This is a genomic window from Streptomyces sp. NPDC050535 (genome assembly GCF_044457665.1).
In the GTDB taxonomy this organism is placed as follows: Bacteria; Actinomycetota; Actinomycetes; order Streptomycetales; family Streptomycetaceae; genus Streptomyces.
The window spans coordinates 55879-113549 of sequence record NZ_JBITHE010000024.1 but is presented as its reverse complement, the minus strand read 5'-3'; the positions used below and the strand labels follow the sequence as shown (position 1 = coordinate 113549).

Sequence of the window (57671 nt, the reverse complement as noted above, 5' to 3'; positions counted from 1 at the left end):
GTGACACCGCGCGCGAACTGGCCGAGCGGCTGCCCGTCCGGGCGGCCGTCCTGCTCGAAGGGCCGAGCGACGCCGCAGCGGTCAGCGCGCTGGCCGAGAGCCGCGGCCGGAACCTGGCAGCCGAAGGAGTCTGCGTGCTGCCGATGGGCGGAGCGATGAGCGTGGGGCGCTTCGCCCAACTTCTCGGTCCACCAGGCCTGGGCCTGCGCCTCACGGGGCTGTGCGACGAGAGGGAACGCCCCTACTACGAGCGCGCGTTGGAGAAGGCCGGGGCGGCAGAGCGGGAGTTCTTCGTCTGCGCGGCGGATCTGGAGGACGAACTCATCCGCGCGCTGGGCACGACACGCGTCGAGGAACTCGTCCGGGCGGAGGGCGACCAACGCGCCCTCAAGACCTTTCTGCACCAGCCCGCGCAAAAGGGCCGCACCGCCCAGCAGCAGTTGCGCCGCTTCCTCGGCACGAAGAAGGGGCGCAAGATCCACTACGGCCGCGTCCTCGTCGAGGCCCTCGACCCCGCCCGCGTACCCGCCCCGCTCGACGACCTGCTCGCCGGCCTCTGAACGCCGGCCGACGGCGGCTTCGTTACCTCATGCCGCCTCCTCGCGCGGCCGGGACGGCTCGGTTTCCCGCTGCGCCTCGTTCCCCTTCCCGGCGGAGAGCGGAGCCGGCTACTCAGACGGTAGACAGATCGATCGCCCGGTCCACGTCCTGCGGCCGCAGCACGCGCAGGATGCCTTCCAGCAGGTAGTAGTCGGCGTAGGGAAGCGAGATCTCGATCCCGTCCTCGGCCGGCCGGTTACGGGTGCAGCGGGCCACCACGGCATCGGCGCGTGACGACTTCTCCGTCAGGCAGGTCTGCGAGAGCGCGGTGAGGATCCGCAGCGCCACCGCGCGGTAGTCCTGCCTGCCCGTGGCGGCGGCCAGGTCGAGCAGACCGCAGGCCATGATCGCGCCGGCCGACGCGTCCTTGATGTCGTGGGGCTGCTGTGGCGCGCGGTAGTCCCACACCGGGACGTGGTCCTCGGTCAGCGCTCCCACCGCGAAGTCGGCGAGTTTGCGGGCGGTGGCGAGGAACTGCTGGTTCCCGGTGCGACGGTAGATGGTGGTGAACCCGTAGAGTCCCCAGGCCTGTCCGCGCGACCAGCACGAGGTGGGGCTGTAGCCCTGCACGGTGCCCGGGCCGATCGGCGCGCCGGTGGCCGGGTCGAAGTCGAATACGTGCGGGGTCGATCCGTCCGGTCGCGGGAACACCCGCTGGGCGGTCTTCGCGTGCTCCACGGCGATGTCGAGATACTTGGCGTCGCCGGTCTGCCGGCCGGCGAACGCGAGCAGGTCCAGATTCATCATCGTGTCGATGATGACCCGGCCCGCGTTGTTCGGATCGTTCAGCGAGCCCCACGCCCGGAGGAAGCGTCCGCGCGGGTTGTACCGCTGGATCAGCGAGTCGGCCGCTCGTAAGGCCCCGGCCCGCCAGGTGTCGTCTCCCGTCAGTCGCCACGCGGTCACCCATGACGGATAGAAGAGGAAACCGAGGTCGTGGGTGCCGGTGTCGTACTGACGGGGAGCGAGCTTTCTCGCCGACTCGATTGCCAGCGTGCGGAATTGGTCGTCTCCGCTGTGGAGCCACGCCATCCACAGCGTACCCGGCCAGAATCCGCCGACCCAGTCACCGTTCTGGGAATAGGTCCACTTCTCGAACTTCGTCCCGACGGGAAAGGCGCTCACTCCTGGTGCGACCGCGCGGAGCTTGCCCACCGCGTAGTCGGCCGCCTCACGCAACGTACGCGCGGTCGCCACTGGCACTTGACCTGCCGCCGCGTGTGCCGCCTGCGGTGCGGACGCGTACGCCGCCGCGGTACCGGCCGCCGTAGCCAGTACCGTTCGCCGGGAAATACTCACAGTCGCCTGCCTCTCCAACTGGTCACCGCCGTAGGGAAGTTGAAGGAGTTTTACACGGTGACCTCATCGAGGTACACCCATGTGACAGGAGTTCATACACGTGACCTCGCATGGCGTCGACGGCCGACCCCTGGGCAGCTCCCTCGACGAACCTGTCGGCTACGGGCGACCATCGGCCCGCCAACGGCCAACTCCCCTCACAGACCGTCGAAATGCTGTGCCAAACTACGGTGATCGCAAGCACCGATAACCCCCGCTCACGCCGGAGCCCGCCATGACGACCGACGCACCCCGCCCTCCGCAGATCGACACCAGCAGCGCTCACCCCGCGAGGGTCTACGACTGGCTCCTGGGCGGTAAGGACAACTACCCCGTCGACGAGGCCCTGGGCGAGAAGCTGCCGCCCGAGGCGCGTGACGCGGCCCGGCAGAACCGCCAGTTCATGCACCGGGCGGCCGCCTGGCTCGCCGGACAGGGCATTGACCAGTTCCTCGACATCGGCACCGGCATCCCCACCCGGCCGAACCTGCACCAGGTCGTCCAGGAGATCGCGCCGGCCTCGAAGATCGTCTACACCGACAACGACCCGATCGTGCTGCGGCATGCGGAGGCGCTGCTGATCAGCCACCCGGACGGGGCGACCGACTACATCGAGGCCGATGTACGGCAGCCGGAAGCGATCCTCGAACGAGCCCACGGCGTCCTCGACTTCGACCGCCCGATCGCCCTGTCGCTGATCGCTCTGATGCACTTCATTCCCGACGAGCAGGACGCCCACGGCATCGTCCGGAACCTGATCGCGACCCTGCCCTCGGGCAGCTATCTCGTGCTGTCGCACGCCGCGTCCGACCTCTTCCCGGAGCTGTCGGATCAGGTCACCGCCCAGTACGCCAAGAGCGGCATCAAGCTCGGCTTCCGCACCCGCTCGGAGGTCGCCCGCTTCTTCGACGGCCTGGAACTTGTCGAGCCCGGCCTGACGACGGCCACCGAATGGTTCAAGACGACACCGGCGCCCGCCCCCGAAGCCAGCGGTATCTACTCCGCGGTCGCACGCATCCCCTGACCGTCGGCCATCACCCGTCGTCCGGTCTCGGGCAGTCGTCCGGTCTCGGACAAGAGGCTGTAGGAGCCCCTGAGTTCAGTCGTGCTGAACTCAGGGGCTCAGCCGCGTGAACCGCGGGCTCGCTCGCGCCTCTCTCTACTCGGCGTCCGGATCCTCCGTAGAGCCGCCCGGCAGACCGGCCGCCCGCCGGTCGCGTTCCGTACGCGCCTGGAGTTCGTCCCCGTCGGCCCCTGCTGGATCGCCCTTGCGAAGGGTGCACTCGACCTCGCCGTCCCGGGCGTCGGCGACGATCGTGTCGCCGGGTTCGGCTTCGCCGCCGAGCAGGAGCTCCGCGATTCTGTTGTCCAGCTCCGACTGGATGGTGCGCCGCAACGGTCGGGCACCGAACTCCGGTTGGTGGCCGTGGGTGACGAGCAGCTTCTTCGCCGCGTCCGTCACCTCGAGCTTCATGCCCTGGGCGTGCACCCGGCGTTCGCTCCGCCCCAGCAGATGGTCGACGATCTCCGCCAGGTCGTCCTCGTCGAGTCCGTGGAAGATGATGATGTCGTCGATGCGGTTGAGGAACTCGGGCAGGAACCGGGTCCGCAACTCACCCATGAGCACGTCCTTCAGCTCGGACGCGTTCCCCTCGTGGCCGAGGATGAGGCGCGCGCCGATGTTCGACGTCATGATCACGACGCAGTGCCGGAAGTCGACGGTGCGGCCCTGGCCGTCCGTGAGCCGTCCGTCGTCGAGGATCTGGAGCAGCGTGTTGAAGACGTCGGGGTGCGCCTTCTCCACCTCGTCGAACAGGACCACGCTGTACGGCTGCCTGCGGACCTTCTCGGTGAGCTGGCCGGCCTCGTCGTACCCCACGTATCCGGGAGGCGCGCCGACGAGCCGGGCCACCGTGTGCTTCTCCTGGAACTCGCTCATGTCGAAGCGGGTCATGCGGTTCTCGTCGCCGAACAGCAACTCCGCCAGGGTCTTGGCCAGTTCCGTCTTGCCCACGCCGGTGGGGCCGAGGAAGAGGAAGGAACCGACGGGACGGTTCGGGTCGCCCATGCCGGCGCGGTTGCGGCGTACCGCCTGCGACACGGCGGTGACCGCCTCGTCCTGCCCGACGATGCGGGAGTGCATCTCCTCTTCCAGCTTGAGGAGCTTCTCCTTCTCGCTGGCGGTGAGTTGGGAGACCGGGATGCCCGTGCGCCGGGAGACGATGTCCGCGATGTCACGGGCCGTCACGGACACGACTCCGGCACGCCGCTCCTCGATGCCCGCGAGCTCGCCCTCCGCCTCGGAGATCCGCCCCTTCAGCTGTCCCGCGCGTTCGAAGTCCTCGGCGGCGACGGACTGGTCGCGTTCACGGCGCAGTTTGGCGATACCGTCCTCGCGCTCGGCGACCTCGGTGGAGCGGCCGGAACTGCGCAGCCGCACCCGCGCGCCCGCCTGGTCCATCACGTCGATCGCCTTGTCGGGCAGGAACCGGTCGCTGATGTAGCGGTCGGAAAGTTCCGCCGCCGCGGCCAGCGCGCCGTCCGCGAAACGGACCTGGTGGTGAGCCTCGTAGGCGTCGCGCAGGCCCTCCAGGATCTGCACCGTCTCCTCGACCGTCGGCTCGGGGACGATCACCGGCTGGAAGCGGCGTTCCAGCGCGGCGTCCTTCTCGACGTACTTGCGGTACTCGTCGATGGTCGTCGCGCCCACGACGTGCAGTTCTCCGCGTGCGAGAGCGGGTTTGAGCATGTTGCCCGCGTCCATCGCGCCCTCGCCCGTCGCGCCCGCGCCGACCACCGTGTGGAGTTCGTCGATGAAGAGGACGATCTCCCCGTCGGAGTCCTGGACGTCTTCGATGACCTTCTTCAGTCGCTCCTCGAACTGCCCGCGGTACTGGGCACCCGCCACCATGCCGGACATGTCGAGCGAGACCACCCTCTTGCCCTTGAGGGTGTCGGGGACGTCTCCGGAGACGATGCGCTGCGCGAGGCCCTCGACGATCGCCGTCTTGCCGACACCCGGCTCACCGATGAGCACGGGGTTGTTCTTGGACCGGCGCGAGAGGATCTCGATGGTCTGCTCGATCTCTTCGGCCCGTCCGACGACCGGGTCGAGCTTTCCGGCCCTGGCCTCTTCCGTCAGGTCCCGCCCGAACTCGTCCAGCGTCGTCGCGGGCTTGTCGGGATCTGCGGAACGGCTCTCGGCGCGCGCGGACCGTTCCGTGAGGTCCGCGAGCTTCTGCGCGTCCTGCCCCTCGGCCCGGAGCAGGTGGGCGGCACCGCTGTCGGCGTCGCCCAGCAGGGCGCCGAGGATGTGCTCGGGGCCGATGTACGAGGTTCCGGCCGCTTGAGAGTGGGCGTACGCGCTGGTGAGGGTGCGTTTGGCCGCCGGGGTGAGGCCCGGTTCGGAGGACGGCTCGCTGGTCTCGCGGGGCAGGACCTCGGCGAGTTGTGTCGCGAGGGTGTCGGGGTCGACCCCGGCCTGCGCGAGCAGCGAGCGCGATGGCTCCACCTTTGTGGCGGCCCACAAAAGGTGTTCCGTGTCGAGGTCAGACGTCCCGTCCCGCATGGCCCGCTGGGCGGCCAGGTTCAGAAGTTCCTGCGAGGACTCGGTCAGCAGGCGTCCGATGGGCACGCGCTGGACCGCGGGCGGAGACGACGCGGGCGACATCCCGAAGAAGCGGTTCAACAGGTCACCGAAAGGGTCGGACGAGCCGAAACCGTACGACGACATCGACATGAGCAGCTCCCGGTGACATTGGCCCTTTTCCACCCTTTCGCGGCCTCTGTTGCTCCGCAACCGGAACAGGAACCGGCGATACGGGCGTGCTCCGTCCCGGACGGGAGAAAACCGTGTCCGTGTCTCGTCCCGTGATGAGGTCAGATCTTTGGCGTGCTCGCGTCGGTCCATGGGTCGAGTGCCACGACGGCCTCGTCCGTGTAGACCAGGAATGTCAGGGTCTGGCGGAAGTACAGCTCGATGCCGTCGGCGTCGTGGGAGGTGTAGCCGATGGCGAGATCGTCGCCGAGCCGCAGTTCGTAGTCACCGCCCCGGGTGGTGAGCAGGAAGGCTCCCTCGATGGCGGGTGCCCAGATCAGCTGCCCGTCGAGCATCCGGCCGAGGTGGGCGGCGATGGGATAGCCATGGTCGGAGGTCTCGTTGACCGCCGTGTACGCCTCGGCTCCCAGCAGCAGCGCGTACGGGCCCTGGACGCCTGCCAGACGCAGAGCGGTCAGGGCGTGGCTGACCGCGTCGGGGAAGTCGCGGGGCTCGGCGGGGAGCGCGAGCACCGGGTTGGTGGTGCGATTGCGCAAACCCTCGACGCCGGCCGCGGCGTACCCGTTGAAGACCATTCTGTCCTCGGCGAACGCCATGGTGCGCGCGGCGTCCTTCACCGGTTGCCAGTCGGAGTCCTTGGCGCCCCGGTCGACGTCGTCGACGGCGGCACGGCTCACCCGGAAGGGCACCGTCAGCTCGACCAGGGGCTGTACCTCGCGCAGTCGTGCGGTGACTCCTGGAGACGGCCCGTCGATACCGGACAGGTGGCCCGTTCCGACGGCCGCGAGTCCGGGGCCGTCGGGGCCGGTGACGTCCACGACGCGCCGTCCGGCGAGGTTGCGCCGGAAGGTGCGGCGTGCCTCGTCCTCGATCTCGGCCCAGGCCGCGGGCGTGATGGGCGCGAGTTCGCGGTGCAGGTTGCCGCTGCCGTCGAACGTGGTCATGTTCAGACTCCTTTGAGGCTGCCGATCCTCAGCGAACCGTTCGTCGCCGCCCGCTCGACGAGGGCGGGAACTTGGTCCGCCCCGTCCTCGCCGGGGGCGGCGGGGACGTCCGCCTCCTCGCCGGGGGCGGCGGGAAGGTCGTCGAGAAAGTCGACGGTCGGCACGTGGAAGAGGCATCCGGTGAGCGCGGTCGAGAAGTCGAGGATGCGGTCGTGGGGGGCCGTTCCGTCCCCGAGGAACATGTTCCGCAACATCTGCTCGGTCACGTCGGGCGTGCGGGCGTAACCGATGAAGAAGGTGCCGAACTCGGACGTTCCCACGGTGCCGAACGGCATGTTCTCCCGCACGATCTTGAGTTCGTTGCCGTCGTCGTCGGTGATGACGTTGAGCGCGACGTGGGAGTCGGCCGGCTTGACGTCGTCGGGGAGTTCGACGTTGGCCGACTTCGTCCGCCCGATGACCTTCTCCTGGTCGTTGGACGGCAGGGCATTCCACGCGGTCATGTCGTGCAGGTACTTCTGGATGATGACGTAGCTGCCGCCTTCGAATTCGGCGTCCTCCTCGCCGACGAACACGGAGTCGACGGCGAGTTGCCCATCGGGGTTCTCACTGCCGTCGACGAAGCCGAGCAGGTCGCGCTCGTCGAAGTACTTGAACCCATGGATCTCGTCGACGAGCGCGACCGCGCCATCGAGTCGCTCCATGATCAGCCTGGCCAGTTCGAAACAGAGGTCCATCCGGTCGGCCCGGAAGTGGAACAGCAGGTCTCCCGGTGTGGACGGCGCCCGGTGACGCCTGCCGTTCAACTCGACGAACGGGTGCAGCTCTTGAGGGCGGGGCCCGCTGAACAGCCGGTCCCAGGCATCCGAACCGACACCGGCGATGCAGGCGAGCCGGCCGTCGGGCGCGCGGAAGCCGACGGAGCGGCGCAGTCCCGAGAGGTCCTCCAGGAGGTCACGGACCGTCTCCTCGTGGCCCGGCGTCACGGTGAGCACAAGGAAAACGGTGGCCCTGGCCGGTCGGGAGATCACAGCCTGTCGCTCAGCCAAGAGTCGGCCTCCTCATAAGACGCCAGAACGACCGACGCGTGCGGGACGGCCGGTTCCACTCTCCATCCTGCTGTGTCCCGGGAGAATCCGCGCGGGAACGGCACGGTCCGCCGCTGCCCGTCAGCCGCTCACGATGCCCACCACGACGTTGATGGCCGTGGCGAGAATGCTGGTGCCGAACGCGTACGAAAGCAGAGAGTGTCTGAGCACGATCGAGCGGATCGCGGAACTCGAGACGTCGGTGTCGGAGACCTGATAGGTCATTCCGAGGTTGTAGCTGAAATAGAAGAAGTCGCGGTACGAAGGTGGCTCGTCGGAATTGAAGTCGATTCCGCCGTTGCTCTCGTAGTACACATAGGCATAGCGGGTGGCGTACATCAGGTGCAGCGCGGACCAGGCCAGGAACACCCCGCACAGGGCCGTGACCGCCGCTGTGTGGCCGTCGTCGGTCCTGCCGCCGCGCAGAAGCAGGAGCGCGATCGCGGACAGCCCGCACAGGGCCACCGCGATCACGACGATCTCGTCGGTCACGGGCCTGAAGTCCTCGCGCCGCGCGTTGCGGCGGGTGGCCGTGGCGTCCATGGGCCACAGCACCAGCCAGCCCGCCAGGACGAAGAACAGTTCCGTCGCGGCGATCCCCGCCAGCAGACCCAGCAGGACGTCCGTCGGCAGTCCCACCGCGACGCCGACGGCGGCGCCGAGGACCACCGCGCCCGTCAGTCGCGGCACCGCGTCCAAGGGCAGCTTCACACTCATACGCGGTCACGTTATCTCCGTTGCCGCGGGTCAGCCCGGTGGCCCCCGCGACGACGGAGATCGACGTCCCGGCACGGCGCGGTGATCGTGAAGCGACCCAGCACGGTGTGGCAGGCGTACGACTACGACTTCGACGTCAACGGCATGTACTACGGCTCCCGCGCGGCGTGCGAACCCCTCCACGTCCAGGCCGACCCCAAGACCTGTCAGGTCATCGCCGTCAACCACACTCCGCGGAAGCTGAACGGCGTGACGGTCACGGCTCGCGCAGGAGCCCTGGTTCCAAAGGCGCAGCCTCAGGACCTCTCGCTACAAGGCGCAGCACCGGGCCCTGGTCACGCAAGCACAGCACTAGGGCCCCGGTCGAGAAGGCGCATCCCCGGGAGCCCCGGTCGAGAAGGCGCGGCTCAGGGCCGCACCCGTACCGCCGACCCTCGCTCACTCATCCGCGGCGCACAGAGAATCCGCTTCCTGCGCACCCGCTTCCCCTCGATCGCCGCGACGATCAGCCGGGCGGCCTCGTCGGCGATCCCGGCCAGCCCCCAGTCCACCGTGGTCAGCGGCGGGGTGAGCACCCGGGACACCGGGTGATCGTCGAAGCCGACCACGGAGACGTCCCGGCCGACTTCCAGTGAGACCTCGGCAGCGGCCGCGTACACGCCGTACGCCAGGGAGTCGGAGAAGCAGAAGACGGCCGTCGCGGGCCGCGGGCCCTCAAGGAGGCGGCGAGCGACCGCCGTCGCCTCACCCAACTCCTGCGGGCAGGGCACCAGTTCGGCCCGCAGCCCGAGCCGCTCGGCGGCCTCGCGCGCATACACGTCGGCGGGCCGGTCCGGCGTACTCGGCCGAGTCGGGGTCAGCACGGTCACCCGGCGATGTCCGAGACCGTGCAGATACGTCAGTACGGCGTCGATGCCGGCCCGGTTGTCGAAGATGACCTGCCCTGCCGTCCGGGCCGCGCTGAGCGAGTCCCCGACCGCCACCACCGGCAGCGCGTCGGCGATCGCGGCCCATTCCTCGGCCGCGGGATTCACGGGCGACACCAGCAGCGCGTCGACGCGCTGGTCACGCAGTTTCTTCGCGAGCACCAGTTCGCGGTCGGGGTCACCGCCGGCGTCCAGGATCAGCGCGTAGCGGTCACCGACGAGCAGTTCCCGGCCGATCGCCGCCATCAACTGCTGCTGCCAGAGGTCCTGGAGGTCGCCCGCGAGGACGCCGACCATGCTGGTGCGGCCGCTGGCCAGTGCGCGGGCGATGGGGTCGGCCTCGTAACCGAGTTCGGCGGCGGCCTTGCGTACCCGCTCCTCCGTCTCCTTCGAGACGTGCTTGCCGCGCAGGGCATAGGAGACGGCCGCGGTGGAGAGGCCCGTGGCCTCGGCCACCTCGCGGAGGGTGGTGCGCTTAGTCGGCCTGGCCATACCGGGAAGCCTACCGGGGCCCGTCCCTCATCCAGCGCACCCTTGACACGTTACGTTGTTAAGCGCTTAAGTTAAGCGCATAAGTGAAGCGGTTAACCACCCTCCCGAACCAACCCCTTACGAGGACTTCCCCAAGGACTGCCGCGTGTTCACCGATGTCCACCAGCACATCTGGCCGCCCGATTTCATCGAGCTGCTGCGCGCCCGCACCGCGCCGCCGCGCCTCGACGGCTGGACCCTGCACCTGGCGGGTGAACCGCCCTACGAGGTCGACCCGGCCGACCACGACATCAGGGCGCGCACCGCACTTGCCCGCACCGACGGCCTCGACCTGGCGCTGGTGTCACTGTCCAGCCCGCTCGGCATCGAATACCTTCCACCGGCAGAGGCAGCACAGCTGCTCGCCGCGTTCCACGACGGCGCACTGGCTCTTCCGGCACCCTTCGGCGTCTGGGCCTCGCCCTGTCTGTCATCGCCGGTGACGGAGGCGGCCGGAGCGGTCGACCGGCAACTGCGGCGCGGCTGCCGAGGTCTCCAACTCCCCGCCACCGCCCTGCTGGACGCGGCCGGCTGGGACCGTTGCGCCCCTCTTCTGGACGTCCTCACCAGTCACGACAAGCCGCTCTTCATCCACCCGGGCGCCGCCCAGCCGACCCCCGGCGCGCCGTCCTGGTGGCCGGCCCTGGTCCCCTACCTCGCGCAGTTGCACGCGTCCTGGTTCGCGTTCCGCGCCTTCGGCCGCACCCGGCACCCACACCTGCGCGTCTGTTTCGCCGCTCTCGCGGGCCTGGCGCCGCTGCACGGCGAGCGGCTCGTGACCCGAGGCGGCGGGCGTGGCGAGATCGACTTCGGGGTCTTCTACGAGACCTCGTCCTACGGAACACGCGCGGTGGACGCGCTCGCCCGCGCCGTCGGAATCGACGTGATCGTCAGCGGCAGCGACCGCCCGTACGCGCCCCTCACCATCCCCGACCTCGGCGCGGACGCCGGCGTCCACGCGCTGCGCACCGTCAACCCCGCCCGGTTGCTGAAGGGAGCCACCCCATGACGTATCAGTCCCTGCCACAGCGCGCCCTCGACAAGCGCGAACTCCAGGCACTCGTCGACGACCTCGCCGGCCGTCCCGACCTCTGGCGCGAACAGGTCGCCTTCTCGGACCAGGACCGCCACTACGCGTCGCTCTACCGCGACGAGTACGTCGACGTCTGGCTGCTGTGCTGGACCCGGCGGAACGACACCGGCTGGCACGATCACGACATCTCCTCCGGCGCGGTCGCCGTCGTACAGGGGACGCTCAACGAGTCCAACCCACGCATAGGCGGCAGCCACCTGTCCGTCACCGTCAGCGCGGGCGACTCCTTCTGCTTCGGCCCCGAACACATCCACCGCCTCACCGGCGCGACCGACGACACGGTCTCCGTCCACGCGTACTCACCACCGCTGTGGCGCCTCGGCCAGTACGACATCACCGCCGACGGCCTGATGCGCCGCATCTCCGTCTCGTACGCGGACGAGCTTCGCCCTTTGGACGCCCCGGCGGCGTGACGTGGCCGACGGGCCTCGGGGTGAACACGGCGGGGCATTTGTGGTCGCCGACGTAGCGCCTCTGCTCCAGGGATCGACCCGTTCAGCCGGACCATGGGCCAGAAACCGGGTACCTACCGAATAGGCGCCAGCGGGTGGAGCCCACCGGCAGGCGCCCCAACTGCCTGCTCTGCCAGTCGAGTTCGGGCCTTCACTTGGAGTCGAGTCGGCCCAGCGGGTTCGCGCCGTCGGACAGCGCCTTCTGTGCGGCGGTCCAGCCGTCGTCCTCGATGCCGAGTGCGTGGCGGAGGTAGGCCCACGTGACCCGCTGGACCAGGGCGACGCGTTCGGGGTTCTCGTCCGTCGTCTCCTGGACCTCGTAGCCGGCGATCCCGCCGAGCGAGTGTTCCGCTCCGAACAGGGTGAGCAGGCTCTTGTCACCCGGGCTGAGGACGTAGGGGTCGTACATCCACTCAGGTCCCCTGACCGTCAGCGGGGAGTCGTCCTTGTCTCCGGCGACGACGAGCGCCGGGGTGGCCATGTTCGCGAAGTCCGGGTTCATGAACGGGAAGTGCTCGGCCGCGAACGGCGTCAGATCGGCTCCGCCAGTGCCGGCCGTGGCGAGGAGCACGCCCGCCTTGATCCGCGGATCGGACAGGTCGTCCTCCGCCCCGCCGACCGGGTCGTGGACACGCAGGCCCAGCAGGTTTCCCACGGTCTGGCCGCCGAAGGAGTGCCCGGCCGCGGCGATGCGAGTGCGGTCGAGGCGTCCGCCGAGACCGGGCACGGCGGCTTCCAGCAGATCGAGCTGGTCGAGGACGCGCTTCATGTCCTCGACGCGGAACCGCCAGATTCGCGGAACGCGGGGGTCGTCCTGGGGCAGGCCCACGGTCCTGGAGTCGAGGTGGGTGGGCTGAATGACCACGAACCCGTGCGAAGCCCAGAAGTCGGCCAGCGGACCGTAGCCGTCCAGCGACGAGCCGAAGCCGTGCGAGAGGAGGATGATCGGCAGCTCGCGCCCGGTCGTCGGCGCGGAGATCCTCACCCGAAGGTCCTCGCCACGGCCCGGAGCTTCCAGAACCACCGCCTTCACCGAGACGACGGGGGTGGGCTCACTGAGGGGTATCTCCGTGATCACTGCGCCTGATTCGGTCATGGGAAAGGCCTTCCTTCCAGCTGTTCTACGGGGGTCACGGCTCGCGCACGCCAAGGGCGAACAGGGCGTACACGGTTTGTCGTCGTACCCCTGGTCTGCCATGATGGCTAAGTGGGACACCGTCCCGATTGACGATACGGGACAGCGTCCCGCTTAGCAAACAGCAGGAAGGGAAGAGCGCCGTGAACGACAGCGAGCGGGGCCGGGGCACACAAGGCGCGGCCCGGACGAAGCGGGCGGACGCGCGGCGCAACGAGGAGAACCTGCTCGACGCGGCGGCCGCGGTCTTCGTCGCGTCAGGCGTGGAGGCGCCGATCCGGCAGATCGCGGCCAAGGCCGGCGTCGGGACGGCCACGATCTACCGGCACTTCCCGACCCGGGCGGACCTGATCATCGCCGTCTACCGGCACCAGGTCGAGAGCCTCGCCGAAGCCGGTCCCGCGCTGCTCGACACCGGCGCGACCGCGCACGCGGCCCTGGCGGAATGGATCGATCTCTTCGTCGACTTCGTGGTCACCAAGCAGGGACTCGCTGTCGTGCTCCAGTCCGCCGACCCGTGCTTCGACCCGCTGCACTCCTACTTCCTCGAGCGCCTCGAGCCCGTGTGCACGCAACTGCTCGACGCCGCGGTCGCTTCGGGCGAGATCCGCTCGGGTCAGGATGCCTACGAGCTCATGCGGGGCGTAGGCAGCCTCTGCGCCGGCGCCGGCAACAACCCTCGTTACGACGCACGGCGACTGGTCAAGCTCCTCGTCGCAGGACTGCCCCGACCCGACTGACCGTCGGACCGGCCGCACACCGACTACGCGCCCCGACGAACCCGAGCGGCCGCTCGCGCCTCTGCCGCCTGGCGCGCCTCGGTGACCTTGCGGGACTCACCACTGGCGCGACCGGCCCGGCCCGGCCGGGTGCCCATGCCACGGAAGGGGGCTCCGCCGCGCTTGGGCCGCTCCGTGACCGGCACTCCGCCGCCGATGGGAACACCGGAGGGGGCCTGTGCGCCGGTGATGCGGCTCAACTCGGTCTCGCCGGAGCGGACCTGGGTGATCCGCGGCCTGATACCCGCGTCGGACATCACGCGACTCATTTCACGGCGCTGGTTGGGCGTCACCAGCGTGACGACACTGCCGGACTCGCCTGCGCGTGCCGTACGGCCTCCGCGGTGCAGGTAGTCCTTGTGATCGCTGGGCGGGTCGACGTTGACGACGAGGTCGAGGTCATCGATGTGGATGCCGCGAGCGGCGACGTTGGTGGCCACCAGCACGGTGACGTGACCGGTCTTGAACTGCGCCAGGGTGCGGGTCCGCTGGGGCTGCGACTTGCCGCTGTGCAGCGCCGCGGCCTTTACTCCGCTGCCCATCAGATGCTTGGTGAACTGGTCGACGGCGTGCTTGGTGTCCAGGAACATGAGCACGCGCCCGTCGCGGGCGGCGATCTCGGTGGCGATGGCGTACTTGTCGGCGCCGTGCACCTGCAGCACGTGGTGTTCCATCGTGGTGACCGCGCCTTCCGACCGGTCGACCGAGTGGACCACCGGGTCATGGAGGTAGCGACGGACCAGGAGGTCGATGTTGCGGTCCAAGGTGGCCGAGAAGAGCATGCGCTGACCGTCGGGACGCACTTGATCGAGGAGTTCGGTGACCTGCGGCATGAAGCCCATGTCGGCCATCTGGTCGGCCTCGTCCAGGACGGTGATGCTCACCCGGTCCAGACGGCAGTCCTTGCGCTCGATGAGGTCCATCAGACGCCCCGGGGTCGCGACCACGACCTCCGCCCCGGTGCGCAGCGCGCCGGCCTGCCTGCCGATCGACATCCCCCCCACCACGGTGGCCATCCGCAGCTTCAGCAGCTCGGCGTACGGGGTGAGCGCATCGGTGACCTGCTGGGCGAGCTCGCGGGTGGGGACCAGGACCAGGGCCAGCGGCTTCTTGGACTCGGCACGCTGTCCAGCCGTACGAACCAGGAGCGCCAGGCCGAAGGCGAGCGTCTTGCCCGATCCGGTGCGCCCGCGGCCCAGGACGTCGCGGCCCGCGAGGGAGTTCGGCAGGGTGGCGGCCTGGATCGGGAACGGTTCGTTCACTCCCAGGTCGGTGAGCGCCGTCAACAACTCGGCGGGAAGGCCGAGTTCACTGAAGGCGGCGATCGCGGGAAGCCCCGGGGTGATGGTGTCCGGCAGGGCGAACTCCCCCTGCGGCGCCGACGGACGGCGTCCGTTGCCGCCTGAGCGGGCACCGGGGCGCTCCTGGCTCTGCGGTCGGAAGCGGGCCCCTCGGTCGGCACCGGCGGCGCCGTCCTTGCGGGTCCTGGAGAAACGGTCGTTCGTGCGAGCTGAGCGGTTCATGGAGAACCTTCCTCGATATGGCACGCATCGAGGAATTCTCGGCATGAGTGAGCCGAATGAATTGCAAGCACGAGCCGAATGTGAGACCAAGAATCTGCCGGTCGCACCGGCAAGGTTAGGGACGGTCGCCGGAATCGGAATTCACCGATTCCACCGGAACGCGCGCCCTACCGGATCGTAGGAGTACGAGCAGGCCGTAAAGGCAGTCATCCGCACGTCGAGCGGAACCTGTAAAAAGCAGCAAGCTGGGACCCCCACCGCAAGGTGAGGGGTCCCAGCTGCCTCAGACGCTTCCGCGTCAGGCGGGAGTGATGTTCTCCGCCTGCGGGCCCTTCTGGCCCTGCGTGATGTCGAAGTTCACCTTCTGGCCTTCCTGGAGCTCGCGGAAGCCCTGGGCGGCGATGTTCGAGTAGTGGGCGAAGACGTCGGGGCCGCCGCCGTCCTGCTCAATGAAGCCGAAACCCTTTTCCGCGTTGAACCACTTAACCGTACCGGTAGCCATGTTAAATCTCCTTCGAGGCCAAGCCAGGGATCCGCACTGTGTGAACCCCCGCGTCGCTGAGGTGAACCCCGTCCGATAAAAAAGCATCGGAAATACAAAAATGCCCGACGAAATTACTTCGTCAAAGGCACTTGAAGTCAACGGGAACCACAACTGCAACTGTGATCAACCTTAGCACGGTACGCGGATCCGGTCACGGCACGTACGACGTTCCTCCCCGTGCCGCGGTGCCGGCCCACTCCGCAGGTTTCCGTACCCCCGGCCGCGGACAGCCGCTCCCGCCGAGGTCATTGCGCTCGTTCGCGGTAGAGGTCGCGGATCAGGCCGATCTCGGCTCCGTGGTGCAGCACTTCCTGGTTGACCCACCAGACGATGTCGATGAACGGTTCCTCGGCGTCGCTGCCGTGCGGGTACGTGCAGTGCCCGACGGTGTCGAGCGCGGCGTCGTCGGCGCTCGACAGGGCCGTCCGCCAGGCGGCGGCGCCGGCGTCGAATGCCGCGACCGCGGCCATGACGTCTCCGTCGACCGGATAGTCGTCCCGCGTCAGCGCGTGGCCGCCGTTGGTGTGTTCGGCGCGCAGGGTGAGCATTTCGCTGAGGTGGCTCAGGCGCCAGGCGATGGTGGTGAAGGGCGGCGGCCAGGGGTGCGGGTAGGACGCGGCGTCACGGCCCCAGGCACCGCTGCCGGCCAGAAGGGTCGCACGCGGCCCGGGTCCGTCCGCGCGCTGCCGCACGGACCAGCAGCCCGGCACCGGCTCCCAGCGGAACTCCTCGCCGGTCATGGGGCCGACCTTCGTGTCCGTCCCGTCACCGCTGTCCATGACCGGCCCTGCCATACGGCCGACAAGGCGCTCCCGCGCGAAGTCGAACTGCTCGAGCAACGGGGTCAGGCGGGGCGGGATCACGGTCACTGAACACTCCTGAGAAGGGTTGCCGGTCCAGGGGGTCGGGCTCCAGGTACGTCAGGCTGCCAGAGCCGGCTCGCCACCGCGTCTCATTTGCGGGAGAGCGGACCGGCGTCCCCGCCGACGGTGTAGGTGTCCTTGACCTTCACCTCGGAGACACCGCGGCCCTCTGGGAAGACACCGCGCCAGTCACCGCTCACATGCAGCTCGTCGGTACCCATCGCACGGACCACCACGAGCCCCTCGTCGTACGCCTTGTAGGCCTTCATCCAGAGGTTGGCGAAGGCCTGGGAGCGGATCAGGTGCATCCAGTCCGGGCGGTACAGCTCCCGGTTGTAGTTCGACTCCCCCATCGTGGAGACGAACTTCGAGTACATCGCCTTCACGTACTCCAGCGTCACCTCGTCCCCTGCCGCGATCGCCCCGTCCCGCGCGTCCTTCAGCGCGACGCGGAACTTCTCCAGCAGTCCCTCGGTGGCCCCCGAGGTGAACGACTCATGGATCTCGGGCGGATCGCACAGACCGTACTTCGGGCCCGAGAGACGCAGCAGGAGGCGCATCGTCGGTTCGGTGACCCACAGGGGTCCGGGTTCGTCGCGGTTGCCCAGCGGGTTGGGGAGGACTGCCTCGTGCTCCCAGGCGGACGGGGTGATCAGGTGGATCCCGGCGCGGCGGCGATCGTGGGACGAGCCGGTGGAGTGTTCGAGCCGGCCGATCGGGAGGTGGGTTTTCAGGGCGGAGAGGTAGGCGCCGTTGATGTCGAGGGCGGTCACCTCGTGCCGTCCTGCCGGGAGTTCGGAGCGGAACCACTTCGGGCGTGCTTCCCAGATCTGATCCGCGCCTCGGGCTGTCTGTTTGCGCAGGACGTCCGGGATCCAGGGATGGGCCACGACGTCGTAGCGGCCGCCCTTGCGGGTTTCGTCCAGCAGCGCCATCGCGTCCGGGATGGCCCGCTTGACCAACGCGGCGGTCGCCGCCTCGACGTCACCCGCGTGATCGGCGAGCGCGGCCGTCACCGCGTCGCCGATCAGGTCGGGGAGCTCGGCGGTCGACTGGACACGTCGCCCCACCGGGACGACCTTGACGAATCTCCCCGAGGGCACGGGCGTTGCGGTCCTGGAGGGCGTCCCGGCCGGCTTCGCCCCTCCCCCTCCCCCGGTCCCCGTCGCCCGCTCGGCTGCGCCGCCGCACTCGGCCGGGTCCAAGTGCTGCGGAAAACCGGCGACTTGGTGGAGCGCGGGATGCCCGCACAGGACACACGCCTCGGACACCGACAAGGTCTCCACCTCGTCCGCGCCGGTCCCCTCGGGCTCGGTGTCCGCGGGGCTTCCGTCCGCCGGCGCCGGCTCCTGAGACGCCACCGGCTCCCTCGCGGACTCGTCCAGCTCCTCCAGCTTCGTCCGGGCTCCCTGAAGGAAGTACGCGTACCTCTCGCGTACTTCCCCTGCCGGTTCGCGGCCGCTCTCCCAGCCGCCCACCGTGGACGGGCCCACTCCGAGCGCCCGGGCCACCTGCGTACGGGAAAGGTTCAGCGACTCGCGCAGCATTCGCCGCTCTTCGGCCGGGGGCAGTTCGACCTCCTGCCGGACCTCGGCCAGCAGCTCGTCGATCGCCTCGAAACCGGTCACCTCGAAGCCCCTTCCACACCCGCCGGGACCACGACTGCCGGGCCGGATGTCGTACGTGCCGGGCGCCGGCGCCCGGCCGACACGGCTTCGCACGCCCGGGTCGGGTCGGCCGGCAGGTCCGGGACTTCCGTCCCGTGGTGCGTGGCGAGGGCTGCGCGGTCGTCGTGGCTCCACGTGGCGGTGCCGGACGGGCCGGGGCCGATCCGCGTCCGACGCACACCTGGAGCGGTGGCGAGACGGGCCTGCGAATCCCCCGTGATCCGCGTCGACGCGCCCAGCGCCGCCCGCACCCGCTCGCCCGATGTCAGTGTCACAGGCCCACCCTAGGCGATGCCGTGCACAGCTCTACGTGGGTGAAGGCACGGCGCTCCTCAGGCCGCGAACCCCACGTTGGTCACGTACTCGTACTGGCCCCACTGGCTGCCCAGGTCCACGATCTGCTCCACCCAGGCCTCATCGAGCGCCTGGTCGTCTCCGGCCGCCCAGGCCTCGACGACGCGGTCCCAGTGCCGCACGTTCAGCGTGCGGAAGTCCATGACCCGCTGGCGGGGGCGGTCCACCTGGGACTGGTTCAACGGATGGATCTCGACCCGGGTACCGCGACCGGCGGCGTTGAGGCGGCCGAGGAGGTGGCGGGCGACATTGTGCCGGCGCACCGTACGGTAGGCGGCTTCGATCTTCTCGAGGTTCTTCCTCGAGGGGCTGCGCCTGCCCTCGAGCCAGGCTCTGAGCGTGCGGTCGGTGACCGTCAGACCGGCCTCGCGCGCCGCGGTGCGGGCGTGATCGGTGCGGGTGAGGTAATGCAGCCGCGCCAGCAGACCACGCCGCGCGGTGACGGGGGTCGCGACATAACCCGCGAGGGCGTCGAGCCGACGAGCCACAGCCTCGAATCCCTTGAGTCCGCGAGCACCGTACTTACCGAACTCGATATTCCTGTCCGGCACCCCGCCTCCTCATGCTGCCGACATTTGACGGAACCTCAAAGGCATTGACGTCACATTGACCCGAGTCTACAGGCCTGGAGGGTGCCGGATATGGGCGCGGTGACCGCCGGCACCGGCGAATTGGGCCGGTGCCGGCGACGGGCGGGTCGTCGCTAGTGGACGGTGATGGTGCCCGCGTATTCGACGTCGGTGGCCGAGCGGCCCACGTAAACAGGGACCTTTCCTGTGGGGGTCACCCACCTGCTCTTGGATTCGTCCCAGTAGGACAGCGTGCGCCGGGTGACGGTGACGGTCACTTTGCGGCGCTGCCCGGGTTCGAGTGTCACCTTGGCGAAGCCGGCGAGTGTCCTGGCCGGGGTGTCGACCTTGGTGGGCAGGTGTCCGACGTAGACCTGCACGACGTCGGAGCCGGTGCGCCGGCCGGTGTTGCGGACCTCGACGCCGACTTCGGCGGCTTCGTCTCCGCGGCCGTGGCCGGTGACGCGGAGTCGGTCGTGGCTGAAGGAGGTGTAGGACAGACCGTGGCCGAAGGGGAAGAGCGGCTTGGCGTGGTGCTTGTCGTACCACTTGTAGCCGACGTAGATGCCCTCGTCGTAGGTGATGCCGCCGTTGGCGTTGTCGCCCTTGCCTCCGGTGTAGACGGAGGGCCCCTGGTGTTCGTCGGCGGGGAAGGTGACGGGGAGGCGTCCGCCGGGTTCGGTGTCGCCGTAGAGGATGTTGGCGATGCCGGTGCCGGTGGCGGCGCCTTGATACCAGGCCTGGAGGACGCTCTTCACCTTGCCCAGCCACGGCATGAGCATGGGGCCGGAGGTGTTGAGGACGACGACGGTGTCGGGGTTGGCCGCGGCGACGGCTTCGATGAGCTGGTTCTGGTCGCCGGGCAGGGAGAGGTCGTCGCGGTCGAAGGCCTCGCCGGTGTAGTTGTTGACGAACACGACTGCGACGTCGGCCTTCTTCGCTGTGGCGACGGCGGCGGGAATGAGGGAGTCGGGCTGCCAGCACAGTTTCATGCTGGGGCCGTAGAAGCCGGCGTCCCTGGTGCTGTACGCGACGGTGATATCGACTGCCTTGCCACCCGTGAGTTCGATGACACCGCCGATCGCGGACTCCTTGGGGCCGAAGAAGGAGTCCCATAGGAACCGGGATTCGTCGAGAATGGTGACACCGTCGACGACGATCTTGGCGGCGCCGGCCAGCAGGGTGTTGACCCGCACCAGACCGGTGGTCGGCGGGGTGATCCTGCCGGTCCAGCGGGCCGACCACTTCGCCGGCAGTCCGCTGACGGGGTTGCCCCCGCGGAAGTCGATGTTCGGGGTGGTGATGGTCGACAGCGGCGTTCCGGAGAGGTCCTCGCCCGCGAAGAACTCGGCGTGCAGGCCGGGCTTGCCGTCGGGAGTGGTGAACACGTCGCCGGGGATGGTGGGCAGGGCCACGTCTCCGAGGGTGCCTTGGGAGAACCGCACCCGGGAGGCTCCCGCCTTGGCTGTGAGGGCGTCCACGGCGGTGGTGAAGTCGCCGGGATCGACGTAGGAGGAGCCCTCCACGCCGGTCATGGCGTCCCTCCCGGCGGGGCCGATGACCGCGATGGTCCGCTTCTTCGACAGCGGCAGCAGACCGCCCTCGTTCTTCAGCAGGACGGTGGCCTGTTCGCCGGTGATCCGGGCCAGCGTCTGGTGGGCGTCGGTGGTCACCACGGCGTCGGGGCTCGCGGGCAGCGGGTTGTCGTAGGCGCCGGAGGCGAAGAGGGCGTACAGGATGCGGCGGGCCGCGTCGCGGGTGCGGGCCTTGGGGATACGTCCGTCGGTGAAGGCATCCTTGGGGGTGTCCGGGGTGAGGGCGGCCGAGTCGACGCCGGCGTTGATCTCGGCGACGCGGTCGCCGGACGGGTAGTAGTCGGTGCCGAGGTAGCCCTTGAGGCCCAGGTCGTCCTTGAGCGCGGAGATGGTGTGCGGGTTCTCGCACGCGTACACGCCGTTGATCCTCGGGTAGGAGCCCATGACCGACAGGGCGCCGCCGTCGCGGATGGCGTGCTCGAACGCCGGGTAGTACACCTCGCGCAGTGCCCGCTCGGAGACGGTGACGTCGAGGGAGTTGCGTCCCTCTTCCTGGTTGTAGACGGTGAAGTGCTTGACCTGGGCGATGACGTCGTTCTTCTGGAAGCCCCGGGTGACGGCGGCGCCCATGGCTCCGCCGACCAGGGGGTCTTCGCCGTAGGACTCGGCCTGGCGTCCGTAGCGGGGGTTGCGTTCGATGTCGACGGTGGGGCCGAGCAGGACGTTCCAGCCCTTGGCGCGGGCCTCGGCACCGATGGCGTCGCCGTACCTCTCGGCGAGGCCGGTGTCGAAGGTGGCGGCAAGCGCGTTGGGGGCGGGGAAGGCGGTCACACCGGTGTCGCCGCGCAGGCCGTCGGAGGCGTCCACGCGGGTCATGGCCGGGATGCCGAGGTGGGCCAGCGGCTCGTACTCCTCGGGGTCCACGGCGGTGACGAGGAGAACCTGCTCCTCGAAGGTCATGGCGGCGATCAGCGCGTCGGCTCGGCGAGCGGCGGACCTGTTTCCTTCCCGCCAGGGCTGACCGGTCGGAGAGGTGGTTCGGGGAGCGGCGGCGGCGACGGTGGGAAGTCCGGCGGTCGTGACGGCCGCTCCTCCCAGAGCGGCTACGGAGACAGCCACGGCTTCACGCCGGGTCATTCCTCTGGGACGCGTCATGTCGGATTCTCCTCGGTGCGCAGGCGGATTCGGATCACGAGGTGGTGCGCGACGGCCGCCCGTCGTCCAGGTGCGGCCTGTTCGGAACGTGGTGGGGAGGGGTGGCGCGGGGACGGCGGAGAAGAGCTGTCGGAGCGCGGAATTCCGTGTGGTGCCGCCGGGCTTCGGAGGAGTCAGGCAGCGGTGCGGTCGAGGTCGCCCGTGCGGAGGCGGTGTTCGCCGGGACCGACGGAGAGCGGGGCGTGGCCCGGCAGTTCGACGAGTCCCCGGCAGCCGCTGGGTACGGTGACATGGACGGCCAGGCCTGCCGCTGTCTGTTCCCAGGAGATGGCGGCAGGGCCGTACGGGGTTTCGTGGCGGGCCTTGGCCCAGGTGATGCCTCCGCCGGGGCGCGGGCGGAAGTTGATGGTGCGGTAGCCGGGCGAGGCCGGTTCCAGGCCGGCGACGACGCGGTGCATCCAGTCCGCGACGGCGCCCAGTGCGTAGTGGTTGAAGGACGTCATGCCGCCCGGGTTGAGGGTGCCGTCGGGGCGGAGGCTGTCCCAGCGCTCCCAGATGGTGGTCGCGCCCTGGGTGACGGGGTAGAGCCAGGAGGGACACTCCGTCTGGGTCAGGAGGCGGTAGGCGATGTCGACGTGACCCGTGCTGGTGAGGGCGTCGCAGATGAGCGGGGTGCCGACGAACCCGGTGGCGATCCGCGCGTCGTCCTCCAGCACCAGCTCGGCGAGCCGGTCACCGGCGATCTGGCGCTGTCGTTCGTCGGCGAGCAGGCCGAAGGCCAGGACGACCGAGTACGCGGTCGGTGTGTCGCTGGTCGTGCGGCCGTCGGGCAGCACGTACCGGGCGCGGAAGGCCTCGGCGACCTCGTCGGCGAGGCGGCCGTACCGCATGGCGGCTTCCGTGTGTCCCAGTTCTCGGGCGGACCGTTCCACGTGGCGGGCGGACCAGGCGAAGTAGGCGGTGGCGACGAGATAGCGATCGGTACGGGCACCTGCCGGGTCGTCCGGCGGGGTGATCGGGTCGAGCCAGTCGCCCAGTTGGTGGCCGGTGTCCCAGAGACGGCTCTCACCGGCGAGGCGTTCCATCAGGTCCACCCAGGCGCGGCCCATGGGGAAGTGACGGCGGAGCAGTTCGAGGTCGCCGAAGCGCTGGTAGAGCACCCAGGGCGTGAGGGTGGAGACGTCGCCCCAGGCGGCGCCGGGCTTGATCGGTGTCCACTGGGGGCCGCCGGGTATGACGGGGACGTACCAGGGGATGGTGCCGTCGGGGAGCTGTTCGGCGGCGACGTCGGTGAGCCAGGAGTCGAGCATGCCGGCGCAGTCGTAGAGGAAGCTCGCGGTGGGGGTGAAGACCTGGATGTCGCCGGTCCAGCCGAGGCGTTCGTCGCGCTGGGGGCAGTCGGTGGGGATGTCGACGAAGTTGCCGCGCATGCTCCACACCACGTTGTCGTGGAGCCGGTTGATCATCGGGTCGCTGCATTCGAACCAGCCGGTGCGGCGCATGTCGGTGTGGTGGACGCGGGCCACGACCGCGCCTTCGGTGAGGTCGCCCGGCCAGCCGCTGATCTCGGCGTGGCGGAACCCGTGCAGGGTGAAGCGGGGTTCCCAGGTCTGCTGTCCGGTGCCGTTGAGGATGTAGGTGTCGGTGGAGACGGCCTCGCGCAGGGGGCGGGTGGCGAGTTCGCCGTCCTGGAGGATCTCGGCGTGGCGCAGGGTGATGGTCGTGTCGGCGGGGCCGTCGACGGTGATGCGCAGGCGGCCGACGAGGTTCTGGCCGAAGTCGAGCAGGTGACGGCCGTCGGCTGTGGTGGAGACCGAAACGGGGTGTATCTCCTGGGTGCAGCGGACGGGTGCGCCTCTGGGGGCGGTCAGGGTACGCGGGTCTCTGGTGGCGGTGGCCACGGGCGTCCAGGTCTGTGCCGGGTCGGTGCGGTGCGGCGTGGACCAGGAGGGGTCCTGGAGGCGGGCGTCGAACGTCTCGCCCTCGTACAGGCCGGCGAACAGGATGGGACTCTCGGCGGCGTGCCAGGTGGGGTCGGTGACGATGACGGTTGTCGTGCCGTCGGTGTGCTGGACCTCGAGTTGGGCGATGAGGGACTGGTCGCTGCCGTAGAGGTCGCGGTAGCCGCCGTCGAAGCCGATGCGGCCGCGGTACCAGCCGTCGCCGAGCCATGCGCCGATGGTGTTGGGGCCCTGTGCGAGGTGGGCGGTGACGTCGTACGTGTAGTAGCGCAGGCGTTCGCCGTAGACGGTCCAGCCCGGGGAGAGGGTGTCGTCGCCCACGCGGCGGCCGTTGATCTCGGCTTCGTACAGGCCGTGCGCGGTGACGTAGAGGCGGGCGTGGGCGACAGGCGACGCAAGGGTGAAGTCCTTGCGGACCCGGGCGGGGCGGCGGTCGGTGTCCGGGTCCTGCTCCCAGGCCGCGCCGACCGGTACGGCCGTCCAGTCGTCCGCGTCCAGCAGTCCGGCTTCCACGGTGCCCGCGTCGCTCCACGCGGACGGCTCCGTGCCGCCGCCGGCCCATACCCGCACCCGCACCGACACCCGTTCGCGGGAGGTCAGGGGCTGTCCGGGCCAGGCGACGAGAACCTGGTCGGTGCCGGGTATCCGGCCGGTGCGGTGGAGGACACCGGCTCGGTCCAGCTCCAGTTCGTAGGCGTCCTGTGAGGCGTGGCCGTCCAGGACGGACCAGGACAGGCGGGGCTCGGCGACGCCGATACCGAGGCCGTCACGCAGGTGCTCGAACGTGACCGGGGCAGGCTGAAGCGACACGGCTGGGGGAACCTTCCTTGAAAAGCGGGGTGGGCTGCGATCGGCCGTGGAGGCCGGTGGGGTGTCAGCCCTTGACGGCGCCCGAGGTGAGGCCCTTCATCACCTTCTGGTTGAGGAAGAGGTAGATCACGAGGGTGCCGAAGACGTTGATGCAGATCGCGGCGAACAGGGGGCCGTACTGAGTGGCGCCGAAGTCGCCGGTGAAGTTCAGCAGGCCGACCTGGATGGTGCGCAGATCCTGGTTGTTGGTGAAGGTCAGGGCGATCAGCAGGTCGTTCCAGATGAAGAAGAACTGCACCAGGCCGACGGTGAGGAGCGCGTTGCGGACCAGGGGGAGGCTGATGGTCCAGAAGGCGCGCAGGATGCCGGCGCCGTCGATGGTGGCAGCCTCGAACAGCTCCCGGGGCACGGTCTTGTAGTACGTCGCCATCATGAACACCGTCAGGGGCAGGCCCGTGCCGGTGTAGGTGAGGATCAGCGGCCACAGGGTGCCGGACAGTCCCGCCTGGAAGTACACGGTGAACAGGGGCAGCAGGATCATCTGGGGCGGGACCATCATGCCTGCCAGGAAGACCAGCAGGGTGAGGTTGCGGCCCTTCCACACCATGATCTGGAGGGCGAAGCCCGCGGCGGTTCCCAGCAGGAGGACCAGGGCGAGGGCGGGCAGCACGGCGAGGAGGCTGTTCTGGATGTAGAGGCCGATGTTGCCGGTGGTCCAGGCCTCGGTGTAGTTGCCCCATTCCCAGGTGGTGGGAAGGCTCCAGGTGGAGTTGTTGAGATAGTCGCTGTTGGACTTCAGCGAGGTCAGGAACATCCACACCAGCGGATAGACCTCGACGACCAGCAGCAGGGTGACGACGGTCTTCACCCACAGGCGGCTCGGGCGGCGACGCCGGGGCGGCTTGCCGGCGGAAAAGGGCGCGTGGCCACCACCGTTGCGAGAACCGGCGGTCTTCATAGGCGTCTCTATGGCCATGGGGTTCAGCTCTCCGTGAGGTCGCGCCGCGAGACGCGGAAGACGACCAGGGTCACCATCAGGCACACCACGGTCAGCAGCAGCGCGATGGTGCTGCCGTAGCCGTAGTCGCCGTACGTGAACGACGTCTGGAACATGTACAGCGTCAGCGGGGTGGTCGCGCTGCCCGGACCGCCGTTGGTGAGGGCGACGATCGAGTCGAAGACCTTGAGCGTGCCGTTGATGCTGAAGATCAGCGATGACATCAGCACCGCGAACGACATCGGCAGGACGATGTGCCTGACGAGCCGCAGGCCGGAGGCCCCGTCGAGGCGGGCGGACTCCAGTACTTCGTCGGGGATGTCGACCAAGCCTGCGAAGAGCAGCACGGCGTAGAAGCCCATCGAGCGCCAGATGTCCATGATGATCAGGACCCAGAAGGCGTGCCCGGCACTGCCGAACCAGTCGATCGAGTCAAGACCGACGGCGTTCAGCGCGGAGTTGACCGGACCGGTCTGCGGGGCGACCTGGAAGAGCTTCTGGAACAGCAGGCCCACCGCCACGGTCGGCAGGACCACGGGGAAGAAGACCAGGGTGCGGATCAGCGCCGAGGCACGCTTGAGGAAGAACACGTACAGCAGTGCCAGCAGGTAGCCGGCGACGACTTGGCCGACGGTCACGACGACCGCGTACTTGGCGGTGAACCACAGGGCGTCCCGCACGGCCGGGTCGGTGAAGAGGTGCTGGAAGTTCTCCAGGCCGTTGCCGGTGAACCCCTCGATGGTGTTGCCCTTGGTGAACGAGTACCCCAGTGACCACACCATCGGCACCAGCATGATCAGGGAGTAGACGAGCAGGGCCGGACCCAGCAGGATCAGGACCGCCTTGCGGTCGCCAAGCACGCGATGCATGTATGAAGTCCAGTTCTTGAAGATGCTGCTGACGTGCGGAGCCGCTCAGGGACGCCCCCTGAACAGCCGGCCGCGTCACTTGCCGGACAGGGCGTCCTGGACGGTCCGCATGAACTTCTCCGGGCTGACGCTGCCGTTGACCAGGCCGGCCGCGTTGGTCTGGCTCAGGGTCGTGGCCTTCGTGCTGAAGAGGGCCTCGAACCACAGCACGTTCTGCTGGGATGAGCCGATCGTGTCGCGCACCTGGCCGCTCACCTCGTTGGCGGCCTCCACCTCGGTGTTGACCTTGAAGCCGGAGATGGAGCCCTGGTCCTTCAGCGCGGTGCTGCCGTAGTTCTTGGTGATGCAGGAGACCCACGCGCCGGTCTTCTTGTCGAAGGACTTGGCGCCGAGGGTGATGCCGAGACCGACGTTGGACGGGTACTGGTCGATCGAGCCCTTGCCGCCGGAGACAGCGGGGAACGGCATGAAGCCCACGTTGTCGGCGCCCACCGTGTTCTGCTTCTCGTCGGCGATGTTGGCCAGCGCCCAACTGCCCATGTACAGCATGGCGGCCTTGCCGGACAGGAACTGGTTCATGGAGGTGTCGTAGTCGATCGAACCGACGCCCTTGCCGAAGTACCCCTTCTTGCCGAGGTCCGCGACCTCCTGGGCGGCCTTCACGTACTCGGGGTCGGTCAACTTCGCCTTGCCGTCGGCGACTTCCTGGAGCGCGTCGGGTCCGAGGCTGCGGTACAGGTACCCGCTGATCAGCCGGGTCAGCGGCCAGCCCTGTTCACCGGAGGCGGAGAACGGCTGGATCCCCTTGGCCTCAAGCTTCGCCGCCGCCGAGACGAGTTCGTCCCAGGTGCCGGGCACGCTCAGACCGTTCTGGGTGAAGATCTTCTTGTTGTAGAAGATGCCCTCGATGTTGTACTCGTACGGCAGCACCTCCAGCTTCCCGCCGTACAGCGCCTTGATCGTGGACACGGCGGCGGGCTCCAACTGGTCGTAGACGCCCAGTGCCTTGAGCTCCTTCTCGAGGTCGGCGACCTTGCCCGACCTGTAGAGCTGCTGGGTGAGCGCTGGCGCGTTGCCTGCGGCGAACTGCACCGGCAACGCGTCCTGGCCGGCCAGCAGTTGGAGCTTCTGGTCAAGGCTTGCCTGCGGCACGGTCTCCGTCTTCAGCGGCAGGGCTTCGTCGGCCGTCTTGCACTGCCCCTTGGACAGCGTGGTCAGGGCCGACTTGACGGTGGTGTTCTCCGTGACGCTCAGGTAGCTGAACTCCTCGGGCGAGGAGGTCGAGCCGCCGCCTGTCCCGCCGCATGCGGAGACGAGCACGACCATCGTGGCGGCGCTCGCGGTCAGGCCTGCGAGGCGGGTCTTTCTGGCGGCGGACGAGTCGGTGATCACGGCATGGCTCCCTGTCATCATTGAACAAAGGCGCACGGCGAAGGCCTGCGGAGGGAAGGGGCGGCGGAGAGAGTTTCGTATAACGTTCTCTACGCCGAAGTGCGCACCACAGTGCACGTAGCCGAGGCAGGCGTCAAGACATTGGGCCGTAACACCGAGGAAAAGCGCACCGCATCTAGCGCACCGTGCGAGCCATCGTGTAGACCGTTGTATCCGGTAGAGAAGCTCAGGGGGCACGACGCATGCAGCAGGGCTCACAACGCAGGAAACGTGTGACGATCACAGACGTGGCGCAGCACGCGGGAGTGTCGACCGCCGCGGTCTCCAAGGTCATGCGCAACGCGTACGGGGTCAGCGCCGCCATGCAAGAGAAGGTCCGCGCCGCCATGACCGAGCTCGACTACCGGCCGCACGCGGCGGCTCGCGGGATGCGTGGACGGACGTACACGATCGGCGTCCTGCTCGACAACATCCGCAACACCTTCTTCGCGGACATCCTCGACGGCATCCGCGACGAGCTGCACAACAGCGAGTACACCGTGCTGATCGGAGCGGCGGGGTTCGGGGCGGACGCGCAGGGCAAGACGATCCGGTCGATGGTCGACCGGCAGATGGACGGCCTGGTGCTCATCGCGCCCGGCACGCCACGCGCCGAGGTCCTCGCCATGGCCGAATCGACGCCCACCGTCGTCATCGGCCACCACGACCCCTCGGACCTGCACGACTCCGTCGTGGACGCCGACGGGGTGGGCGCCGGACTGGTGGTCGACCACCTGGTCTCGCTGGGCCACCGCAACATCACGCTCGTCTCCTCCCCCGGCACCCGCTCCAGCAAGTGGGCGCGCACCCCGGAGATCGTCCTGAGCAACGGCTACACGGAGGCCATGGGCCGGCACAGCCTCACGGCACAGACCCGAATCTGCCGTACCACCTACTCCGACGAAGGCGGTTTCAAGGCCGGCATGAGCCTGCTCACCGGCGACGAGCGGCCCACGGCGATCATGGCCGGGGCGGACGTGGCGGCGCTCGGCGTCTGGCGCGCCGCGCACGAACTGGGCCTGCGGGTACCGGAGGACGTCTCCATCGTCGGCTACAACAACACCGCGGTCGCCGACCTCGCCACCGTCCAGCTCACCAGCGTCGACCAGGCCGGCCACAACATGGGCGCCACCGCCGCACGGCTGCTCATCGAACGGGTGGAAGGCCGCCGGGAGTCCGCCGTACAGACCAGCATGACCCCGCGTCTCGTCGTACGCGGCAGCACGGCGGCGCCGCGCACCTGAGGGGCGGAGCCTCTGACAATTGCCTCCGCGTATTCCGAGTCGGCCGGTTCGATCAGACGGAGTGGCTGCCAAGAAGTCGAACAGCGCGCCTCTCCCGGCGAACGATCCGGAGGCCGCCGGGGCCGCGAGCCGTCTGGAGATCCAGTACCTCGCCATCGTCGCCGACCTGGTCGGTGAATCCGATACTCCGCGCTACGGCGCCCTGCTGATGGCGGGCGCGCACGGGATCGCGGGACTGAAGCTCAGTGGTCACCTGGCGAAGGAGAAAGGGAAGGTGGACGGGGAACAGCTCGTGCGCACGCTGGTCGACGCGATCCGGGCCGGCGCCGAGAACGCTGACTCACTCGCCTGAATCCGCCCGCACAGCCCCAAGGTCAGCGAGGTGCTGCCGCTGATGTGCCTGCACGGGCCGCCCTGGGGGACTTCGTGTCCGCGCTGCAGCAGCTCTTCGGCTCGGCGGCCGGCCACCGGGAACCGGCTACTGATCGCGCCGGCGGAAGGGCTGCGGGAGTCGACCGAGCGTGGGCCGACCTGCTGCGCGACCCCTGCGGGAGCACCTCCGGCGCACGCCACGGTATCTACTACGTCCTCGGCGCGCACCGAAGCTGCGCTGGATCGCAGACCAGCAACTTCAATGGGGAAAAAGGCACAACGCTCACCCGGTCAGCAGTGCTGGAGGGTTCCGTTGGTAGCGGCGCTGTTGTCCACGTAGGGCGCGTACGTCCACCCGGTCACGGTCAGTTCGAGTCCGTTGAGGCGGTTGTAGCGCTCGAGGACGGTGAGGTACCACCTGTTTCCACCGCCGAGGTTCTCGCCGGTGTTCCAGCAGGTGGCGAGGAGTGTGTCCCCGGACCAGAGGTCCGGGACTCCGACCGTCCCGGAAGCCAAGTTGCGGCCGTTGAAGACAGCCGCCCCCACTTGCACCGTGAGCAGCGCGGACGCGGACGCGCTCCCGGTCGACAGAACCATCCCACCAGCACTCAGCGCCGCGACCGCCGTGACCATGGCGCTTCGCCGTCGTAACTTACCTCTCATACCGGCCTCCTGATCAATGCCGAATATGCACTGCTCCGCTGAGCGTGCACATGAACCCGTCGCCCTTGCGGGAAGGTCCTGCCAAGCCCGACGAACCGAGCCCGCAGTCGTACCCTCCATGAACCCGCCGCGCGACCGGCCGCCCCCTGCGCCCCTTCTCGTGGTCCGGGCCCGGTGAGGTACGGATCGCGCCGACTCCCAGAGCGTGCCGTGTGCCGCTGTGGCATGGCATGAGCAACCACTACTCAACCGGCCCGATACCTTCGTCATGGGCTCGAACGGGAGTGCTCGTCGCCCCGTTCACACTGGTCGCCGCAGGTCGGGGGCGGCGTTTCCGGATGCGTGGGGACGCGTGTCACATCGCCGACGCGGGGACACGCGGACTCCGGTTCCGCCTGCGTGCGCATGCTCCGCCGACCCCTCAAGCCCGTCCCTCCGTTTCCCCCGATCCCGACGTGATCGTGTGCGAGGTCTTGACCGTGGCCGAATCGCAGGCTTAGCGTTCCCGCGTCGATACGAATTGAAACGATTCAATCACTCGTACCTCTCCCGGACTTGGGGCGCACCATGGATGAACGCATGCCGCGACGAAGCGGAATGGCCCGGCGCACGGCACTGGCGGCCGGGCTCGGGGCGACGGTTCTGAGTGCCCTTCCCGGGGTGGCGACCGCCGCACAGGCCGCCACGGGCGCCGGGGCCAAGGGGGCGTCGGTCCCCGGGACGGCAGGGTCGGGAGTCGGGATGACGGCCGACTGGTTCGCGAGCCCGCCGCGCTCCGTGCGCCCCAAGTTCCGCTGGTGGTGGCCGGACGGTCTGGTGGACCCGGACGAGATCGCCCGCGAGATCGACCAGATCGCCGACGCGGGCTTCGGCGGTATGGAGATCGCCGCCGTCCACCACAGCATCAAGGACAAGTCCGTGCTGGACACCGCGCACCACGGCTGGGGCAGCAGGTCCTGGCGGGACGGTGTGGAGGCCGCACTGAGCAGAGCCGCCCGGCGCGGGGTGACCATCGACCTCACGCTCGGCCCGAGTTGGCCCGTCGCGGTCCCCGGTGTGACGCCCGACGACGACGTGGCAGCGCAGGAACTCGCCTACGGCCGGGTCGCGCTGGCCGCCGGTACCGCCTACGAAGGGCCCGTTCCCGCCGCCGTTCGCGAACCCGAGTCCGGTGTCACCCGCCAGACACTCGTCGCCGTGCAGGCCGCCCGCGTCGATCCGGCGAACTCCACCCGCAAGGAGACGGGCCTGGACGCGGACAGTGTCCAGGACCTCACCGCTCTCGTCGCCGACGGTGCCCTGTCCTGGACGGCACCGGAGGACGGCGACTGGGTGCTGGTCTCCTACTGGCAGCGCGGCTCCGCCCAACAGCCCGAATCGGGCCCGCACTCGTCACCCGCTGCGTACGTCGTCGACCACTTCAGCGCGGCGGGCACCAGCGCCGTGACCGATTTCTGGGACGGCACGATCCTGACGTCCTCACTCCGGCGGCTGCTGCGGGCCGCGGGCGGCGCCTTCTTCGAGGACTCGGTGGAACTGGAGACCGACGGACTGACCTGGACGTCACAACTCCCCGAGGCCTTCGAGAAGCACACCGGACGCCCCCTGTTGCCGTACCTGCCGGCGCTGGTGCTGGACAACAGCAACCAGGTCTTCGCCTTCGAGGCCCAGCTCACCCGGCAGATCCGCCACGACTTCTGGGAGACGGTCTCCGGCCTGTTCAACCAGCACCACCTCGGCGCGCTGCGGACCTGGGCGCACTCCCTCGGCATGCGTCTGCGCTCGCAGCCGTACGGTCTCCAGACCGACGCGATCGCCTCGGCGGCCCTGCTCGACATCCCCGAGGGTGAGTCTCTCGGCTTCAAGAACCTCGACGACTACCGCTGCCTCGCCGGCGGTCGTGACATGGCCGGGCACACGATCCTGTCCTGTGAGGCGGGCGCCTACAACGGCACGGCCTACAGCACCACTTGGGACCGCTTTCTGCGAACCATGGGCGGCGCGTACGCCGCCGGCGTCAACCAGACCGTCCTGCACGGCTTCTCCTACGCCACCGCGCCCCAGGTGGCCTGGCCCGGCTTCGCCGCCTTCAGCCCGTACAACGGGGTCGCCGGGTACGGCGAGTCGTGGGGGCCGCGCCAGCCGACCTGGAAGCACGTCGCGGACATCGCGGGCTACCTCGGCCGGGTGCACCGGGTGCTGCAGAGCGGCACGGCCCGCGCGGACGTGGCGATCTTCCGGCAGACCGGCTACACCGCCACCGGCATCGGCGCCTCCTGGTTCACCGCGACGGGCATCACCCTCGGCTGGAGCCACCAGTTCCTCAGCGGCCCCCTGCTCGAACTGCCCTCCGCGACCGTCAGGCGAGGACGCCTCGCGCCCGACGGACCGGCCTACAAGGCCCTGTTCGTCGAGGGTGACTTCTTCTACGGCTCCACGCCCACCCTCTCCGTCGACGACGCCGGCAAGATCCTCGCGCTGGCCCGGGCCGGACTGCCCGTCGTGCTGCTCGGCGCTTTCGACCAGGGCCTGACCCCCGGTGTACCCGCCGGCGGCGAGACCGCCGAACTCCGGACCGTCCTGGGCCGGTTGCTCGCTCTGCCGAACGTCGCGCTCGTCAGCGACAAGGCGGCCGTCGGTGACGCTCTCGCTCGGCTCGGCGTCACCGCGGACGCCCGCTACGCCACGTCCTCCACCCTCCTCAACGCCCACCGCGCGACAGCGGAGGCGGACTTCTACTACTTCTGCAACGGCAAGCACGCGGAAACCGTCAAGCCGCCCGTCGCCGCCATCGATCACGAGGTCACGCTGCGCCGCACCGGCTCGGGCAACTCGGTTCCCTACCTGCTCGACCCGTGGTCGGGCGAGGCCGTCCGGCTCGCCCAGTACACACGGGACGGCGACGACTTCACCGTCCGGATCGCGCTGCAGCCGGGTGAGTCGACGATCATCGCGCTGGGCCGCACCGGACTCTTCGGCGACCGGCACGGCTCCCTGCCGAGCGTGGTCGAAACGGACGCCGATGAGGCCGGTTATACCGCCGGGGGCCTGACCGTACGGGCGAGCGCGCCCGGGACGTACACCACCCGGCTGGACCGCGGCAGGCCCGTCACCACGACGGTCCGGTCCGTCCCCGAGGCTGTCACGCCGGCGCGCTGGCGACTGGACGTCGACGACTGGCGCCCTGGCACCAGCGCCACCCGCACGGAACACGTCACCGTCTCGGTCACCCTCGATACGCTGCTGCCGTGGTCGGCGATCCCGGAACTCACCGACAGCGCGGGCATCGGCCACTACCGCACCACCGTCGACCTCCCCTCCGGCTGGACCTCCGCCCACGGCGCCCGGCTGGAACTCGGCCAGGTCAGCGACACGTGCCGGGTGACCGTCAACGGCCGCCGCCTGCCTCCCGTCAGCCGGCTGAACCCGGTCGTCGACCTCGCCCCCGGTCTGCTGCGCCGCGGCGCGAACGTGATCGAGGTGGAGGTCGCGACCCCGCTGATCAACCGCCTCCGGGTCGCCCAGCCGACAGTGTTCGGCGGTACCGCCCGTCAGAACCACGGCCTGGTCGGCCCCGTCCGCCTGACGCCGTACGCGCAGACACGCGTGTCCTGAAAGAGAACCTGTCCAGGGGCGCCGGCTCCGCTGGAGGCGGCGTTCCTGGACATGGAGGCGCGTCAAGCTGCGTGTGCGAAAGCGGCTTTGAACGGCGGCTACGCAATCTCACGCCTGACGTGCTGCGGCGCCCCGGTAGTGGGTTTTGGCCGAGCCCGTACGTACGAGGACTCGAGCGGCACCGACGCCTCGCTCCTGCGGGTGGCTCTGCGAACGACGGAGGGCGTGCGGCACCCGGATCACCGCTCCGGAGGCGGGCGGTGCGGCTCGCCCAGGGAGGTCGTGGCGTACGTCGAGCGGCTGGCGGACGCCCCGCGTGGGACGCGCGAGTTCCGGCCGACTGCGCCGGCGGTGCTGGCCACAGGCGGGGTGGGAGCGGGATCGGTTCCGGCCGCGCCCTGGTCCCTGCGTCCGCTCACCGAAGGGATCCGGACCCGCGAGGACAGGTACACGGTCCTGACGGGCGACACGCTGACCGGGGCATTGGGCCTCGCCCGCGGTGCACGGCAGGACAGCCGTTGGTCGAGCGGCGGCAGACTCTACGCGGTGTCCTTCCCGCCCTTGCTGCCCGACGAACACACCTGCCGGGACCTCGACGTCCGCTGACGCCGTGCGCGTCCTTCGGTCTCCGGTCGCGTCCGTACGGTGGTTTCCCTGCCCCTCGTATCGCTGCTGATGTGGGGAGCCGCGCGTCGGCAGCACTCACAACAGCCTTCCGCAGCAGGGGTGGTGGCGCCCGGCGGTGTGGGAGCCCCCGCGGTGAAGGCGCGGGCCTAGTGTGTGAGTGGCGGCGTCCTCCAGCGGCCATCGGCCATCAAGGAGCACCAGACTGTGAAGGTCGAAATCCAGCCGGACGTACGCGACACCGCCGCCCGACTCGGGGCAGACGCTCCCTACGCGCTGAAGGCGCTGGCCGGCCAGCTGGCCGATGACCCTGACATGGGCCGGCCCTCGGGGCTGCCCGGCATCCTGACCGTGACGGTCGACGGCGACATGTTCGAGGACTGCCCCGACCTGTCCGTCGGCTACATCCGCGAGCCGGACCGGATCGAGATCCGGTTCCTCAGAACTGCCCCGCCCACCGAGCCCTCCCCCGAACCCTCCAGGGACGCCGATGCCCAAGAGCAGGTCCGAGAGCAGGAGCCGCCCGCGGACCCTGCTGCCGCCGCGGTCACCGTACGTCAGGTCGCCGATGCCTGGCGGCGCATCACCGGCTGGCTGAAGCAGAACGCGCCCGCCTCCTACGCCGCGCTCCGCGCCGGTGCGAGTCCCGCCGCGATAGCCGCTCTGGAAGGCGACATCGGTATCCGGATCCCCGTCGAGTTGCACGTCCTGTGGCTGCTGACGGCGGGTGACGACGGGGGCGATGGCTGGGGGTGTCTTCCGGGCAACAAGGCCCTGATGCCCCTGGACGCTGTGGCCGCCGTCCACCGTCTGAAGACGGGCTCCCAGGCCCACCAGGACCCCCTCAACGCCGATCGCCCCGAAGCGGAGCGGATCACCGTGTGGAAGGCAACCTGGATTCCGGTTGTGGCCTTGGGCCCGGCTGACAGCACGTCGGGCCTGTACCTGGACTCCGAGAGTGGCTACCTGGGTTCCTGGTCCCGCTACGACGAAGCCCCCGGCGAAGAACTCGACACTCTGGTCACCTACTTGGAAGAGGCCGCCGACATGCTCGAAGCCCCGGCCCTGGCCACGCGGGACAGGCCCGGCCTGATCGGTGAGGCGCTGGTGTGGCTCAGCGGTATAGCCCCGGCGCGGGAAAACGGGTGGGAGCCTCTGACCGGCTGACCACGTACGAGAGGCGGCGCTCGCTGCTGGCGTGGCCCCCTGCGAGTTGGGTCGCCGCTCTAGGGAACGCCGCCGCCGAGAGGCAAGTTGATCTCGGCACCGTGCGGGGTGTGAGTCGCCGACAGACGCCTGGGACTCATCCTGGCGAGCGTGGACGCCGAGCGGGGGCGTCGCTCTCTGAGTGCCGGAAGCCGCCACCGTCAACGGAACTACGTCCGGGAACCTCAGTCTTCGGCGATCCACTGGGCGAGGGAGAGCAGGGTGGTTTCGACGCTGTTCGTCATGTAGTCGCGGAGTGCGTCGAGGTCACCGCGGGTGGTGCCCAGGACCGGGTCGAGGCGGAGCAGTTGCCAGGACTGTTCTACGACGGTTCCGCGTCCCTGGGCGTGGAAGGTCCAGCTCCACCGCACGATGCCGTCTTCGGCGCCGCCGACCACGAAGGTGAAGGCGTCACCGCGGTCCGCTCGTACGACCTGCGAGCGGGTGGTCCATTCCCTGCCGTCCTTCCGGTTGTGGCCGCTGAACCAGGCGCCGACCCGGGGCCCGGCGCCCCGGTCGAACGTGACGTCGTCCGCGTTGGGGCTCCAGCGGCCGATCGCGGACACGTCACTGACCAGGTCGTAGACCCGCAGGGGTGCGGCATCGACCCATGCGCGTCTGGTGAAGGCGAAGCTCGATGGGTCCAGGGCTTCGAAGAGGTCGTGTTCGCTGGTGGTGGCGCTCAAGGCGTTCTCCAGGGGTGAGTGCGGGATGGTGCCGGGTCGGCGAGGCCCACGTCATCACCGGTCATGGTGGGGAGCCAGACCCACTGCTGCCTATCCACAGCTGGGGCAGGCTGTGCGTTTCGAGTCGGCCCATACTCAGATCCATGACCGGAAAATCACAGCTCGGGGACTTCCTCCAGACGCGGCGCTCCCAGCTGCGTCCCGAGGACGTCGGGGTGCCCACCTACGGAGAGCGTCGGCGTGTGCCGGGGCTTCGCCGCGAGGAGTTGGCCCTGCTGGCGGGTGTGAGCGCCTCCTACTACACCCGGCTGGAGCAGGGGCAGTCACTGAGCGCGTCCTCCGCGGTACTGGACGCGATCGCCGGGGCTCTGCGGCTGGACGACTCCGAGCGGCGGTATCTGCACGACCTGGCACGGGCGGACAGGCATCGCACTCGTGGCCGGCGGCCATCGCCGGAGCGTGTGACGGAGGCGACGGCCCAGTTGATGGACGTACTGACGGACGTTCCCGCGCTCGTACTCGGTCTGCGCAGTGACGTACTGGCGTGGAATCGCCTCGGACACGCGCTGTTCGCCGGGCACCTGGCCCCTGACGCCCCGGGCCTGTCCGCGCAGCGTCCCAACATGGCCAGGCTGGTGTTTCTCGACTGTCATACCCGCGACCTGTACGCGGACTGGCCGAGCAAGGCCAGAGCCGTGGTGGGAAACCTGCGTCTGGTGGCGGCTCAGCATCCGCAGGACACCGCGTTGCACGCGCTGCTGGGTGAACTGAGTGCGAAGAGCGCTGAGTTCGCCTCGATGTGGGCCGACCATCGGGTCAAGGCGTGCACCGTCGCCACGTACGAGATGCGGCACCCACTGGTCGGCCCGCTGACCGTCGTACAACAAACCCTGAGCGACGGGCAGGGCCCCAACGTCGTGGTCGCCACCACCGAGGCGGGTTCCACGTCGCGGGCCGCGCTGTCCCTGCTCGCCCAGGCCACTGACCAGCCCCATACCCAACCCACCACCCAGGACACCACCTCGATCGGCCAGGCGGCGATGCGGCCCCCGGCCGACACTGTCTGACCTCACCCGAAAGTCACCGGGCGCTCCGCCGTCACCTGCGAGCGCCCGTCCCTCCCGGGCACGGCCCACGCGCGGCCGCCGCCGGGAGCAGCCCCGGGGCCGCATGGCCCCCGGGCAGAGCCCGCTAACCAACCCATGCGTCGGTGTGTCGCTGCCGCATGCCCGAAAACCATTGAAGGAACCATGTTCAGGAAGCTCTCCATGTCCGCCGTACCGGCCGTCGTCCTGGTCGCCGCCGCTGCCGCGACGCTCACTCCGGCCTCGGCATCCGGATCCGCATCCGCGTCGGCATCGGCCCCGGCATCCACGTCGGCATCGGCATCGGCATCGGCATCGGCCGGGTCCGCCCCGCTGAGCCACCCGCGAATCGCCGCGCACTTCGACCTGGCCAAGGGGCAGACGCCGGAGAACGTCGCACTGGCCCCGGGCGGCACCGCGTACGTCACTTTCGCCCAGGGTCGCCAGATCGCCGAGGTCTCCCCCAGCGGCAGGACCCGGATCCTGGCCACCCTGCCGCTGCCCGCCGACGGCGGCATCCACACCCCAGCCCTCAGCTTCCCGCTGACCTCAGGGATCGTCCGTGCCGACGACGGCACGCTGTACTTCCTCTACGCGACCGGAACCGCCGACCTCACTGGCGTATGGCGACTGCGCCCGGGCGGCGAGCCGCGGCGGATCGCCGCGCTGCCCGCCAACGGACTGCCCAACGGGCTGGCGCTGGATCCGCGTACCCGCACCCTGTACGTCACCGACTCCGTGCTCGGCACCGTCTGGAGCGTCCCCACCACCGGCGGCACCCCCCGAGCCTGGTCCACCGCCCCCGAGCTCGCCCCCGCCGGCTTTCTCGGCGCCAACGGTCTGAAGATCCACAACGGGGCGGTCTGGGCCACCAACCTCGACAGGGGCACCGTCGTTCGCATCCCCATCCTCCGGGACGGGCGCGCCGGTTCGGTCCGGACCGAGGCCGCCGGTCTGCCGGGGATCGACGACTTCGCCTTCACCGGCCACGGGGACCAGCTCCTGGCCGCTCTCAACGGCTCGAGCGAGGTCGCGCTCGTCCAGCCCGACGGCAGCCACTCCATCGTGCTGGACCCGGCCGACGGCCTGCAGAACCCCACGTCCATCGCACTGCGCGGCGACAAGGTCTACGTGCTGAGCGCCGCTTATCTCACCGCCCAGGACCCCAACCTGATCCTCGCCCGCCTGAACGACTAGGACCCGAGGAACAGACGCCCCCCCGCGGACGCACACCGGACCGTTCCGGACCGACCACGTCCGGTCGGCTCCGGGGCCGGTCCGTCACGTCGCTCCATGTCCTCCCACCACCCACACCGTACGGAGAACCACCATGCAGAACACGCACGAGATCATCCTGGGCGATGTCGCCGTCACCCGGATCGAAGAGATGCACGGGCCGATCATGCCCGCGGACCAGTTCTTCCCGGACCTGCCCGAGCAGGCCTGGCAGGAGCACCGGGAGATGCTGGTGCCCGACCACCTGGGGGCCGACGGCACGACGGTCCACGTCGCGATGCAGACCTGGCTGCTGCGCAGCGAGGGCAGGACCATCCTGATAGACACCGGCGTAGGCAACGACAAGACCCGCCCCGCCGTCGCCGATTGGGACCACCTGGAGCTGGACTACCTCGGCAACCTCGCGCGCGCCGGTGTCCGGCCCGAGGAAGTCGACCTGGTGATCAACACCCATCTCCATGTCGACCACGTCGGCTGGAACACCCGCCTGGTCGACGGCGCCTGGGTGCCCACGTTTCCGAACGCCACCTACCTGATGCCCAAGGCCGACTTCGAGTTCTGGAACCCGTCGAACAACCCGGACATCACCGGTGGTGTCAACGAGAACGTCTTCGAGGACAGCGTCGCCCCCGTACACGCCGCGGGCCAGGTGCGGTTGTGGGAGGACGGGCACACCATCGACGCGAACCTGCGCCTTGAAGCGGCCCCTGGTCACACGCCCGGATCCAGCGTCGTCAAACTCGCCTCCGGCAGCGACCAGGCGCTGTTCGCGGGCGACCTCGTGCACACCCCCCTCCAGGTCATGCGGCCCGACCACAACAGCTGCTTCTGCCAGGACCCGGCCCAGGCCCGTACGACCCGGCGCAGGCTGTTCGGTTGGGCCGCCGACGCCAACGCCCTCGTCCTGCCCGCCCACTTCAGCGGTCACAGCGCCCTCGAAGTCGAGCACAAGGGCGGCGAGTTCGTGATCAAGAACTGGGCGCCGATCACGAAGTACTGACCCCGCTCCACCCTCGCCGCCGCTCCGGCCCCTCCGGAGCGGCGGCATCAGCGTGAGCAACCCGCACCGAGGAGTTCCGAGATGACATCCGCCGACCCCGCCACCGTCAACGTCACCACCACGTCAGGTCCCGTCCGCGGTCGCCGTCACGGCAACGGCAGCGTCTTCCTCGACGTGCCCTACGCCGCACCACCCGTCGGACGCGGGCGTTTCGCCGCACCGAGCCCGCACGAACCGTGGACCGGGGTCCGTGACGCGACACAGCCCGGACCGACCGCGCCCCAGCCCACCCGGGACTCCTTCGGCACCCTCGACATGTCGCCCTACTTCGGCCCGGGCTGGCAGCGCGGGGACGACTACCTCACCATGAACATCTGGGCCCCGCCGCAGGAAGGGCCGACCCGGCCGGTCATGGTGTTCGTGCACGGCGGAGGGTTCGTGGCGGGGTCCGGACGTGGACCCCTCTACGACGGCTCGGCATTCGCCCGCGACGGCGTCGTGCTGATCACCGTCAACTACCGCCTGGGCATCCCCGGCTTCCTGCACCTGGCCGACGCCCCGGACAACCGCGGAATGCTCGACGTCCTGGCCGCCCTGCGCTGGGTCCGGGAGAACGTCGCCCGCTTCGGCGGCGACCCCGGCAACGTCACCCTCTTCGGCCAGTCCGCGGGAGCCATCATCGTCGGCGGCGTCCTCGCCGACCCTGCCTCCTCCGGCCTGGTCCGACGGGCGATCATCCAGAGCGGCACCGGCATCGGCGCCTTCACTCCCGAGCAGGCCGGCATGGTCACCGCGGCGGTCGGACGCGAGCTGGATCTCGAACCCACGGTCAAGAACCTGGCCGGCATCCCCGACGAGCGTCTCGTCGCCGCCATGGCCGGCCTGACGGGCTTGGACCTGCGTACGTCCACCCACCACGACCCGCTCGGCGGCATCACCTCCTTCAGTCTGGTCGGCGAGCACCAGCCGGCCGCCGCGGTCGCCGACGGCCGGGGAGACGAGGTCGATCTGCTGATCGGCGCCAATCTCGACGAGGGGAGTCTCTACCTCGCCCCCTTGGGACTCATGGCGAGCACCACCGATGCCGATGTCCGGGACACCGCGGCAAGGTTCCACTCCGACCCCGACGAAACCGTTCGCGCCTACCGGGCACAGCACCCGTCCGCGTCGGCCGCCGACCTTCGCACCGCGATCCTCGGAGACGGGCTGTTCGGATCGGGCACCCGGCAGATGGCCGCCGCACACGCGAGCGCGGCGACCGGACGGACGTACTGCTACGAGTTCGGCTGGCGCTCCGACGCGATGGACGGGCAACTGGGCGCCAGCCATGTCATGGAGTTGCCCTTCGTCTTCGACCGGCTGGCCCTGCCATCCCTGCACGGCACGCGAGGACTGCTCGGCAGCACCGAACCGCCCGCGCGACTCGCCGCCGATATCCACCGATCGTGGATCCGGTTCGCCGAGACCGGGAATCCCGGCTGGCCCGTATACGAACGAGCCGGAGGCCACGTTCAGCAGCTCGGCGTCGCCTGAACAGTCAATGCATATTGCGTGGGCAATTGCCGGACAGGCCAATATCAGGTCTCGGCATCCCGACGACCTGAAGCATGATCAAGATCTACTCCCCTCACACCCTGAGGGTTCTGACGCCCTGGGGTTCATCAGGCTTTCCACTCCAAGGCGTTCAGTACGCCGGCAGTAGCAACCCGGACGGAATCTGAACGCGCATCAGTTCTCCATTGGCATGTATCGATTCCAACGCGGAGGACCGACGAGGTCACACTGTGTGGGAAATGTGCTTGAATGACGAACATATCGGCCAAGCGGCTTGAAAGAGCCCCTGACCGGTCGCGGCCGTCCTGTCTTCGCAGTGGACGGGAGAGCGTGCGCAACCCAGCGCGCGCGGGGTCGCTCAGGCACGCGAAGGCGCAGGTGGGCCACAACCGGCCCACCGCTTCGGTCCGTTCCGTCCACATCGGCGGTGCGACCCGTGCCGTTACCGGACCCTCCGACCGAGGGTCACTTTCACTGCGCGCCGCACTCCGGTCGGCAGGCCCCAGGGGGGAGCTCTGCCTACAACCGCGCGCGGTCCGCCGCCGGCGTTCGCCGAGCTGCTGCCTGAATCAAGGGGGGATGCGTGTCATGAACGAATCGGTGTCCAATTTCCACTACGGGGCCGTCACGCCGATCGCGGCCTATCTGATGGCGTGCCTCGGCGCGGCACTCGGCCTGCGCTGCACGACACGGTCCATGCTCCGGCGCGGGCCGGGCTCCCGTCGGGCCGGCTGGCTGACACTCGGCGCGGTGTCCATCGGCTGCGGTATCTGGACGATGCACTTCATCGCGATGATGGGCTTCACCATCGAGGGCTCACTCATGACCTACGATCCCGCGATCACGATGCTGAGTCTCGGTGTCGCCATCGTGGTTGTTGCGGTCGGTGTCTTCCTGGTGGGCTATCGAGGATCGAGCCCCGCCACGCTGGGCACCGCCGGGGTGTTCACCGGCCTCGGGGTCGCCGCCATGCACTATCTCGGCATGTCCGCGATGAGCGGCCACGGGAGCATCGAGTACGACCCGGTCTATGTGGCGTTGAGCGTGGTGATCGCCGTGGTCGCGGCGACGGCGGCGTTGTGGGCGGCGGTGTCGATCCACGGGCTGGGTTCGGCGGTCGGCGCGAGTGCGATCATGGGCATCGCCGTGACGGGCATGCACTACACGGGCATGACCGCGGTCACCGTCCACGTCAGCGACGTCGTCGGCAACAACCAGTCCTCGGTGAGCCTGCTGTCGTTCCTCCTGGCCATGATCGCGGGCCCCTTGACGGTCCTGATCATCGTCTCCGTGATCGTCATGTTCGACCCGGAGGTCGTACTCGGCGAGAACAACTGGAACAACACCCAGCCGGCAGGGGCCGCCGAATCTCTCACCTCTGCCCGCACGTCAGTACCGGACGCGCACCACGCCCGCCCGCCGAGCGGCTGGTAGCGGCCAGGCGCGACGGACAGCGCCCCACCACGACATGACCTGTGCCTCCTCGGGCGGCGGCTCTGATCAGCGCCGACGCCTGGGAGCCGGGCCTTGCCGGATGCTTCCAACGCGTTGGCAATGCCAGTCACGGGCGGGGTCTGCGGCGCTTTCGGGAGTCGAGCCGAGTCACGCCTTGCTGCTAGCGCATACCATTTTGCCCATGACGCAAGACAATCGTGAGCTGGACAGCCTGGTGCGCAAACGGATCCGTGCCCTGCGCGTCGCTCAGGGCTGGTCCCTGGAAGAGCTGGCCGCCCGCGCCCGACTCAGCCAGTCCACGCTCAGCCGCATCGAGACCGGGCAGCGCCGCCTCGCCCTGGACCAGCTCGTCACCCTTGCCCGGGCCCTGGACACCTCCCTCGACCAGCTCGTCGAGACCGCCACGGACGATGTCATCTCCAACCCGATGATCGACGGAGCCCACGGGCTGATGCGGTGGCCCATCAAGGCGGATCCAGGCATGACCGTCGTGCGCCAGCGCATGACCGACCCGGCGCCCGACAACCCCTCACGCCTGCGCGCCCACCCCGGCCGCGAATGGCTCGTCGTCCTCTCCGGCACGGCGATCCTGCTGCTGGGCGACCGACGTCTCCGCGTCGAGACCAATCAGGCAGCGGAGTTCCCGACGATGCTCCCGCACGCCATCGGCGCCGAGGGCGGCCCCTGCGAGATCCTGGGCATCTTCGACCGCGACGCCCGCCGCGGCCACCAACGCGGTGAGGACTCCGGTGGCACGAGCCGCCCGCCGCGGTGACGCCGACGCCGCACGCCGATATTGACGGCGATCGTGCACGCCGGGTCCTACGGCGACGGCGCCGCACCGTCCGACCGTACGACGGGGACGCAACGCCAGGCCGTACGTCGAGGACGCACCGCCGGACCGTACGACGGGGACGCCCCACCAGGAAGTGCCGCGAGGACGCCCTGCCAGGACGCGGCTTACCCGAAAGCCGGTTGCGCGATCGGCAGCCCAACCGGCCATCCTCTTGCGTATTCGGACACGCACCGGGCCCTGCGCGCATGATCCACCTACCGTGGCGCCATGACCCACCCTTCCCCGCACGCGGCACACGACCACGCACAGCACGTGCAGCACATGCAGCACGTTCACCAGCAAGGACACGACACCACCGCTGACCAGTCCGAGATCCTCGACCTGGACGCGGAGGTGCTCGCGGAACACATCGCGTCCATCACCGCGTGGCTGCCCATAGGGACCAGCCCTCGCCGCATTGTCGATCTGGGCTGCGGGACCGGTACCGGCACCCTTGCCCTGCTGGCCCGCTTTCCCGAGGCCGAGGTGACCGCCGTGGACACCTCGGCCGCCCACCTGAGCCGTCTGAAGGAGAAGGCGGAGGCGGAAGGTGTCGCCGGCCGGGTGCGGATCATGCGGGCCGACCTCGACGCTCGATGGCCCGAACTCGGCACGCCCGAACTGGTGTGGGCGTCGGCCTCCATGCACCACATGGCCGACCCCGACCGCGCCCTGAGCCAGGTCCACGACATGCTCGCGCCCGGCGGACTCTTCGCCGTCGTCGAGCTGGCCGGCTTCCCCCGGTTCCTGCCCGAGGACGCGCCGGAGGACGGGCCCGGTCTCGAAGAACGCTGCCACGCCGCCCTCGCGCACCACCACGCCGCGCAGCTGCCGCACCGGGGCGCCGACTGGGGGCGCAAGCTGACCGCCGCCGGGTTCGTCGTCGTGGACGAGCGCACCATCCCCGTGGACATCGAGGGAACCGGCAACACGGCTGTCGGCCGCTACGCGCTCAGCGGCCTGCGCCGCCTGCGGGGCGGCGTTGCCCGGATGCTCCCCGCCGAGGATCTGGCCGCTCTCGACCAGTTGCTCGACACCGACAGCGCCCACAGCATCCTGCATCGCCGCGACCTGTCCGTACGCACCGAACGCACCGTGTGGGCCGCACGGCGCGCCTGATCTGCGCGGACGCGGTCGCAAGTCCGACCCGGCCTGGCATGTGGGACGCCTCGTGAAGTTTCGGCCCGCGAGCGGAGCGCGCACGGTCCGCCGGTTCCGCAAACTGTCGCTCACTGCTCGACGCGCAAGTCGCCAACCGTCTCACGCCCGACGACGGGCACCCGGCCCCGGCTGGGCGTGGACGTCCTTGGGGGCCAGCGCAGTGTGGTCCTGCACGCACTCGACGACGACGCGCACCTCGGCTCCGCAGTCGGCGTGGCGCATGTCCAGGACCGGGCCTTCGGGATCCGGGGCGTACGACTCGCCCCACTGGCGCAGGGCGACGAGGACGGGCCAAAGGTCCCAGCCCTTGCGGGTCAGCCGGTATTCGTTGCGCACCCGACTGCCCTGTTCCTGGTACGGAACGGTTCTCAGGATGCCGACCGCAGTGAGCTTTCGGAGCCGGTCACTGAGGACCGCCTCCGACAGGCCCATATGACGGCGGAAGTCGTCGAACCGGCGTACGCCGTTCGCGGTGTCGCGCAGGATCAGCAGCATCCACTTCTCCCCGACCACGTCGAGCGTGCGCTGGACGGGACAGTTCTCGGTGCTCGCCTCGAGCCACTCCATGCAGACATCGTAGGACCCTGGCTTCATCATTGACAGCCAGTCGAGGCGAGAGCTAGCTTCGATTGAAGAAGCCAGCCAGAGGGGTGCGGAGATATGGGACGGACACGTACGTACGAGTGGGAGGACCCTGCCGTCACGGCGTCCGCTGTCGGGCACGCTTCCGGCCTGGACTTCCTGCGTGACGTGCGGGCGGGCCGCCTGCCCGGGCCACCCATCGCCGCCACCTTGGACTTCACGCTCGACGAGGTGACCGAGGGCAAGGCGGTGTTTTCGCTGATGCCAGGTGAGGAGCACTACAACCCGATCGGCAGCGTCCACGGCGGCGTCTACGCCACGCTGCTCGACTCGGCCGCGGGATGCGCCGTCCAGTCCACACTCCCGCCAGGCATGGGCTATACCTCACTCGACCTGACCGTCAAGTTCCTGAAGCGGATCACGGTGGACACCGGCAGAGTCCGGGCCGTCGGCACCGTCGTCAACCGGGGCCGGCAGACCGCACTCGCCGAAGCCACGCTGCTCGACGCGAAGGACCGCCTGCTGGCCCACGCCACCAGCAGTTGCATGCTGTTCCCCGTACAGGCCACCTCGACCTGAGAGGCGGGCATCGGCCGATCTCGCGTTCGGGGATGATGTCAGGGCTGCGAACTGCCCGGTGGCCGCACGGAAGAAGGCGAATCCCCCGCCAGGCGGCCGCGCGAGTTGCTGGCGGGGAACTGAGCGCCACAGGTGGCCATTTGAGTTCTCCGGTCGGCCGCGGGGATGCGGTCCCGACCGGGGGCCGTCACTTCGACATGATGAAGTCCAGGGCACTGCCGGAGGCCGTCGTCCAGTAAGTGACAAGTTGACCGTCGTCCGCGTACAACGTGTCGACGGGCATGGGGACGTCCAGGCGCTCGTCCGCCTTGGTGCCGAGCTTGCTGCCGTGGAGGGTGAGGGTGATGCTGTTCGCCTCGTACTCGTCCCTGGCGCCGCCGGCGACGAGCAGAGCGGCGTGCGCCTCCTCACCCGGAGCGATGGTCATGGGCTTCCCCGGGTCCGGGCTGCTGTCCTCGATCACGGGGGTCGGGGCCTGGGCATCGCCGATCAGCACGTAGGGATAGTGGTAGACGTTGCACTTCTCGTCACCGGCGTTCTGAACGGTGATGAGAAGGTGCCTGGCGTCCTTGCTGTCCGCGGGCTCCTTCGCGGCCGAGACCGCGAGTTCGTCCGCGGTGCAGGCGGCGATGGTGCCGCTGTCGCCGTTCCCGCCGTTGTCTTCGCTCGCGCCGGTGTCGCCCGAACCGTCCCCTGGCTTCGCCGAATTCGTCCCGCTCGGCCGGTCCGAGGACCTGGCGTCGTCCGAGCCCTCGGCCGCGCCCGGCTCGCACGCCGTGGATGCGAGCAGCGCGGCGACCACCGCGGCCCCGAGGACGTGGGACTTCCAGCTCCTTGGCCTCTTGCGGTTCTCGCGGTTCTTGTGGTTCTCGTGGTTCTCGTGGTTCCTACGGGCAGCAGCATTCATGGTGTTCCCCCGTTGTCGGCCGTACGCATCCGTTCTCGGTTTTCGGCTCTCGACTGTGGGCAGAGCCTGTACCAGGAATCGCCCTCAACGCGTCTGCCTCGCAGGCCTGTTGCAGAGCGCGTACAAGGATGGGGCGGTTCCGCCACAAGAAGCTCACGCATGGTCAAGCCCGGCGTCTTCTCCCTGCTCGGACCCTGACAACCAAAAGCGTGCCGCGAGCTCTGACCCGCCCCAGGTCAGGACGACGTAGCCGCCGAGGCAGATGCGCTTGTCGCCGCGGTGTATGCCAGTCGTGCCGCCGGCGGCAGCGGTGCGTGCTGGGGGCCTGCCTCGAAGGCCTGGATCACCAGCCCCGCGAAGCGTCGGGAGGCCGCGACTTGGGTGGCGGGCGTTGTGGTGTGGATCCCCTTGTTGGCCATGAGGATGAGGATGAGGTCGTCCAGGACGAAGTCGGGACGCAGACGCCCGGCTTCCTTGGCTCGCTGGGCCAGTTCGGCGACTGCTTTCAGCGTGTACTCACGGTTCGCGGCGACATCGGCCACGTCCGGGAAGGTCGACAAAAAGGCTTCGGTGAAGCCCCGGTCACGCGCGTGCAGGTCGCAGACCTTCTCGACCACCAGACAGAAGCCACGCCACGGATCGGGGTCGGCGCATCCCTCGTCGACGATGACGCGACATGCGTGCGCCTGGTCCGCGAAGGCTTCGGTGACCAGCATCTGCTTGGTCGGGAAGCGGCGGTACAAAGTGGCGGGTCCGACCCCGGCGCGCCGGGCGATCTCCCGCATCGGCACGTTCAGGCCGTCGGCGGAGAACAGCGCCCGGGCCGCTTCGAGGATGCGTGCGCGGTTGTCCAGCGCGTCGGAACGCAGGGAGTGAGGGGTGTGAGGCAAACGGTCGGTCACCACTCTCACTTTAGCCAAGTGGACGGGGGCGTCCACTAACGTCCAGGACACGGAAGCCCGCCGGGATCACCGGTGCGTGCGGCACCGTGACCGAGCCGCGGCCGTGGCGTGAAACCCCCCGGCCCGCGAGAACGTGGAGACGGACAGTGAAAGCAGTAGCGATCCAGACGTACGGGGGCCCTGAGGGTCTGGCCGTTGTCGACCTGCCGGCGCCGAAGCCTGCTGCCGGCCAGGTGCTGATCGCCACCGAGGCGGTGGGCGTCGGTGGGGTCGACACCGTGATCCGAAGCGGGGTTCTGGCCGCCTACGGCTTCAAGGAGGGGCACATCCCGGGTAGCGAGGTGGCGGGCACCGTGACCGCGGTCGGAGACGGCGTCGATGTTTCCTGGATCGGCCGACGGGTGTGGGGCTTCACCGGCACCGGCGGAGGTTACGTCGAACAGGCCGTCGTGTCGGTCGAGGAGACGCTTCCCCTGCCCGTGAACCTGTCCGCCGTCGACGCGGTGACGCTCGGCAGTTCCGGCGTGGTGGCCCACTTCGGGCTGCGCCACGCGCACTTCGCTCCCGGGGAGACAGTCCTGGTGCGCGGCGCGGCCGGCAGCATCGGGATCATGGCGGTGCAACTCGCGGCCCGTGGAGGTGCGGCCGCGGTGGCGGTCACGACGTCGTCGGCCGAGCGCGGCAAGCGGCTGCGCGAACTCGGTGCCACCCACGTACTGGACCGCTCCGGCGAAGGAGGGGAAGACGCTCCGGCGGGCTACGACGTCATCATCGACGTTGTGGCCGGTGGGGACATGCCGACGTTCTTCGACAGGCTCAATCCGAACGGGCGCATGGTGACCGTGGGCATTGTCGCAGGTCAACCTCCGGCGGACTTCGGCGCAAGGATCATGTCGGCCTTCCAGAAGTCGATGTCCTTCGCCACCTTCAGCACGGACACCGTCACCGTGGCCGAGCGTCGTGCCGTACGGGGCGAACAGTTCGCCGCAGCGAGCCGCGGCGAGATCGAAACGGTGGTCCACGAGTTGCTGTCACTGGACCAAGCCGTGCTGGCACACCAGAAGATGGACGCGGGCGAGGTCTTCGGCAGGATCGTGCTCGCGCCGTAGTCCCCGCTCACACGACTGGCCGCGATCGAGCCAATGACGAACACATTGAGTAACAACTGGTTACCCTGTGTGCACATTTGTTGGGATCGACGCCAGGAGCCACACCATGAAGAGAATCGCTCAGGTCATCACCGCGGCAGCCATGACCGTGGTCGCGACAGCAGGTACGGCCGTGGCCTCGCAGTATGTCGCCTATGAAGGCGAGGGCTTCTCCGGGCGCAGCGTGGTGATCACCGCCTGCGGCACCAGCAACATCCCCTACCACGGGTCCTACAAGTGGTACGGGGACGGCCAGTCGGGGCGCATGTACAACCAGTCCAACGCCCAGGGCGTTGCCCACTTCACGCTCGCGTCGAACAGGTACGCCGAGCAGCGCACTCCCGTCGGCTGGAAGAGCATCTTCATCGTCTGCTAGGACCCGCAGCCATCCAGGAACTCGCTGAGCGTGGGCGGGAGCAAGGATGTCCGCCGCACGAGCGTCATGTGCGTGGTGGCGGGCAGAACGGCCAACTCCCACTGGGAAATCAGCCGTTGCATCTCGGCGGCGTGCTCAACGCGCATTGACCCGGCGTCGCCGATGACCGGGCCGGGTCCGCGGTGTTGGCCAGGACGACGCCCACGTCCGCGAGCGATGACGCTTTCATGGATCCCGAACTCGGGGCGGTGCCGTGTCGCGCCCTGGCCGAGCGAGGGGATCGCAATCGTGGTGGCGCCCCTACCCCTTGGCGACCGGCCGGTAGGTGCAGACGTTCACACCCGTGCCGCTGGTGACGGTCGAGACCAGTTCGAGCGTGTGCGGCACTCCGTCGTCGGGGAAGATCGACTTACCTCCGCCGAGGATTATCGGCATGATCATGAGGCGGAGTTCGTCGACGAGGCTCTCGCGCAGGAGGGCCCGTACAAGGGTGGGACTCCCCATCACCAACAGGTCGCCGCCGTCCGCCTCGCGCAGCTTGCGGATCTGGCCGACGAACTCGTCGCCCGGGACAAGCCTGGTGTTGTTCCAGGTCAGATCGTCTTCACCGAGCGTCTCGGAAACGACGTACTTCTGGAGGGAGTTCATCCGGTCGGCGAACGGGTCGCCGCCCCGCTCGGGCCACGCCGCCGCCATCGACTGCCAGGTGGCGCGTCCGAAGAGCAGCGCGTCGGCCTTGTTCAACGCGTCGGCGAAGGCTCCGCCCACCACCTCCGGATCGAAGAAGGGGTGAGTCCAACCGCCATGGGCGAAGCCGCCGTCGGTGTCCTCATCGGGTCCACCCGGTGCCTGCACGACGCCGTCCAAGCTCATGAATTCGCTGATCACTACGCGCATGGGACTCGCTCCTCTTTCGCGTTCCAAGGGTTACGGCAGGGGGTTACGGCAAAGGGTTGCGACAAGGGAGACTGCCGCACGGTCTGAAAGTCATCGCTCTCCGCCAACTCATCGATCCCCGTGCGGGACGGAGCGGTATTACGAGGCGACGGCCGACTGGCCGGTGTAGTCGGGGCCGGCGTGCGGTCGGCGCAGAGCTAGGCCGCGTTGCCAAAGGAAGCTGGTGAGCCGGGTGCACCCCAGACTTCGGCGTCAAGCAGCGTCATTCCCAGCACGGGCAACGCCTCCCGCCTGCGACGGTGCAGCCGCGTGGTGTCCATCTCGCCGCATAAACTGTTGGCTCGTATGCCCGTCTGTGAAGGCTACGCGCACACTGACGGTTTCCCGTTCGACCCGAAGGGCTGAGCCGTGCCCGACCGACCTGAGATTGTCTGCATCTGCGGCTCTACCCGGTTCGTGGACGAGATGAGCACGGCGAACCGTGATCTGACCTTCGCAGGTGTCATCGTCGTCGCGCCAGGCGTCTTCCTGCGCGCCGAGGATCACGAAGCAGACGAGTTGATCACCAACGAGCAGAAGACCGCGCTGGGCGCCCTCCACCTGCGCAAGATCGACCTGGCTGACCGGGTTCTGGTCGTCAACCCAGGCGGGTATATCGGCGAGTCCACGAGCAGGGAGATCGCATACGCCCACGCCACCGGCAAGCCGATCTCGTTCACCGATCCCTTCTGACCAGTAGACGCTTCGTGGTGCGCGCGGGCAGCGAGTCTCGGTAAGCCGCGGAGCGTGTTGCTGCACAGGGCCAGCCGGGCCGGGCCAGCGGCTGGGTCGTTGTCCGCGAAGAACCGTCGATTGGCGCGCTAACGTGCGGTGCGGCGGATCCTCACGGGTGGGTCCCGGCTCACGGGCCTCGCCACGACTGGACCTGCCCTTCACATCGGGTCCCGGCCACGGGCAGTGCGGGCGCGTAGGTGTGTGCGTGGCTGAGCATGAGGAACACGAATCTACGCACGCCGCCCGCCGCAGCCATTGGCCTGATGATCCGCCCGTCAGGCAGGATGGGCGCCATGACCGAGATCCACACTCCCCGCCTGCTCCTCCGCCGCTGGAACGACAACGACCTCGCGCCCATGGCCGACGTCAACGCGGACTCACAGGTCATGCGGTGGATCGACGACGGCTCGGTGCGCGACCTGGAGCACACCGCCGAGGAGATCGAGCGGTGGGAGGAGGAGTGGGACGAGGAGGGGTTCGGGCTCTTCGCGGTCGAGCTGCTGGCGTCGGGGGAGGTGGCCGGCTTCGCGGGTCTGTCCGTGCCCGGGTTCCTGCCGGAGGTGCTGCCCGACGTGGCGATCAGCTGGCGGCTCGGCTCACAGTTCTGGGGACAGGGCTACGCGTCCGAGGCCGCCCACGCCACGCTGGAGTTCGCGCTCCAGGACCGTGGCCTCGACCGGGTCATCGCCATCAATCGAATGGGTAACGACGCCTCCGAGAACATCATCCACAAGCTCGGCATGGTGCCGGAACGCGAGACGACCCACCCGGTGTACGGCTACCCGCTGCACATCCACGCCATCGACCTCACCGAGTTCCAGGGCTGATCACGCGGCCCCGCCCGCGATGTCCAGCGCCGCGATGTACCCGAAGGTCATCGCCGGCCCGATCGTGGAACCCGCCCCTGCGTAGCTGTGCCCCATGACCGCGGCGCTGGCGTTCCCCGCGGCGTACAGGCCGGGGATCGCCGAGCCGTCGGGCCGCAGCACACGCGCCCTGGCGTCCGTGCGCAGGCCGCCCTTCGTTCCCAGGTCGCCCGGGACGATCTTGAAGGCGTAGAAGGGGGCGAGCCACAGGGGTGCCAGACAGGAGTTGGGGAGGACCGCGGGGTCGGTGTAGTAGTGGTCGTAGGCGCTGTCACCACGGTGGAAGTCGGTGTCCTTGCCGGTCAGGGCGAGGCCGTTGAAGCGGTTGACGGTGGCACGGAGGGCGGCCCCGGGAACGCCGATCCGACCGGCCAGAGCGTCCAGGGTCCAGGCCTTGTGCACGGCGCCCGACTGGTACCAGGCGTCAGGGAACGTGAAGGTCGGGACGACGTCCCGGAACAGGTAGCGGTTGCGGTAGTTCTGGTCGACGATCAGCCAGGCGGGGATGTCGGGAGCGGTCGCGTTGCGCTCGTACATGATGTGTACGACATCGCTGTAGGGAGCCGCTTCGTTGACGAAGCGCGCGCCCGCGGCGTTGACGAGGAGCCCGCCGGGGAGCGTGCGTTCGGCGAGGCAGAAGTAGGGCTGGTCGGGCAGCGGGATCGCCGGGCCCCACCAGGCGTCGTCCATCAGGTCGAGCGCGCCGCCGGCCCGTTCGCCCGCCTGGATGCCATCGCCGGTGTTCTCCTTCGCGCCCACCGTCCACGCCGTGCCGATGGGCTGCTGCTGGTACCGGGCACGCATGGCCGCGTTGTGCTCGAAGCCGCCGGATCCGACGATGACACCGCGCCGCGCCCTCACCAGGCCCGGTGCGCCGTTGCGTGTCACCACCGCCCCGGTGACGGCACCGCTCTCCGTGTACAGCTCGGACAACGGCGTGTTCAGCCACACGGGTACCTGCGCGGCGAGCAGTCCGGCACGCAGGCCGGCCGCCAGCGACTGGCCCATGGTGAGGGGCTTCTGGCCGAGCAGCGCCGCCTTGGTGCCACGGGCCAGGCACTCGGTGGCGACGGCCGCGCCCTTCACGCTCACCGCGGAGAGGTTGAGCCACTTGTAGTCGGCGCTGAAGACGACCATGCCGCTCGGGACCGTCATGTACGAGGGGTTCAGCCGGGCGAGTTCGGCGCCCAGGATGTTGCCGTCGAGCTGGTCGGGTTCGATGGAGCGGCCGCCGGGCAGCCCGCCGGGCAGCTCCGGGTAGTAGTCGCTGTATCCCTCCATCCAGCGGAAACGCAGCGGGCTGTTGGCCATGACGAAGGACAGCATGGCGGGACCCTTGCCGAGGAAGGCCTGTTGCCGCGAGGCGGGGATGTCGGGGCCGACGACCGCCGCGAGGTAGGCGGCGGCCTTCGCCGGAGTGTCGGGCACACCGGCCGCGAGGATCACCGCGTTGTTCGGGATCCAGATGCCCGCGCCGGAACGTGCCGCCGAGCCCCCGAAGGTGACCGCCTTCTCCACGACCACGCAGCTCAGTCCCTGCTTCGCCGCGGTGAGCGCGGCGGTCATCCCGGCCGCTCCCGAACCGATCACCACGACGTCGTACGTGCCGAGCAGGGGCAGGTCCGCGGCCTCGGCCGCACCAGGGAGGCCGGCCGCGAGCGCGAAAGAGGCGCCCGTCGCTCCGAGCACCCGGCGGCGCGAGGGCCCGGACGCGGAGGATTCGGTACGTCTCGCAGGGGTCACGTCGGTGGACATGGCAGGGCGCTCCAACCGGGCGAAGGGACGGGAGAGCGTGCTGTACCCCGGGAAGCAACGGGCGCTGGGCGTCCCGGTTCTGATGCGGCGTCAGGAATGTTGCGCGGGGGTCTTGTGAAGTCAAGGGGCACGCAGGACGGCCGGGCCGGGAACCCCCGCGACCCCGCCCCGACTCCGTCCCGGATCCGGAGCACACCCGGCCGCGGACGCCCTGAAGATCGCCCCAAAATCGGGCGCAAGTTACCTACAGGTATGTAGTGACTTAACAAGCCAGTAACAGTAGAACGTGTTCTCACTCATCGAGAGTGAGGAGTGTCACATGAACGACACTACCAAGCACTACAAGGACTCCAGAGGTGTTTCGCGTCGTAGATTCATCACTGGAACAGGTTCTATTCTTGGCGCGGTAACCCTTTCGGCGCAGACAGCGCACGCCCGGCCGGCGCAGGAGCGGGCGCTCGCGGCGGCCGGACCGATCACCCCCGGAGCCCACGTCGCCGCCCTGGTGATCGGCACCGGATACGGCGGTTCCGTGGCGGCCCTGCGGCTCGCCCAGGCCGGTGTCGCCGTACACATGATCGAGATGGGCATGGCCTGGGACACCCCGGGCTCGGACGGCAAGATCTTCGCCAACACCACCAGCCCGGACAACCGGTCGTACTGGCTGCGCACCAAGACCAAGCAGCCGCTCAGCAACTTCCTCGGCTTCCCGATCGACGGGGACATCCCCCGCTACACCGGGATCCTGGACGCCGAGGAGATGGGCGGCATCATCGTGTACCAGGGCCGCGGTGTCGGCGGCGGTTCACTGGTCAACGGCGGCATGGCCGTCACACCCAAGCGCGAGAACTTCGCGGCCGTCCTCCCCTCGGTGAACGCCGACGAGATGTACGGCACGTACTACCCGCGGGCCAACACCGGGCTCGGGGTCGGGACCATCGACCCGGCCTGGTTCGACACCACCCCGGCCTACCAGTACGCGCGGGTCGGCCGTAAGCACGCCCAGCGGTCCGGGTTCCCGTTCGTGTTCGTGCCCGACGTGTACGACTGGGACTACATGGAGCAGGAGGCCGCCGGGACCGTCCCGAAGTCGGCGCTGGCGGGCGAGATCCTGTACGGCAACAACTACGGCAAGAAGTCGCTGCAGAAGACCTACCTGGCCCAGGCCGCGGCCACCGGCAGGGTCACCATCTCGCCACTGCACCAGGTCACTTCGGTGGCACCTGCGTCGGGCGGCGGCTACACGGTCGTCATCAACCAGCTCAACACCAACGGTGACACCACGACCACCAAGACGGTGACCGCTGACCGGGTCTTCTTCGCGGCCGGCAGCGTCGGCACCAGCAAACTGCTCGTCAAGCTGAAGGCCACCGGCGCGCTTCCCGGCCTCAACTCCGAGATAGGCAAGGGGTGGGGAGACAACGGCAACGTCATGTGCGGTCGCGCCAACCACATGTGGGACGCGACCGGCTCTCTCCAGTCCAGCATCCCGTGCGGCGGCATCGACAACTGGGCCGCCGGTGGCGCGTTCGCCGAAGTCGCGCCGCTGCCCACCGGGATCGAGACCTTCGCCTCGTTCTACCTGTCGATCACCAAGAACCCGAACCGCGCCCAGTTCACCTGGAACTCCGCCACCGGCAAGGCCGAACTGAACTGGCAGACCGCCTGGAAGCAGCCGTCCATCGACATGGCCAAGTCGATCTTCGACAAGATCAACGCCAAGGAAGGGACCATCTACCGCACCGACCTGTTCGGCGTCTACAAGATCTGGGGCGACCACCTGACGTACCACCCGCTCGGCGGCGCGGTACTCAACAAGGCGACCGACAACTACGGCCGCCTGCACGGCTATTCGGGCCTGTACGTCATCGACGGCTCGCTGATCCCCGGCAACACCAGCGTCAACCCGTTCGTCACCATCACCGCGCTCGCCGAACGGAACATCGAGAAGATCATCGCCGCCGACCTGTAACGGCGGCAGCTCCACCGCACCGGTTCAGTGCGTGGGCAACACGCACACGGCGTCGAGGCCGAGCACATGGTTGAGCCTGCCGAACGCCAGCCACGAACCGATGCTCATGCTCAGCTCCACGATCTCGCGCTGACTGTAGAGCGCGGTCATCCGCGTCCAGAACTCGTCGTCGAGACCGTGGTGGTCCAGGGCGTACCGCTCGGCGTACTCCGCGGCCATTCGCGTGCGGTCGTCGAAAGCGTCAGCGGTGCGCCACTGGGTCACCGCGTCGGCGAACTCGTCCTCGACCTTCTGGCCCTCCCGCTCGGTCCGCCAGTCCAGGCAGAACAGACAGCCGTTGATCTGCGCGATGCGCAGCCGGGCGGCCTCGAACTCGCGCAGCCCCAGAGTGGTGTGCTCGTACACGGACAGGGAGAAGTTCGCCGCGGCCATCCCGATGCCGGGGACCATCTCGCCCCACACGTACCCGATCGGTTCCTGGCCCTCGGGGATGTCGATCTGCATGCTCATGGGGTCACTTCCTTCCGAGTCGGCCGACTGCCGGGCGCAGCGGGACGTCGAGCGCGTCGTACAGTCCGGGTTCCGCGTCCACCAGCCAGTCGATGGCGCCCACCAGCCGGCCGACAGCGGTGGCGTTCCCGCCGGCGGACCGGTTCTCGCCCTCGTCGGTGGCCTCGACGGTGACCTCGATGCGAGGGCTGCCCTCGATGACGACGCGGTGTGCTCCGTCGCCTCCGTCGGGGGGTGCCGGCCAGTCCGGCGCGCAGGACGCGTGGATACGGGTGACGTGCTCGATGACGATGAGGGGCTCGCCCCCGACGATCCCCTGCACCTCGAACCGCACCGCGCCCTGGGTGCCCGCCTCGAACTCCCCCATCGTGCGGGTGCTCACCGTGGTGTCGAGCGCCCTGCGTTCCAACGTCTCGCGGATGTCGTCGAGTTCGACGCCCAGGGCCCTGGCCATCAGCCTCAGCTGCCCGCCCCACACCATGGTCGGGATGGACGGCGCGAGCATCAGCGGCTCGTAGTCCATCGGATGCCCCATACCGATCAGGTTGCGGACGGAGTCCTCCTGGTCGTACGTGGAGTAGTCGAAGATCTCCTGGCAGCGGATGGCGTCGATCTGGGTGCCGAGGCCGCTGACCAGCAGGGGCAGTACGTCATTTCCCCAGCCCGGGTCGACACCGGAGACGAACAGCGAGCCACCCCCGGCCGCGACGGCACCGAGTATCGGGTCGCGGAACTCGGGCGGCGCGCTGCGCTGGTCGTAGAGCGGGTACAGCGCGGGGGTGACGACCACGGCGCCCGCGCGGATCGCCCTGGCAATGTCGTCGAGGGCCTCGTCGGGCCGGATGTCGCCGGTCGCCGCGTAGACGACTGCCCCCGGAGCGGCGGCCAGTACGGCGTCGATGTCGTCGGTCGCCGCGACCCCCAGTCCGTGGTCGAGGCCGCCGAGCTCGCCCGCGTCGAGGCCGACCTTGGCGGGGTTGTGGACGAGTACTGCCGCGAGTTTCAGCGCCGGGTGGGCGTCGACGGCGCGGATGGCCGCGCGGCCCACGTTGCCGGTGCCCCAGACCACCGTGGAAATCATGCGGCGGAGAGTAGCCAGAGGACCTCGAGGTTCATAGAGCCGTGACCGGTGAAAATATCCGGTCGGCCGACAGCCGCCGAGGTCCGTCTGCGGAGCACGGGGGCGGTCACCCGTACGGCCGCGTGCAGCGTACGGCGGATTCCCGCGGCCCGCCCGCCACCTGCGGTTCCCGCGCTGCTCCGTGGTTCAGGTGTTGCCCCGTGGGGCACGTTGTGACGTAATCGGAGAACCCGCGGGGCGGATCTTGGCGAGCCGGTGGTGCCGCGCCGGAAGGAGCGGCTGAATGCACGGGTACGCGACCGGGGAAGATGACGACAGCACCGCGGCGCCCGGAGGGCTGCTCGACCTGTTGCAGGTCGCGGCCGTGGTGGTCGACAGTGACGGGCGCATCGGACTGTGGAGCCCCGAGGCCGAACAGCTGCTCGGATACCGGGCGGAGGAGGCTCTCGGTCAACGCACCGACGAACTCCTCGTCTCCCCCGACAACCTGCAACAGGCGCGCCAGGCATTCGCGCAGGTGCGGTCGGGGGCGCGCTGGGCGGGGGTCTTCCCCATGCGGCACAAGGACGGCACCGAACGCCCCGTGGAGTTCCGCACCATGCGACTGCACGACGGAGACGGGCGAGTCCACATCCTGAGCCTGGTGACGGACGCCACCACCGTGCGGCGCGTCGAGCGGGATCTCGCCCTGTCCCACAGCCTCGTGCAGCAGACGCCGGTGGGCATCGCGGTCTTCGACAACGAACTGCGCTGGGTGGGTGTCAATCCGGCGCTGGAGCGGATCAACGGGCTCCCCGAGGAAGCAGTCCTGGGACGGCGGGTCGGGGAGATCCTGCCGGATCTCGACGTGGAGGCCATCGAGTCCCGGATGCGTCTCGTGCTGGCCAGCGGCAAACCCCTGCTCGACCAGCAGAACCTCGGCCGGAC

The 57671-nt window shown here is 69.2% G+C and carries 51 protein-coding genes (2 of these 51 only partly in view); 24 read left to right on the top strand and 27 right to left on the bottom strand.

Annotated elements, in window-relative coordinates:
• Positions 1–560, top strand: partial view of a TOPRIM nucleotidyl transferase/hydrolase domain-containing protein gene (locus tag ACIBLC_RS35740; protein WP_399215582.1) — the 3' portion only. Its footprint begins 58 nt before the window's first position; only the last 560 of its 618 coding nucleotides appear in the window; its start codon lies off the left edge, out of view; it ends in the stop codon at positions 558–560.
• A gap of 112 nt (positions 561–672) precedes the next feature.
• On the opposite strand, the gene ACIBLC_RS35735 is transcribed toward ACIBLC_RS35740, so the two are convergent.
• On the bottom strand, positions 673–1899 hold the full coding sequence (locus ACIBLC_RS35735; RefSeq protein ID WP_399215581.1) for a glycoside hydrolase family 88 protein: 1227 nt from the start codon (positions 1897–1899) through the stop codon (positions 673–675).
• Between the two features lie 274 nt (positions 1900–2173).
• Here ACIBLC_RS35735 and ACIBLC_RS35730 point away from each other — a divergent pair, with 274 nt between their 5' ends.
• Positions 2174–2962 (top strand): SAM-dependent methyltransferase, encoded by a 789-nt coding sequence (locus ACIBLC_RS35730; protein WP_399215580.1) that lies wholly within the window; start codon positions 2174–2176, stop codon positions 2960–2962.
• Positions 2963–3097: 135 nt separating this feature from the next.
• On the opposite strand, the gene ACIBLC_RS35725 is transcribed toward ACIBLC_RS35730, so the two are convergent.
• The 5 genes from ACIBLC_RS35725 to ACIBLC_RS35705 all read right to left on the bottom strand — a co-directional run bounded on the left by ACIBLC_RS35725 (position 3098) and on the right by ACIBLC_RS35705 (position 9883).
• Entirely contained in the window at positions 3098–5677 is a 2580-nt protein-coding gene (locus ACIBLC_RS35725; RefSeq protein ID WP_399215579.1) for an ATP-dependent Clp protease ATP-binding subunit, read from the bottom strand.
• Between the two features lie 140 nt (positions 5678–5817).
• Positions 5818–6660, bottom strand: coding sequence for a family 1 encapsulin nanocompartment shell protein (locus ACIBLC_RS35720; protein WP_399215578.1), 843 nt, complete (start codon positions 6658–6660; stop codon positions 5818–5820).
• 2 nt (positions 6661–6662) lie between these two features.
• Positions 6663–7709, bottom strand: coding sequence for a Dyp-type peroxidase (locus tag ACIBLC_RS35715; RefSeq protein ID WP_399215577.1), 1047 nt, complete (start codon positions 7707–7709; stop codon positions 6663–6665).
• A gap of 120 nt (positions 7710–7829) precedes the next feature.
• Complete coding sequence (locus ACIBLC_RS35710) at positions 7830–8465, bottom strand: DUF1345 domain-containing protein (RefSeq protein ID WP_399215576.1); 636 nt, start codon at positions 8463–8465, stop codon at positions 7830–7832.
• Between the two features lie 407 nt (positions 8466–8872).
• Entirely contained in the window at positions 8873–9883 is a 1011-nt protein-coding gene (locus ACIBLC_RS35705; RefSeq protein WP_399215575.1) for a LacI family DNA-binding transcriptional regulator, read from the bottom strand.
• Positions 9884–10028: 145 nt separating this feature from the next.
• Between ACIBLC_RS35705 and ACIBLC_RS35700 the strand changes: the two genes are divergently transcribed.
• On the top strand, positions 10029–10931 hold the full coding sequence (locus ACIBLC_RS35700; RefSeq protein ID WP_399215574.1) for an amidohydrolase: 903 nt from the start codon (positions 10029–10031) through the stop codon (positions 10929–10931).
• Positions 10928–11428, top strand: a complete 501-nt coding sequence (locus tag ACIBLC_RS35695; protein WP_399215573.1) for a cysteine dioxygenase — start codon at positions 10928–10930, stop codon at positions 11426–11428. The genes ACIBLC_RS35700 and ACIBLC_RS35695 overlap by 4 nt, the downstream gene beginning before the upstream one ends.
• Positions 11429–11618: 190 nt before the next feature.
• Here ACIBLC_RS35695 and ACIBLC_RS35690 read toward each other — a convergent pair whose 3' ends face one another.
• On the bottom strand, positions 11619–12563 hold the full coding sequence (locus ACIBLC_RS35690) for an alpha/beta hydrolase family protein (RefSeq protein ID WP_399215572.1): 945 nt from the start codon (positions 12561–12563) through the stop codon (positions 11619–11621).
• A 182-nt stretch (positions 12564–12745) separates the two neighbouring features.
• Here ACIBLC_RS35690 and ACIBLC_RS35685 point away from each other — a divergent pair, with 182 nt between their 5' ends.
• The gene (locus tag ACIBLC_RS35685) at positions 12746–13342 is read left to right on the top strand and encodes a TetR/AcrR family transcriptional regulator (protein ID WP_399215571.1); all 597 of its coding nucleotides are present in this window, start codon (positions 12746–12748) and stop codon (positions 13340–13342) included.
• 23 nt (positions 13343–13365) lie between these two features.
• On the opposite strand, the gene ACIBLC_RS35680 is transcribed toward ACIBLC_RS35685, so the two are convergent.
• The 11 genes from ACIBLC_RS35680 to ACIBLC_RS35630 form a co-directional block, all read right to left on the bottom strand.
• Complete coding sequence (locus tag ACIBLC_RS35680; RefSeq protein WP_399215570.1) at positions 13366–14904, bottom strand: DEAD/DEAH box helicase; 1539 nt, start codon at positions 14902–14904, stop codon at positions 13366–13368.
• A 298-nt stretch (positions 14905–15202) separates the two neighbouring features.
• Positions 15203–15406: a cold-shock protein gene (locus ACIBLC_RS35675; protein WP_126388790.1), complete on the bottom strand. Its 204-nt coding sequence runs from the start codon at positions 15404–15406 to the stop codon at positions 15203–15205.
• 287 nt (positions 15407–15693) lie between these two features.
• Positions 15694–16311, bottom strand: a complete 618-nt coding sequence (locus tag ACIBLC_RS35670; protein WP_399215593.1) for a DinB family protein — start codon at positions 16309–16311, stop codon at positions 15694–15696.
• Positions 16312–16400: 89 nt separating this feature from the next.
• Positions 16401–17939, bottom strand: coding sequence for a helix-turn-helix domain-containing protein (locus ACIBLC_RS35665; RefSeq protein WP_399215569.1), 1539 nt, complete (start codon positions 17937–17939; stop codon positions 16401–16403).
• The gene (locus ACIBLC_RS35660; protein ID WP_399215568.1) at positions 17936–18253 is read right to left on the bottom strand and encodes an XRE family transcriptional regulator; all 318 of its coding nucleotides are present in this window, start codon (positions 18251–18253) and stop codon (positions 17936–17938) included. Before ACIBLC_RS35660 ends, ACIBLC_RS35665 begins: the two co-directional genes overlap by 4 nt.
• Before the next feature lie 57 nt (positions 18254–18310).
• A complete protein-coding gene (locus ACIBLC_RS35655) occupies positions 18311–18883 on the bottom strand; it encodes a transcriptional regulator (RefSeq protein WP_399215567.1) in 573 nt (190 codons plus the stop codon).
• Positions 18884–19035: 152 nt separating this feature from the next.
• Entirely contained in the window at positions 19036–21591 is a 2556-nt protein-coding gene (locus ACIBLC_RS35650; protein WP_399215566.1) for a beta-glucosidase H, read from the bottom strand.
• 173 nt (positions 21592–21764) lie between these two features.
• Entirely contained in the window at positions 21765–24362 is a 2598-nt protein-coding gene (locus ACIBLC_RS35645) for a family 78 glycoside hydrolase catalytic domain (protein ID WP_399215565.1), read from the bottom strand.
• 64 nt (positions 24363–24426) lie between these two features.
• Positions 24427–25338, bottom strand: a complete 912-nt coding sequence (locus ACIBLC_RS35640; protein ID WP_399215564.1) for a carbohydrate ABC transporter permease — start codon at positions 25336–25338, stop codon at positions 24427–24429.
• A 5-nt stretch (positions 25339–25343) separates the two neighbouring features.
• On the bottom strand, positions 25344–26228 hold the full coding sequence (locus ACIBLC_RS35635) for a carbohydrate ABC transporter permease (RefSeq protein ID WP_399215563.1): 885 nt from the start codon (positions 26226–26228) through the stop codon (positions 25344–25346).
• 75 nt (positions 26229–26303) lie between these two features.
• The gene (locus ACIBLC_RS35630; RefSeq protein ID WP_399215562.1) at positions 26304–27620 is read right to left on the bottom strand and encodes an ABC transporter substrate-binding protein; all 1317 of its coding nucleotides are present in this window, start codon (positions 27618–27620) and stop codon (positions 26304–26306) included.
• A 272-nt stretch (positions 27621–27892) separates the two neighbouring features.
• Here ACIBLC_RS35630 and ACIBLC_RS35625 point away from each other — a divergent pair, with 272 nt between their 5' ends.
• Both ACIBLC_RS35625 and ACIBLC_RS35620 read left to right on the top strand, forming a co-directional pair.
• Positions 27893–28903 carry a LacI family DNA-binding transcriptional regulator gene (locus tag ACIBLC_RS35625; protein ID WP_399215560.1) on the top strand — a complete coding sequence of 337 codons (1011 nt, stop codon included), beginning with the start codon at positions 27893–27895 and terminating at the stop codon, positions 28901–28903.
• A gap of 61 nt (positions 28904–28964) precedes the next feature.
• Positions 28965–29255 (top strand): hypothetical protein, encoded by a 291-nt coding sequence (locus ACIBLC_RS35620; RefSeq protein ID WP_399215559.1) that lies wholly within the window; start codon positions 28965–28967, stop codon positions 29253–29255.
• A 311-nt stretch (positions 29256–29566) separates the two neighbouring features.
• Here ACIBLC_RS35620 and ACIBLC_RS35615 read toward each other — a convergent pair whose 3' ends face one another.
• Complete coding sequence (locus ACIBLC_RS35615; protein WP_399215558.1) at positions 29567–29938, bottom strand: hypothetical protein; 372 nt, start codon at positions 29936–29938, stop codon at positions 29567–29569.
• A gap of 579 nt (positions 29939–30517) precedes the next feature.
• Between ACIBLC_RS35615 and ACIBLC_RS35610 the strand changes: the two genes are divergently transcribed.
• The 3 genes from ACIBLC_RS35610 (at position 30518) to ACIBLC_RS35600 (ending at position 35344) form a co-directional block, all read left to right on the top strand.
• Positions 30518–33553 carry a glycosyl hydrolase gene (locus ACIBLC_RS35610; RefSeq protein ID WP_399215557.1) on the top strand — a complete coding sequence of 1012 codons (3036 nt, stop codon included), beginning with the start codon at positions 30518–30520 and terminating at the stop codon, positions 33551–33553.
• Between the two features lie 282 nt (positions 33554–33835).
• Complete coding sequence (locus ACIBLC_RS35605; protein WP_399215556.1) at positions 33836–34159, top strand: hypothetical protein; 324 nt, start codon at positions 33836–33838, stop codon at positions 34157–34159.
• Positions 34160–34384: 225 nt separating this feature from the next.
• Positions 34385–35344 (top strand): hypothetical protein, encoded by a 960-nt coding sequence (locus tag ACIBLC_RS35600; protein ID WP_399215555.1) that lies wholly within the window; start codon positions 34385–34387, stop codon positions 35342–35344.
• Between the two features lie 224 nt (positions 35345–35568).
• Here the strand turns inward: ACIBLC_RS35600 and ACIBLC_RS35595 are convergent, their stop codons facing one another.
• Positions 35569–36069, bottom strand: a complete 501-nt coding sequence (locus ACIBLC_RS35595; protein WP_399215554.1) for an SRPBCC family protein — start codon at positions 36067–36069, stop codon at positions 35569–35571.
• 143 nt (positions 36070–36212) lie between these two features.
• Between ACIBLC_RS35595 and ACIBLC_RS35590 the strand changes: the two genes are divergently transcribed.
• The 7 genes from ACIBLC_RS35590 (at position 36213) to ACIBLC_RS35560 (ending at position 44353) form a co-directional block, all read left to right on the top strand.
• Positions 36213–37136: a helix-turn-helix domain-containing protein gene (locus tag ACIBLC_RS35590; RefSeq protein WP_399215552.1), complete on the top strand. Its 924-nt coding sequence runs from the start codon at positions 36213–36215 to the stop codon at positions 37134–37136.
• Between the two features lie 183 nt (positions 37137–37319).
• Complete coding sequence (locus tag ACIBLC_RS35585) at positions 37320–38351, top strand: SMP-30/gluconolactonase/LRE family protein (protein ID WP_399215551.1); 1032 nt, start codon at positions 37320–37322, stop codon at positions 38349–38351.
• A gap of 133 nt (positions 38352–38484) precedes the next feature.
• Positions 38485–39390, top strand: a complete 906-nt coding sequence (locus tag ACIBLC_RS35580; protein WP_399215550.1) for an MBL fold metallo-hydrolase — start codon at positions 38485–38487, stop codon at positions 39388–39390.
• Positions 39391–39471: 81 nt separating this feature from the next.
• Positions 39472–40923 (top strand): carboxylesterase/lipase family protein, encoded by a 1452-nt coding sequence (locus tag ACIBLC_RS35575; protein WP_399215549.1) that lies wholly within the window; start codon positions 39472–39474, stop codon positions 40921–40923.
• Between the two features lie 609 nt (positions 40924–41532).
• Positions 41533–42378, top strand: a complete 846-nt coding sequence (locus ACIBLC_RS35570) for an MHYT domain-containing protein (RefSeq protein WP_399215548.1) — start codon at positions 41533–41535, stop codon at positions 42376–42378.
• 202 nt (positions 42379–42580) lie between these two features.
• On the top strand, positions 42581–43174 hold the full coding sequence (locus ACIBLC_RS35565; protein WP_399215547.1) for a helix-turn-helix domain-containing protein: 594 nt from the start codon (positions 42581–42583) through the stop codon (positions 43172–43174).
• Positions 43175–43462: 288 nt separating this feature from the next.
• Positions 43463–44353 carry a class I SAM-dependent methyltransferase gene (locus ACIBLC_RS35560; RefSeq protein WP_399215546.1) on the top strand — a complete coding sequence of 297 codons (891 nt, stop codon included), beginning with the start codon at positions 43463–43465 and terminating at the stop codon, positions 44351–44353.
• A 141-nt stretch (positions 44354–44494) separates the two neighbouring features.
• Here ACIBLC_RS35560 and ACIBLC_RS35555 read toward each other — a convergent pair whose 3' ends face one another.
• Positions 44495–44962, bottom strand: a complete 468-nt coding sequence (locus ACIBLC_RS35555; RefSeq protein ID WP_399215545.1) for a winged helix-turn-helix transcriptional regulator — start codon at positions 44960–44962, stop codon at positions 44495–44497.
• Positions 44963–45055: 93 nt separating this feature from the next.
• Here ACIBLC_RS35555 and ACIBLC_RS35550 point away from each other — a divergent pair, with 93 nt between their 5' ends.
• Entirely contained in the window at positions 45056–45556 is a 501-nt protein-coding gene (locus tag ACIBLC_RS35550; protein ID WP_399215544.1) for a PaaI family thioesterase, read from the top strand.
• A 187-nt stretch (positions 45557–45743) separates the two neighbouring features.
• Here the strand turns inward: ACIBLC_RS35550 and ACIBLC_RS35545 are convergent, their stop codons facing one another.
• Together ACIBLC_RS35545 and ACIBLC_RS35540 are read right to left on the bottom strand one after the other, a co-directional pair.
• The gene (locus ACIBLC_RS35545; RefSeq protein WP_399215543.1) at positions 45744–46463 is read right to left on the bottom strand and encodes a DUF4232 domain-containing protein; all 720 of its coding nucleotides are present in this window, start codon (positions 46461–46463) and stop codon (positions 45744–45746) included.
• 236 nt (positions 46464–46699) lie between these two features.
• The gene (locus tag ACIBLC_RS35540) at positions 46700–47365 is read right to left on the bottom strand and encodes a TetR/AcrR family transcriptional regulator (protein WP_399215542.1); all 666 of its coding nucleotides are present in this window, start codon (positions 47363–47365) and stop codon (positions 46700–46702) included.
• Positions 47366–47511: 146 nt separating this feature from the next.
• Here ACIBLC_RS35540 and ACIBLC_RS35535 point away from each other — a divergent pair, with 146 nt between their 5' ends.
• Both ACIBLC_RS35535 and ACIBLC_RS35530 read left to right on the top strand, forming a co-directional pair.
• Positions 47512–48474, top strand: coding sequence for a zinc-binding dehydrogenase (locus tag ACIBLC_RS35535; RefSeq protein ID WP_399215541.1), 963 nt, complete (start codon positions 47512–47514; stop codon positions 48472–48474).
• A gap of 106 nt (positions 48475–48580) precedes the next feature.
• On the top strand, positions 48581–48889 hold the full coding sequence (locus ACIBLC_RS35530) for a MiAMP1 family antimicrobial peptide (RefSeq protein WP_399215540.1): 309 nt from the start codon (positions 48581–48583) through the stop codon (positions 48887–48889).
• Between the two features lie 300 nt (positions 48890–49189).
• Here the strand turns inward: ACIBLC_RS35530 and ACIBLC_RS35525 are convergent, their stop codons facing one another.
• Positions 49190–49786 (bottom strand): dihydrofolate reductase family protein, encoded by a 597-nt coding sequence (locus ACIBLC_RS35525; RefSeq protein WP_399215539.1) that lies wholly within the window; start codon positions 49784–49786, stop codon positions 49190–49192.
• Between the two features lie 465 nt (positions 49787–50251).
• On the opposite strand from ACIBLC_RS35525, the gene ACIBLC_RS35520 reads away from it, so the two are divergent.
• Positions 50252–50518 (top strand): hypothetical protein, encoded by a 267-nt coding sequence (locus ACIBLC_RS35520; protein ID WP_399215538.1) that lies wholly within the window; start codon positions 50252–50254, stop codon positions 50516–50518.
• A 335-nt stretch (positions 50519–50853) separates the two neighbouring features.
• Positions 50854–51387, top strand: a complete 534-nt coding sequence (locus ACIBLC_RS35515; protein WP_399215537.1) for a GNAT family N-acetyltransferase — start codon at positions 50854–50856, stop codon at positions 51385–51387.
• Here the strand turns inward: ACIBLC_RS35515 and kstD are convergent, their stop codons facing one another.
• Positions 51388–53181 (bottom strand): 3-oxosteroid 1-dehydrogenase, encoded by a 1794-nt coding sequence (gene kstD / locus ACIBLC_RS35510; RefSeq protein WP_399215536.1) that lies wholly within the window; start codon positions 53179–53181, stop codon positions 51388–51390.
• Between the two features lie 319 nt (positions 53182–53500).
• On the opposite strand from kstD, the gene ACIBLC_RS35505 reads away from it, so the two are divergent.
• Positions 53501–55153 carry a GMC oxidoreductase gene (locus tag ACIBLC_RS35505; protein ID WP_399215535.1) on the top strand — a complete coding sequence of 551 codons (1653 nt, stop codon included), beginning with the start codon at positions 53501–53503 and terminating at the stop codon, positions 55151–55153.
• 24 nt (positions 55154–55177) lie between these two features.
• Here ACIBLC_RS35505 and ACIBLC_RS35500 read toward each other — a convergent pair whose 3' ends face one another.
• Together ACIBLC_RS35500 and ACIBLC_RS35495 are read right to left on the bottom strand one after the other, a co-directional pair.
• Complete coding sequence (locus ACIBLC_RS35500) at positions 55178–55657, bottom strand: carboxymuconolactone decarboxylase family protein (protein ID WP_399215592.1); 480 nt, start codon at positions 55655–55657, stop codon at positions 55178–55180.
• A gap of 10 nt (positions 55658–55667) precedes the next feature.
• Positions 55668–56744: a dihydrodipicolinate reductase gene (locus ACIBLC_RS35495; RefSeq protein WP_399215533.1), complete on the bottom strand. Its 1077-nt coding sequence runs from the start codon at positions 56742–56744 to the stop codon at positions 55668–55670.
• Between the two features lie 283 nt (positions 56745–57027).
• On the opposite strand from ACIBLC_RS35495, the gene ACIBLC_RS35490 reads away from it, so the two are divergent.
• Positions 57028–57671: the start of a SpoIIE family protein phosphatase gene (locus ACIBLC_RS35490; protein ID WP_399215532.1), read on the top strand. The gene runs 1402 nt beyond the window's last position; only the first 644 of its 2046 coding nucleotides appear in the window; the start codon lies at positions 57028–57030; the stop codon falls past the right edge of the window.

Excerpts from the sequence above, each read along its gene's own strand:
- ACIBLC_RS35520 (WP_399215538.1), top strand. The coding sequence starts at position 50,252 with ATGAGCACGGCGAACCGTGATCTGACCTTCGCAGGTGTCATCGTCGTC.
- ACIBLC_RS35505 (WP_399215535.1), top strand. The coding sequence starts at position 53,501 with ATGAACGACACTACCAAGCACTACAAGGACTCCAGAGGTGTTTCGCGT.
- kstD (WP_399215536.1), bottom strand. The coding sequence starts at position 53,181 with ATGTCCACCGACGTGACCCCTGCGAGACGTACCGAATCCTCCGCGTCC.
- ACIBLC_RS35565 (WP_399215547.1), top strand. The coding sequence starts at position 42,581 with ATGACGCAAGACAATCGTGAGCTGGACAGCCTGGTGCGCAAACGGATC.
- ACIBLC_RS35615 (WP_399215558.1), bottom strand. The coding sequence starts at position 29,938 with ATGAGAGGTAAGTTACGACGGCGAAGCGCCATGGTCACGGCGGTCGCG.
- ACIBLC_RS35495 (WP_399215533.1), bottom strand. The coding sequence starts at position 56,744 with ATGATTTCCACGGTGGTCTGGGGCACCGGCAACGTGGGCCGCGCGGCC.
- ACIBLC_RS35720 (WP_399215578.1), bottom strand. The coding sequence starts at position 6,660 with ATGACCACGTTCGACGGCAGCGGCAACCTGCACCGCGAACTCGCGCCC.
- ACIBLC_RS35545 (WP_399215543.1), bottom strand. The coding sequence starts at position 46,463 with ATGAATGCTGCTGCCCGTAGGAACCACGAGAACCACGAGAACCACAAG.
- ACIBLC_RS35610 (WP_399215557.1), top strand. The coding sequence starts at position 30,518 with ATGCCGCGACGAAGCGGAATGGCCCGGCGCACGGCACTGGCGGCCGGG.
- ACIBLC_RS35575 (WP_399215549.1), top strand. The coding sequence starts at position 39,472 with ATGACATCCGCCGACCCCGCCACCGTCAACGTCACCACCACGTCAGGT.
- ACIBLC_RS35525 (WP_399215539.1), bottom strand. The coding sequence starts at position 49,786 with ATGCGCGTAGTGATCAGCGAATTCATGAGCTTGGACGGCGTCGTGCAG.
- ACIBLC_RS35560 (WP_399215546.1), top strand. The coding sequence starts at position 43,463 with ATGACCCACCCTTCCCCGCACGCGGCACACGACCACGCACAGCACGTG.
- ACIBLC_RS35730 (WP_399215580.1), top strand. The coding sequence starts at position 2,174 with ATGACGACCGACGCACCCCGCCCTCCGCAGATCGACACCAGCAGCGCT.
- ACIBLC_RS35650 (WP_399215566.1), bottom strand. The coding sequence starts at position 21,591 with ATGACGCGTCCCAGAGGAATGACCCGGCGTGAAGCCGTGGCTGTCTCC.
- ACIBLC_RS35635 (WP_399215563.1), bottom strand. The coding sequence starts at position 26,228 with ATGCATCGCGTGCTTGGCGACCGCAAGGCGGTCCTGATCCTGCTGGGT.
- ACIBLC_RS35590 (WP_399215552.1), top strand. The coding sequence starts at position 36,213 with ATGACCGGAAAATCACAGCTCGGGGACTTCCTCCAGACGCGGCGCTCC.
- ACIBLC_RS35695 (WP_399215573.1), top strand. The coding sequence starts at position 10,928 with ATGACGTATCAGTCCCTGCCACAGCGCGCCCTCGACAAGCGCGAACTC.
- ACIBLC_RS35675 (WP_126388790.1), bottom strand. The coding sequence starts at position 15,406 with ATGGCTACCGGTACGGTTAAGTGGTTCAACGCGGAAAAGGGTTTCGGC.
- ACIBLC_RS35500 (WP_399215592.1), bottom strand. The coding sequence starts at position 55,657 with ATGCAGATCGACATCCCCGAGGGCCAGGAACCGATCGGGTACGTGTGG.
- ACIBLC_RS35640 (WP_399215564.1), bottom strand. The coding sequence starts at position 25,338 with ATGGCCATAGAGACGCCTATGAAGACCGCCGGTTCTCGCAACGGTGGT.
- ACIBLC_RS35585 (WP_399215551.1), top strand. The coding sequence starts at position 37,320 with ATGTTCAGGAAGCTCTCCATGTCCGCCGTACCGGCCGTCGTCCTGGTC.
- ACIBLC_RS35680 (WP_399215570.1), bottom strand. The coding sequence starts at position 14,904 with ATGAACCGCTCAGCTCGCACGAACGACCGTTTCTCCAGGACCCGCAAG.
- ACIBLC_RS35515 (WP_399215537.1), top strand. The coding sequence starts at position 50,854 with ATGACCGAGATCCACACTCCCCGCCTGCTCCTCCGCCGCTGGAACGAC.
- ACIBLC_RS35710 (WP_399215576.1), bottom strand. The coding sequence starts at position 8,465 with ATGAGTGTGAAGCTGCCCTTGGACGCGGTGCCGCGACTGACGGGCGCG.
- ACIBLC_RS35555 (WP_399215545.1), bottom strand. The coding sequence starts at position 44,962 with ATGGAGTGGCTCGAGGCGAGCACCGAGAACTGTCCCGTCCAGCGCACG.
- ACIBLC_RS35550 (WP_399215544.1), top strand. The coding sequence starts at position 45,056 with ATGGGACGGACACGTACGTACGAGTGGGAGGACCCTGCCGTCACGGCG.
- ACIBLC_RS35725 (WP_399215579.1), bottom strand. The coding sequence starts at position 5,677 with ATGTCGATGTCGTCGTACGGTTTCGGCTCGTCCGACCCTTTCGGTGAC.
- ACIBLC_RS35690 (WP_399215572.1), bottom strand. The coding sequence starts at position 12,563 with ATGACCGAATCAGGCGCAGTGATCACGGAGATACCCCTCAGTGAGCCC.
- ACIBLC_RS35580 (WP_399215550.1), top strand. The coding sequence starts at position 38,485 with ATGCAGAACACGCACGAGATCATCCTGGGCGATGTCGCCGTCACCCGG.
- ACIBLC_RS35530 (WP_399215540.1), top strand. The coding sequence starts at position 48,581 with ATGAAGAGAATCGCTCAGGTCATCACCGCGGCAGCCATGACCGTGGTC.
- ACIBLC_RS35570 (WP_399215548.1), top strand. The coding sequence starts at position 41,533 with ATGAACGAATCGGTGTCCAATTTCCACTACGGGGCCGTCACGCCGATC.
- ACIBLC_RS35705 (WP_399215575.1), bottom strand. The coding sequence starts at position 9,883 with ATGGCCAGGCCGACTAAGCGCACCACCCTCCGCGAGGTGGCCGAGGCC.